Source organism: Pseudomonas sp. GW821-FHT09E12 (genome assembly GCF_059416085.1).
The window spans coordinates 1-55,567 of sequence record NZ_JBWKOM010000013.1 but is presented as its reverse complement, the minus strand read 5'-3'; the positions used below and the strand labels follow the sequence as shown (position 1 = coordinate 55,567).

Sequence of the window (55,567 nt, the reverse complement as noted above, 5' to 3'; positions counted from 1 at the left end):
AGCAATGTGCTGTTCCACCTGCCGCTGCCGGTGGCCGTGGCGCATAACGCCGGCGGCGCGGCGCTGCTGCTGACTCTGGTGCTGGTCAATTATCACGCCCGCACCAGCCTGGTCCGCGCCCGCTCGCACCTGCCGCTGGGCTGGCGCCTGAGCCCGCGCAAACACGCTGCCGGGCCCATAACCATAAAAGGAGAGATGCCATGGCGACTCTGATCGGCGAGCGTCACCGCCAGGCGATCTGGCGTGACTACCTGGAGCTGACCAAACCCAAAGTGGTGGTGCTGATGCTCATCACCTCGCTGGTAGGCATGTTCCTCGCCACCCGCGCTGGGGTGCCGTGGACGGTGCTGGTGTTCGGCAACCTGGGCATCGCCCTGTGCGCCGGCGCGGCGGCGGCGGTGAACCATGTGGTGGACCGGCGGATCGATGCAGTCATGGCGCGCACCCACAAACGGCCGCTGGCCGAAGGCCGGGTGTCGCCGGCGGCGGCGCTGGGTTTCGCCCTGCTGCTGGCCATCGCCGGGCAAGCCTTGCTGCTGGCGTTCACCAACCCGCTGACCGCCTGGCTGACCCTGGCGTCGTTGCTCGGTTATGCGGTGATCTACACCGGCTTCCTCAAGCGGGCGACCCCGCAGAACATCGTGATCGGCGGCCTGGCCGGGGCCGCGCCGCCGCTGTTGGGCTGGGTCGCGGCCACCGGCCATGTGACCGCCGAACCGCTGCTGCTGGTGCTGATCATCTTCGCCTGGACCCCGCCGCATTTCTGGGCGCTGGCCATTCATCGCAAGGAGGAGTACGCCAAGGCCGACATCCCGATGCTGCCGGTGACCCACGGCGAGCACTACACCAAGGTGCATATCCTGCTCTACACCTGCGCCTTGCTGGCGGTCAGCCTGCTGCCTTATGCGATCCACATGAGCGGCATGCTTTACCTGATTTGTGCCCTGGGCCTGGGCGCGCGCTTTCTGCAATGGGCCTGGGTGCTGTACCGTGGCAGTCGGCCGCACGCGGCGATCAACACCTTCAAGTACTCTATTTATTACTTGTTCCTGCTGTTTATCGCGCTGCTCGTAGACCACTACCTATTGTTGAACCTATGACTCGAACTCAGAAAACCGTCTTTATTCTCGTGGCGCTGGTGGCCCTGGTGCTGGGGCTCACCGTCAACAAAGTGCTGACCGGCAAGAACCAGGGGGATCCGACCGCGTTGATCGACGCCGGGATCATCCTGCTGCCCCAGAGCCGCACCCTGCCGGATGTGAAGATGACCGACCAGGAAGGCCAGCCGGTGGTGCTCAATGAGCTCAAGGGCAAGTGGAGCCTGCTGTTCTTCGGCTACACCTTCTGCCCGGACATCTGCCCGACTACCCTCGCCCAGCTGCGCCAGATCAAGAGCGAGTTGCCCAAGGAGGCGGTGGATAACCTGCAGGTGGTGCTGGTCAGCGTCGACCCGAACCGCGACACGCCGCAGCAGTTGAAACAGTACCTGGGCTACTTCGACAAGGACTTCAAGGGCCTGACCGCGACCTCGGTGGCGGACGTGCAGAAGCTCGCCAACGCGGTGAGCATCCCGTTCATTCCGGCCGATACCAGCAAGCCCAACTACACCGTCGACCACAGCGGCAACCTCGCGGTGATCGGCCCGGACGGCACCCAGCGCGGCTTCATCCGCGCGCCGCTGAACAACCAGAAACTGGTGGCCCAGCTGCCGGTGATGTTGCAGCGCAAGTAACCCGGGACGCCTGAATCCTGTAGCCGCTGTCGCAGGCTGCGATAAGGCGCGTAGCGCCTTCCGAGGGCCTCAAGAGCACGTCTCCTGCGGAGCCGATCGCAGCCTGCGGCAGCGGCTACAAGGAGCGCGGCAGGCAACGGCAGAAACGAAACGGGGCGCCTCAAGGCGCCCCGTTTGTGTTTCTGCAACCGATCAGAACGCCGGTACCACGGCGCCTTTGTACTTCTCGAGAATGAATTGCTTCACCTCGGGGCTGTGCAGGGCGGCAACCAGTTTCTTCATGGCCTCCGAGTCCTTGTCGTCAGGACGGGCCACCAGGATGTTCACGTAAGGCGAGTCCTTGCCTTCGATCACCAGGGCGTCCTTGGATGGGTCCAGCTTGGCTTCCAGGGCGTAGTTGGTGTTGATCAGCGCCAGGTCGACCTGGGTCAGCACGCGCGGGATGGTCGCGGCTTCCAGCTCACGGAATTTCAGGTCCTTGCTGTTCTCGGTGATGTCTTTGACCGTGGACAGGATGTTGTTGGAGTCCTTGAGCTTGATCAGGCCGGCTTTGGCCAGCAGCAGCAAGGCACGGCCGCCGTTGGTGGCGTCGTTGGGGATCACCACGTTGGCGCCGCCCGGCAGTTCTTCGAGCTTCTTGAACTTGTTGGAGTAGGCGCCCAGCGGCTCCAGGTGCACGCCGGCAACGCTTACCAGGTGGGTGCCCTTGGCCTTGTTGAACTCATCCAGGTACGGCTGGTGCTGGAAGAAGTTGGCGTCCAGGCGCTTTTCCGCGACCTGCACGTTCGGCTGGATGTAGTCGGTGAAGACCTTGACCTTCAGGTCCACGCCTTCCTTGGCCAGCGCCGGCTTCACGAATTCGAGGATCTCGGCGTGAGGCACCGGGGTGGCGGCCACGGTCAGGGTGTCAGCGGCGTGCGCGGAGAACGCGGCAACGGCGGCGAAAGCGACGAGTAGTTTTTTCATCCAGCTAGCTCCTTGTGAGGCGCCCGGTGCCGGACGCCTGCCGGCCAGGGCCGACTTATTTTCGGGAAAAGTGCACCACCAGCTTGTCGCCGACGGTTTGCAGAACTTGAACCAGCACCAGCAACAGCACCACGGTGACCACCATCACATCGGTCTGGAAGCGCTGGTAACCGAAGCGGATCGCCAGGTCGCCGAGACCGCCCGCGCCTACCACGCCCGCCATGGCGGTGTAGGAAACAAGGGTAATCGCTGTCACGGTAATTGCCGCGAAAATACCCGGACGGGCTTCCGGCAGCAGGGCGTTGGTGATGATCTGCCGGGTGGTCGCGCCCATGGACTGGGTGGCTTCGATGATGCCGCGGTCCACTTCGCGCAGGGCGGTCTCCACCAGGCGAGCGAAGAACGGCGTGGCGCCGACCACCAGGGGCGGGATCGCGCCGGCGACACCCAGGGAAGTACCGGTGATCAGTACGGTGAACGGGATCATCACGATCAGCAGGATGATGAACGGCAGCGAGCGCAGGATGTTCACCAGAAGCGACAGCAGGGCGTAGAGGCTCTTCTGCTCCAGCAACTGGCGCGGGCTGCAGAGGAACAGCAGCACGCCCAGGGGCAGGCCCAGCAGCACGGTGAACAGCAGCGAGCCACCGAGCATCAGCAGGGTGTCGCCGGTGGCCAGCCAGATTTCGTACCAGTCGATATTGGCGAAGAAACTTGTCAGCAGTTCCATTAGCGCAGCACCTCCATGTGGACATCCGCCGCGGTGAAGTGGGCGAAGGCCGCCTCCATGTCACCACCGGTGATAGCCAGGGTCAGTTGCCCGTAAGGGACGTCTTTGATGCGGTCGATGCGGCCGGCGAGGATGCTGTAGTCCACCCCGGTTTCGCGGGCCACGGTGCCCAGCAGCGGCGCGTAGGTGGCATCGCCCTGGAAGGTCAGGCGCACGATGCGCCCTGGCACGTGGGCGAAGTCGTCGCGCTGTTCGCTTTCATCTATCTGCTCGTCTTCCTGGACGAAACGCTTGGTGGTCGGGTGCTTGGGATGCAGGAACACCTCAGCCACCGACCCCTGCTCGACGATCACCCCGGCGTCCATTACCGCCACCTGGTCGCAGACGCGACGGATCACGTCCATTTCATGGGTGATCAGCACGATGGTCAACTTCAGTTCACGGTTGATCTCGGCCAGCAGTTGCAGGACCGACGCGGTGGTCTGCGGGTCCAGGGCGCTGGTGGCTTCGTCGCACAGCAGGATCTTCGGCTTGGTCGCCAGGGCGCGGGCGATGCCGACGCGCTGCTTCTGCCCGCCGGACAGCTGGGCTGGGTATTTCTTGGCGTGATCGGAAAGACCGACGCGGGCCAGCAACTCGGCCACGCGCTGGTCGATCGCGCTGCGCGACAGCTCGCCGGCCAGGGTCAGCGGCAGCGCGACGTTGTCGGCCACGGTCTTGGAGGCCAGCAGGTTGAAGTGCTGGAAGATCATCCCGACCTGCTGGCGGAAGCGACGCAGGCCGTTGGCGTCCAGGGCGGTGACTTCCTCGTCGTCGACGACGATCTTGCCGCCGCTGGGGTTTTCCAGACGGTTGATCAGGCGCAGCAGGGTACTTTTGCCCGCGCCGGAATGGCCGATCAGGCCGAATACCTGGCCGTTCTCGACCTTCAGGCTGGTCGGATGCAGGGCGGGAATATCCTTACCGGCGACCCGGTAGGTTTTATGGACGTTTTGAAACTCGATCACGTAGCGAACCTTGTGGGGCGCGTTAGAAAAGGATCAGCGGTTAGCCGGGCGCGCATTTTAGCCTGTCCGTATAGAGGTTCTTAGCATTTATTTTGTATTCATCCTTCGATTTGGCAATAACGCGATCAAAGGTCATAAAAAAGGAACGGCGCCAAACCTCATCAGTCACTCAATAAGCCACTCGAAAAAAGCCAGGTGCCGTGCCTGGCGATTTTGACCGATGAAGCCCCGCCCCGCCGGGGCTTCGCCAACGAGGAGTTTTGCCTGATGAGCAGCAAGAAGCCAAGCGCACCGAAAAGCCAGCTGGCCGGGACCGATACCCTGGATCGCGGCAACACCAACAGCAAGCTGCACAGCCTGGAGACCTTCCGCTCCGACGCCACCGAACAGGCGTTGCGCACCAACCAGGGGGTCAAGGTCGCCGATAACCAGAACACCCTGAAGGCCGGCGCCCGCGGGCCTTCGCTGCTGGAAGACTTCATCATGCGGGAGAAGATCACGCACTTCGACCATGAACGGATCCCGGAGCGTATCGTCCATGCCCGTGGCGTCGGCGCCCATGGTTACTTCCAGACCTACGAGAATCATTCGGCCCTGACCAAGGCCGGCTTCCTGCGCGATCCGGGCAAGAAGACCCCGGTGTTCGTGCGTTTCTCCACGGTGCAGGGGCCGCGCGGCTCTGGCGATACCGTGCGCGACGTGCGCGGTTTTGCCGTGAAGTTCTTCACCGACGAAGGCAACTTCGACCTGGTGGGTAACAACATGCCGGTGTTCTTCATCCAGGACGCGATCAAGTTTCCCGACTTCGTCCATGCGGTCAAACCCGAGCCGCACAACGAGATCCCCACCGGTGGCTCGGCCCACGACACTTTCTGGGACTTCGTGTCGCTGCAGCCGGAATCGGCGCATATGGTGATCTGGGCCATGTCCGACCGGGCGATTCCGAAAAGCCTGCGCAGCATGCAGGGCTTTGGCGTGCACACCTTTCGTTTCATCAATGCCGAAGGCACCTCCAGCTTCGTCAAATTCCACTGGCGGCCGACAGTGGGCACCTGTTCCCTGGTCTGGGACGAGGCGCAAAAGCTGGCGGGCAAGGACACCGACTTCCATCGCCGCGACCTGTGGGAGGCGATCGAGAGCGGCGATTACCCGGAGTGGGAACTGGGTGTGCAGGTGATAGTCGAGGAAAACGAGCACAAGTTCGATTTCGACATTCTCGACCCGACCAAGTTGATCCCCGAGGAGCTGGTGCCGATCACGCCCCTGGGCAAGATGGTGCTCAACCGCAACCCGGACAACTTCTTCGCCGAGACCGAGCAGGTTGCCTTCTGCCCGGGGCATATCGTGCCGGGCATCGACTTCTCCAACGACCCGCTGCTGCAGGGCCGGTTGTTCTCCTACACCGATACGCAGATCAGCCGCCTCGGCGGGCCGAACTTCCATGAGCTGCCGATCAACCGCCCGCTGGCGCCCTTCCACAACGGCCAGCGCGATGCCATGCACCGCACCACCATCGATAAGGGGCGGGCCTCCTACGAGCCCAATTCCATCGATGGCGGCTGGCCGAAAGAGACGCCGCCCGCGGCCGAGGACGGCGGTTTCGAGAGCTACAACGAACGCATCGACGCGCACAAGATCCGCCAGCGCAGCCCGTCCTTCAGCGACCACTTCTCCCAGGCGCGACTGTTCTTCAAGAGCATGAGCACGCATGAACAGGAACACATCATCGCCGCCTACAGCTTCGAGCTGGGCAAGGTCGAGCGCGAGTGGATCCGCGCGCGGCAGGTCAACGAGATCCTGGCCAATATCGATCTCGAGCTGGCCAGGCGGGTCGCGCAGAACCTTGGGCTGCCGGTGCCCAAGGCGGGCACTGTCGAGGTGCCTGAACTGACCCCCGATCACTCGCCGGCCCTGAGCCAGGCCAACCTGCTGTCGGGGGATATCAAGACCCGCAAAGTGGCGATCCTGGCGGCGAACGGGGTCGACGGCAAGGCGATCGACGCCTTGAAAAAGGCCCTGCAAGCCGAAGGCGCCCACGCCAGGTTGCTGGGCCCGACCTCGGCGCCCGTGACCACGGCGGACGGCAAGACCCTGCCGGTGGATGCTTCCATGGAAGGGCTGCCGTCAGTGGCGTTCGACGCGGTGTTCGTGCCGGGCGGTGCCAAGTCGATACAGGCCTTGAGCGGCGATGGCGTGGCCCTGCATTACCTGCTCGAAGCCTACAAGCACCTCAAGGCAATTGCCTTGCAGGGCGAGGCCGAGCAATTGCTGGATGTGCTCAAGCTGGAAGTGGATGCGGGGTTGATCGTCGGCGGGGATGCCAAGGCGTTGAAGGCGTTCTTCAACGCGCTTGCCCATCATCGGGTCTGGGAGCGGGAGCCGAAGGCCAAGGCGATTCCCGCCTGATGCTGCTGATGCTTCTGTAGGAGCACAGCTTGCGTGCGAAAGGGTTTGGCACCGCGTTAGCGTTCATCACGCATCGCGGGCAAGTCGGATCGCCGCCCGCTCGCTCCTATAGAGGTGGCGTTATTGGGGTTTGCGTGGCGTCAGCACCATCTGTGCCGGGATGTGGCGCAGGATCTGCCGCTCGATCTGCAGGTCGAACTCGCCGTCGAGCTTTTTCACCCGCTTGCTCAGCAGGGTCTTCAGCCAGGGGTAATCTTCGGTGCGTGGCGCCTGGATGCTCACGTCGCACTGGTAATTCACCACATCGGCGGCGATCGCATCGAGTTGCCGACGCAGTTGCTTGATATCACTGAGGTTCAGCGCAATGGTGGTGCTCTCGGCGGCCGGGTCGATCAGCTTGGCTGGCGGCCGGGCTTCAGCTGCCTTGAGTGCGGCTTCGGCTTTTTCCAGCTCGGCTTTACGGGCCTGGGTGATGGCGCCATCGACGCCGCCGGTCAGGGCCGGTGCCTTGGGCATCAGCGCGCGGGCGCGGCTCAGGGCCGTGGCGGCGGCGTTGACATCACCCTTTTGCAACACGATCTGGCTGCGCTGCAGATAGGCTTCGGCCAGCTGGCGCTGGTATTGCTCGAGCTGCGGGTCGTTGGGCGACTGGGCCTGCAAGGCGCTCAACTGGTCTTCGGCGGTGGCCAGTTCGCTGCTGGCGATATTTTGCTGCAGCTGTGCGATGGCCGTGGCCCGGGCGTCGGGCGCTTCAGCCGGCGGCGTGCTCTGGCAGGCACCCAGCAGCAGGGAAAATGCGACAAGGAGCAGATAACGGGAGGCGAACGGCTTCATTCCTGCGACTCTCTAATTGCGCAAAAAGCGAGCAAGTCTACACCCCTCGACGGGGCAGGACAAAACTCAGCAGAAACAATGCGGCCGCCGTGACCACGATCGACGGCCCCGCAGGGGTGTCCTTGAACCACGACAACGCCAGCCCGCCACAGACCGCGAGTATGCCCAGCAGGCTCGCGCCCAGCGCCATCTGCTCCGGGGAGCGGGCGTGACGTTGGGCGGCAGCCGCCGGGATGATCAGCAGCGAAGTGATCAGCAAGACCCCGACGATCTTCATCGCCACCGCGATCACCACCGCGATCAACAGCATCAGTGCCAGGCGCAGCGACGCCACCGGCAAGCCTTCGACCCTGGCCAGCTCCTCGTGCACGGTGATCGCCAGCAACGGTCGCCACAGGGCTACCAATAGCAGCAGGACCGCGGCGCTGCCGCCGAGAATCCACGCCAGGTCGCCGGGGCTGATCGCCAGCAGATCGCCGAACAGATAGGCCATCAGGTCGATCCGCACGTCATGCATGAAGCTTAGTACCACCAGCCCGAGGGAGAGGGTGCTGGGGGCGAGAATCCCCAGCAACGTATCGGAAGCCAGCGGCTGGCGCTGTTGCAGGGTGACCAGCAGCACCGCCAGCAGCAGACAACCGACGGTCACCGCCACCGCCGGGCTGACATCCAGCAGAAAGCCCAGGGCCACGCCGAGCAAAGCGGCATGGGACAGGGTGTCGCCGAAATAGGCCATGCGCCGCCAGACCACGAACGATCCGAGGGGACCTGCCACCAGCGCCAGCGCCAGGCCTGCGAGCAAGGCGTACAACAGAAAATCAGCCATGCTTGCAGCTATCTCCGTGAACATGAACGTGGCCGGCCGCGGCCCCGGTGACCACCGAACCGTGCAGGTCGTGGGCGTGGTCGTGATGGTGGTGATAGATCGCCAGGCTTGGCGCGTTCTGGCCGAACAGCTCGACGAAGGCCGGGTCGCCGCTGACCTGTTCCGGGTGGCCGGAGCAGCACACGTGGCGATTGAGGCAGACCACCTGGTCGGTGGTGCTCATCACCAGGTGCAGGTCGTGGGAGACCATCAGCACGCCGCAACCGTGGCGGTCGCGCAAACGGGTGATCAGGCTGTAGAGCTCGGCCTGGCCGGCGACGTCCACGCCTTGTACCGGCTCGTCCAGTACCAGCAATTCCGGCTCGCGCAGCAGGGCGCGGGCCAGCAGCACGCGCTGCATCTCGCCGCCGGAAATGCTCTGCACCGGGCTGTCGATCACCTGTTCGGCGCCGACTTCGTTCAGTGCGGCCAGGGCTGTCGCGCGGTCCACGCCGGGCACCAGGCGCAGGAAGCGCAGCACCGACAGCGGCAATGTCGGGTCGACATGCAGCTTCTGCGGCATATAGCCGACCCGCAGCTTCGGCTTGCGCCAGACGCTGCCGCTGTCGGGCTTGAGCAAGCCGAGCACGGCGCGCACCAGGGTGGTCTTGCCGGCGCCGTTGGGGCCGATCAGGGTGACGATCTGTCCAGGCTCGACACTGAGCTGGATGTTGTCCAGCACGGTCTGCCCGGCAAAGGTCACCGCGACCTGATCGAGGCGAATCAAGGCATTGCTCATCAAGCCCCCTGGCAACCCGAGCAGAGGCCGACCACTTCGACGGTCTGGCCTTCGACGACGAAGCCGACGTCGCGCGCGCTGCTGATGATCGCGTCGCTGATGGATTTCTGTTCAAGCTCGATGGCGGCGTGGCAGACGCGGCAGATCAGGAACTGGCCCTGGTGCGCGTGTTCCGGGTGATTGCAGCCAACGAAGGCGTTGAGCGATGCGATGCGGTGCACCAGGCCGTTTTCCAGGAGGAAATCCAGGGCGCGGTACACGGTTGGCGGCGCGGCGCGGCGACCGTCCTGTTCGCTGAGCACGGCGAGGATGTCGTAGGCACCCAGCGGCTTGTGGCTTTGCCAGACCAGCTCCAGCACCCGCCGACGCAGGGCGGTCAGGCGCAGGCCTTGGCGGGCGCACAGGGCATCGGCCTCGGACAGTGCGCTGTGTACGCAGTGAGAGTGGTCGTGGGGGCGACTGGCAAGGGGGGTTTTAGGCATGAGCGGCGACGATAATGGTGAGAGACGTTATTATGTTACCCGTTCTTGCCTCTTCGAGTGGTCATCGTGTCCCGACTTTTTGCCCTTTTTGTCGCTTTTACCGCCAGTTTGTTCGTGATCAGCTCGGCCCAGGCCGAAGTCCGGGTCCTGACCAGCATCAAACCCCTGCAATTGATCGCCGCCGCCGTCCAGGACGGCATCGCCGTGCCCGAGGTCCTGCTGCCGCCGGGCGCCTCGCCGCACAACTATGCGCTGCGTCCTTCCGATGTACGCAAGGTGCAGTCGGTGGAGTTGCTGTACTGGATCGGCCCGGACATGGAGAGCTTCTTGCCGCGGGTCCTCAAGGGCCGCACGCTGCCAGCGCTGGCGGTGCAGGACCTGCCAGGCCTGAAACTCCGTCATTTCGCCGAAGATAACCACTCGCACGCTGAAGAAGCCGACGAACATGACCACGATCATCGTCCAGGCAGCCTCGATGCGCACCTGTGGCTGTCGCCGGTCAACGCGCGGGTCATCGCCGACCGCATGGCGCTCGACCTGAGTGCCGTGGACCCGGCCAACGCCGTGCGTTACCAGAGCAACGCCAAGGCCTTCGACCAGCGCCTGGATGCCCTGGATGCCCGTTTGAAAGCCCGCCTGGCCCCGATCTCCGGCAAGCCTTATTTCGTTTTCCATGAAGCCTTCGATTACTTCGAAGACGCTTATGGGCTCAAGCATGCGGGCGTGTTCAGCGTGGCGGCCGAAGTGCAGCCGGGCGCGCAGCACGTAGCGGCGATGCGCACGCGCTTGCAGCAGGTCGGCAAGACCTGTGTGTTCAGCGAGCCGCCATTGCGCCCGCGCCTGGCCGAAACCCTGGTGGCGGGTTTGCCGGTGAAGCTGGCGGAACTCGATGCGCTGGGCGGCTACACCCCGGCCACCGCGCGGGGTTATGAGCAGGTGCTGGAGAAGCTGGGCAACGATCTGGCGGGTTGCCTGGAATCGCTGTAAAGACGGCTGACGCTATTGCGGGCAAGCCGCGCTCCTACAAGAGATCGTAGGGGCGGGCTTGCCCGCGAGGCTTTCAGATGGCGAACGGCAATGGCGTGCTGACCTGCTGGCGCTGGGCCAGGCGCAGCTGGAACTCCATCGGATCGTGAATCAGCACGTCCTGTCCGGCGAAGGACTCGGCGGCGATCAGGCGTGACAGCCAGAATCGCACGCAGGCCACCCGCAGCATGGTTGGCCACAGCTCGGCCTCGGCGGTGGTGAACGGACGCAGGGCCGCGTAGGCGCCCAGCAGGGCCCGGGCGCGCGAGCCGTCGAGCAGGCCGTCGGCGTCGGAACACCAGTCGTTCAGGGCAATCGCCACGTCATACAGCATCGGCCCGGAGCAGGCATTGTAGAAGTCGATCAGCCCGGTCAGGTGCGTGCCTTCGAACATCGCGTTGTCGCGGAACAGGTCGGCGTGGATGTTGGCCCGAGGCAGCGCGAGGATCTTCACCTTCTGCTCGTCGATTTCATCCAGGGCCCGCTGCAGCAGGTCCCGCGCCTGCGGGTCGAGATGGGACAGCATCTGCGAGCCTTCTTCCTGCATCCAGTCCAGGCCACGATCGGTCTTGCGCTTGATCATGTTGTCCTTGGTCGCCAGGTGCAGATGAGCCAGCAGCTCGCCGACTTGCGCGCAATGCTGGGCATTGGCTTCCTTGATGTGCTTGCCGGCCAGGCGCGGCTGCAGCAGCGCCGGCTTGCCGGCCAGCTCGCGCAGGGCCACGCCGTCGGTGGTGCGCAGGGCGTAAGGCACTGGCAGGTCGGCGTCGTGCAGCACGTCCAGCAGTTCGATGAAGAACGGCATTTCCTGGACCGGGCCGCGCTCGACCAGGGTCAGGACGAACTCGCCCTGTTCCAGGCTGATGAAGAAGTTGGTGTTTTCGCTACCAGCGGCAATCCCCTGGAAGTCAAGCAGGCGGCCGAGCCCGTAGGAGGCGAGAAAGGTTTCCAGCTCGGGCCGAGCCAGGGGAGTAAACACAGACATGGTTAAAAACTGCCAGTACGGGCGCCGCTGTCGAGCCAGCGCCGGTTGAAGTTAGGAGTGGTTTACCACTCGAAAATTTTCCACGCCGGAATCAGCATATCCGGCTGGTCAGAACGAATGAAATTGCCATCGGAACCGTCGGCGCGCACCAGAAAGTAGGGTTTGCCGACCTTCGGTGTGACCTTGATGGCGTACAGGAAACCGTTCTGGCGGTACTCCTGGATGGTCTTGTCGCCTTCCGTGCGAATGGTTACTTCCGGATCCGCCGATGGCGCATCCTCCGCCGCAATCACGGCCATCGGCGCGATTGCAATCAGGCTGGCCAGCAGCAAGCGATTTAGTGTGCGCATGATAACCTTGTCCCTTTGTCGTCAACGGTCCCGCTATTCTAGCGCCGGACCCGCCGAAAAGGTTGATCCTGCTCATGAGCCAAGCCCCCCTCGTCCTGGTGGACGGTTCGTCCTACCTGTACCGCGCCTTCCACGCGCTGCCCCCGCTGACCACTTCCAAAGGCATGCCGACCGGTGCGGTCAAGGGCGTGCTGAACATGCTCAAGAGTCTGCGCAAGCAGTACCCGGACAGCCCGTTCGCCGTGGTGTTCGACGCCAAGGGCGGGACCTTCCGCGATGACATGTATGCCGAGTACAAGGCCAATCGCCCGAGCATGCCCGACGACATGCGGGTGCAGATCGAACCGCTGCACGCCAGCGTGATCGCCCTGGGCTTTCCGCTGCTGTGCGTCGAGGGCGTCGAGGCGGACGACGTGATCGGCACCCTGGCCCGCAGCAGCGCGGCGGCCGACCGGCCGGTGGTGATCTCCACCGGCGACAAGGACATGGCGCAGTTGGTGGATGGGCACATTACGCTGGTCAACACCATGTCTGGTAGCAGCATGGACGTGGAGGGCGTGAAGGAGAAATTCGGCGTCGCTCCCGAGCAGATCATCGATTACCTGGCGCTGATGGGCGACTCCTCCGACAACATCCCGGGTGTGCCGGGCATCGGCCCGAAGACTGCTTCCGGCCTGCTGGTGGGGGTGAACGGTGGCCTCAACGAGCTGTATGCACAGCTCGATATCGTCCCGAGCCTGCCGATTCGCGGGGCCAAGACCCTGCCGGCCAAGCTCGAAGAGCACAAAGAGATGGCTTTCCTCTCCTATCAGCTGGCGACGATCAAGGTCGATGTGCCGCTGGATGTCGGCCTGGACGACCTGCACCTGGGCGAACCGGATCGCGACAAACTGGTCGAGCTGTACAGCCTGCTGGAGTTCAAGAGCTGGCTCGACGAGCTGCAGCGCGATGCCAAGCGCCTGGAGTTGAGTGTCGCCGCCTCTGAGCCGGTGGCCGACTTGTTGACTCAGGTCGAGATCGAAGTGCCGGTGGTTGTCGAAGCCCAGTACGAAACCATCCTCGATCAGGCGCGTTTCGATGTCTGGCTGGAAAAGCTGAAGAACGCCAAGCTGTTCGCCTTCGATACCGAAACCACCGGTATCGATGCCCAGCAGGCGCAGCTCGTGGGGCTGTCCTTTGCCGTGCAGGCCAACGAAGCGGCTTATATTCCGCTGACTCACTCCTACCTCGACGTGCCGGAACAACTGGATCGCGACACCGTCCTGCGCGCCCTGAAGCCGATTCTCGAAGACCCGAACAAACTCAAGGTCGGCCAGCACGCCAAGTTCGACATGAATATCCTGGCCAACTGCGCCATTGGCGGCGATCAGGCCAACGGCATCACGGTGCGCGGGGTCGCCTTCGACACCATGCTCGAGTCCTACGTGCTCAACTCCACCGCCACCCGGCATGACATGGACAGCCTGGCGGAGAAATACCTGGGCCATACCACCGTGAGTTTCCAGGACATCGCCGGCAAGGGCGCCAAGCAGCTGACCTTCGACCAGATTGCTCTTGAGCAGGCCGGGCCTTACGCGGCGGAAGACGCCGATGTGACCCTGCGCCTGCATCAGGTCTTGCATGAAAAACTGGCCGCGATCCCGAGCCTGGCCAGCGTGCTCAGCGATATCGAAATGCCCGTGGTGCCGGTGCTGGCGCGGATCGAGCGCCAGGGTGCCTTGGTGGACGCCGACCTGCTGGGCGTGCAGAGCATCGAGCTGGGCGACAAGATGGTGGCGCTGGAGCGTGAAGCCTTCGAGATTGCTGGCGAAGAATTCAACCTGGGTTCGCCCAAGCAACTGGGAGTCATCCTCTACGACAAGCTCGGCCTGCCGGTGCTGAAGAAGACTGCCAAAGGCCAGCCGTCCACCGCTGAAGAAGTGCTGGCCAAGCTGGCCGAGGACGACTACCCGCTGCCCAAGGTGCTGATGCAGTACCGCTCCATGAGCAAGCTCAAGAGCACCTACACCGACCGTCTGCCGGAGCAGATCAACCCGCGTACCGGGCGAATCCACACCTCCTATCACCAGGCAGTCGCGTCTACCGGGCGTTTGTCTTCCAGCGATCCGAACCTGCAGAACATCCCGGTGCGTACCGCCGAAGGCCGGCGCATCCGCCAGGCCTTCATCGCGCCGCCTGGCTACAAGCTGCTGGCGGCGGACTATTCGCAGATCGAACTGCGGATCATGGCGCACCTGTCCCGCGACGAAGGGCTGATGAATGCCTTCCGCAACAACCTCGACGTGCACACGGCCACCGCGGCCGAAGTGTTCAAGGTCGAGCTCAAGGACGTCAGTTCCGATCAGCGCCGCAGCGCCAAGGCGATCAACTTCGGCCTGATCTATGGCATGGGCGCGCAGAAGCTCGGCAAGGACATCGGCGTCGATACCAAGACCGCCAAGGCCTATATCGACACCTACTTCGCCCGCTACCCCGGCGTGCGCGAATACATGGACCGCACCCGCGCCCAGGCCGCGGAACAGGGTTATGTGGAAACCCTGTTCGGCCGCCGCCTGTACTTGCCGGAGATCAACTCCAACAAGCCGCAGGAACGCGCCGGCGCCGAACGTACGGCGATCAACGCACCGATGCAGGGCACGGCGGCCGACATCATCAAGAAGGCCATGGTGGCGGTAGACAACTGGCTGACGGCCTCAGGCCTGGATGCCAAGGTCATCCTGCAAGTGCACGACGAACTGGTGCTGGAAGTGCGCGAAGACCTGGTGGACAAGGTGAGCGAGGAGATTCGCGGCTACATGAGCAATGCCGCGACCCTGGATGTGCCGCTGCTGGTCGAAGTCGGGGTGGGCAGTAACTGGGATGAGGCGCACTGAGGCGAGAAGGCAGTACTTTGGCCGCGGCATAGTGCCGCGGCGAAGGCTAGCGAAGAGCTATTAGTGCGGAAAATTTCATCGACTATTGCCAATAGTTTTTGAAACCTCCCGGAACTTAATCAGTGAAAGCCCACTCAGAGTAACTGAATGGCTGGTGAAGCCCTTCGATGCTCCTATGTTGTGTTAAGTGTTGGCAGATATCTGGACCCCGCCCTAGCGGTCCGGAACTTGGACCCCGAACTTCCCCTCCCCATACGAAGTCCGGGGTTTTTTTTGCCCCAAAACTGCCTGTGATGCGTTCATGCTGCGTTAAAAACCGGCGGGAAATGCTCATTTAGGTCCCTAAACTCCGCTTTCCCGCCGGTTTTTGCCTTGCCTGACCGCACCACAGACAGTTTTATGTGTGCCTCTCTCAGGCCTCGGTTTCCGCGTCTTTGTTTGCCAGTTCCATCCAGCCGGCCAGGACGGTGTAGGCCTCTTCCAGGCCCATGCGTTTTGGGGCCGAGAACAGTTGGATGGTGACGTTGTCGCCCCAGCCTTTGCGGATCTGCGACTGCACCTTGAGCAAGGTGTTCTTGGCCGCGCCGTAGGTCAGTTTGTCGGCCTTGGTCAGCAGGATGTGCATCGGCATGCCGCTGGCGACGGCCCAGTCGAGCATCAGCAGGTCGAAGTCGGTCATCGGATGGCGGATGTCCATCATCAGAATCAACCCTTTCAGACTCTCGCGGCTGCCCAGGTAGGCTTCCAGGTGACGCTGCCAGTGTTGCTTGAGCGGGATCGGTACTTTCGCGTAACCGTAACCCGGCAGGTCGACCAGACGGCGATCGTCGTCTAGCTTGAAGAAGTTCAACAGCTGCGTACGGCCCGGAGTTTTCGAGGTGCGTGCCAGGCTGGCATGGGTCAGGGTATTCAGGGCGCTGGATTTGCCAGCGTTGGAACGCCCGGCGAAGGCCACTTCGAAGCCTTCGTCGTCGGGGCATTGATCGACTTTGGCGGCGCTGAGCATGAAAGTGGACTGTTGGCACAGACCAAGAATGGGATTTTTGAGTTGCATGGGATTTCCGATAGGGGCGGTGCCGAGAATGGACGCGGCGAGCGGTGTCGTTTCCGTTTCAGTAGCGCCAGTATATAATGCCGCAGATTTTGTGTGCGCTTTGTCCCAGCGTAGGATGAAGTTCACGAGAGCGATAGACCTTGATTGCGCATTAGAACGCAGCACGCTCTCAACCCTGAAAAGGTCGTTTTATGACGAAATGGCTGCTGGCTGCCGGCGTCCTGATACCGCTTTACAGCGCTCAGGCTACACAGGATCCGGAAGCTGTGTACAACCGTGTTTGTGGGGCTTGTCATTCCGGCCAACTACCAACGGCTCCCCGCAAGGGGGACCAGGGAGCTTGGGCGCCGAGGCTGGCGCAAGGTATGGAGACGCTGGTGCAACACGTGACCCAGGGTTTCAAGGCGATGCCGCCGCGTGGTTTGTGCATGGACTGCAGTGCCGAGGATTACCGAGCCATCATCCTTTGGATGAGCGAGTGATCCCGGTCCATAACTCTTAACCCTTAGCCGTAGTTGGATTAGCTGATGAACAAATTACTCGTGAGTCTGCTGTTGACCTTGGGCATCACAGGTGTCGCCCATGCTGCAGGCGACGCTGCTGCCGGTCAGGCGAAAGCCGCTGTATGTGGTGCTTGCCATGGTCCGGATGGGAACAGCATGGCGCCTAACTTTCCAAAGCTGGCGGGTCAGGGTGAGCGTTACCTGAACAAGCAGTTGCACGACATCAAGTCCGGCAAGCGCCAGGTGTTGGAAATGACCGGCCTGCTGACCAACCTGAGCGATCAGGACCTGGCCGACCTCTCCGCCTACTTCGCCAGCCAGAAAGGCAGCGTCGGCGCGGCAGACCCGAAAGTCGTGGCTCGCGGTGAAGAGTTGTTCCGTGGCGGCAAGCTGGATCAAGGCATGCCTTCCTGCACCGGTTGCCACTCGCCAAATGGCACGGGTAACGCCGCTGCCGGCTTCCCGCACCTGGGTGGCCAGCATGCTCAGTACGTAGCCAAGCAGTTGACCGACTTCCGCGAAGGCAACCGCACCAACGACGGCGACACCATGATCATGCGCAGCATCGCCGCCAAGCTGAGCAACAAGGACATCGAAGCGGTATCCAGCTACATCCAGGGCCTGCACTGAGGCCGGCGATCATGTTGCGAAAGGGTCTATCTTGCGCAACGTTAATGATCGATTAATCTGTCGATGAAAGCATAAAGGGTGGCTCAGGCCGCCCTTTTTTATGGCGTCTGCCGCTACACTAGCGAACTCAAGCCCTGCCATGACCTGTCTGCGAACAGGCCGCGCGAGGCGACCTTACTTGTTCAGGAGTAAAGCATGCGTAATCTGATTCTCAGCGCCGCTCTCGTCACCGCCAGCCTGTTTGGCATGACTGCTCAAGCCGCCGAGCCCCTTGAAGCCGGTAAACAATATGTAGAGCTGAGCAGCGCCGTTCCGGTTGCGGTGCCTGGCAAGATCGAAGTGGTCGAGCTGTTCTGGTATGGCTGCCCACACTGCTACGCCTTCGAGCCGACCATCAACCCATGGGCTGAAAAACTGCCGGCCGACGTCAACTTCGTGCGCATCCCTGCCATGTTCGGCGGTATCTGGAACGTTCACGGTCAACTGTTCATCACCCTGGAAGCCATGGGTGTCGAGCACAAGGTCCACAAAGCAGTATTTGAAGCCATCCATGGCGGCAAGAAACTCGCCACTCCTGAAGAGATGGCCGAGTTCCTGGCCGGCGAAGGCGTCGACAAGGACAAATTCCTGAGCACCTACAATTCGTTCGCCGTCAAAGGCAAGGTCGAGGACGCGAAGAAGAAGGCCCAGGCCTATCAGATCTCTGGCGTACCGACCATGGTCGTCAACGGCAAGTACCGCTTCGACCTGGGCACCGCCGGTGGTCCTGAAGGTGCCCTGAGCGTCGCCGACCAGCTGATCGCCAAAGAGCGGGCGGCCAAGTAAGCGAGCCCCTGCCATGCGACGTTGGGGTACGGAGCGCATCGTTGGCCTGCATGATCCGCGGGTCAACGAGCACCATGTGGCGTCCTCCGGCCTGCCGGCAGACAGCCGTCTGCGGCTGCTCAGTTTCAATATCCAGGTCGGTATCAGTACCGAACGTTATCGGCATTACCTGACCCGTGGCTGGCAGCACCTGCTGCCGCACAACGGGCGCGCCGACAACCTGCAAAAGATCGGCGATCTGCTGGGCGACTTCGATCTGGTCGCCCTGCAGGAAGCCGATGGCGGCAGTCTGCGCTCGGGCTACGTCAATCAGGTCGAGCACCTGGCCCAACTCGGCGCCTTCCCCTACTGGTACCAACAGCTCAATCGCAACCTTGGCCGCCTGGCCCAGCACAGCAATGGCGTGCTCAGCCGCCTGCGTCCCTGGGCGATCGAAGATCATCCGCTGCCCGGCCCCAAGGGGCGTGGTGCGATCCTCGTGCGCTTCGGCGATGGTCCCGAGGCGTTGGTGGTGGTGATGATGCACCTGGCCCTGGGCGCCCGTACGCGTACCCGGCAACTGGCCTATATCCGCGAGATGATCGGCGGCTACAAGCATCAGGTGCTGATGGGCGACATGAATACCCATGCCAGCGATCTGCTGGAGCATTCGCCGTTGCGCGACCTCGGTCTGTTGGCGCCACAATTGGAAGCGACGTTCCCCAGCTGGCGCCCACAACGCTGTCTTGATCATATTTTGCTCAGCCCCAGCCTGACGCTGGAGCGGGTCGAAGTCCTGGCCCAACCGATTTCCGATCACCTGCCGGTCGCGGTAGAGATTCGTCTGCCGGGTTCGCTCACGGCCGATGCATTGCCCGCGCTGAGTCCTGCCCCTCGCGGAACCCATGAATGAGCGACGACGCCCAGCGCTGGAAAGAGAAGTACCTCAAAAGTATCGAACAACAGGAAAAACTCGAGCGACGCTGGAATGCCCGCCTCGACCTGCTTCGCCGTGGCCTGGTACGCAGCACGCTGGCGGCCGAAGGTACTGATCGCGCTGTCGATCAGTGCATGAAGGAAATGCGCGAGGTGGTACGCACCGACGATATGGACGCGGCCTTGGCGGCCCTGTTGCCGCGCCTGGAAAAAGCCGTGCTGGACTCCGAGCAGCGCCGCGAGACCCGCATCGAGCAAATGAGCACGGCCCTGACCTCGCTGGTCAGCCAGTTGCAGAAGCTGCCGTTGCCTCGCGAGGTGAGTCGTCCGCTGAAAAACTTCGCCAAGCAACTGGATGGTCGTGTCGGCCAAGCCCGGGAAATTCCACTGTTGCTGGGTGAGTTGAGCGGCCTGCAAGGCAAGGCGCTGAGCCAGCTGGAGAGCCCCGCGGAGCCGCCCCGTCCAGGTTTGCTGCAGCGCCTGTTTGGTGGTCGTGACGCTGACGAAGCGCCTGTCCTGTCCGCGGCCGAAATGCCTGCGGTGGTGGCGAGCCCGGTTGCGGTACAGCCACTGGCAACGGCTGAAAGCGCTGCGGTTGAAACGCCACCGTCTCGTGTCGAAGTCGCGCCCGCACGGCTGTCCGAAGTCCCTGTGCCTGCGCCTGTGGTCGAGGAGCTCGCTGCTGTCAGCCGACCGCCCGAGCCACAACCGCAAGCACTGCCCGAGGTAACCACGGCTGCCCAGGTCGAAGCCTTTGTACCGCCGGTGCTGGAGTCGGAGAAACCCATCGCCGTCGAGCCGGCCCCGCCGATGCTGGACTCACAGGAATCGCCGTCGCCAGCCGCACCTGAACCCATTGAAGTGCCGCCGGCCGTGCAGCCTTCGACTGTCGAAGCTGCGGTTGCTCTTTCCAACCCGGACGAATTGATCGTTGCCGCACCCGCCGAGGCGGCCCCGGCGCCTGTGCTGCTCGATCGCTTGCCGTTGCCGGCAGCCATGGCCGAGGCGCTGGCGGCGATCGACCCGCAGCAGGCCGAGCAGGATGTGCTGTATGCCCTGCCCGACACGCCGGAGCCCTCCTACAGTTCGGTGGCCAAGCACATCGAACATACCCTGCTCGGCCTTCTGGATGACCTGAGCCTGCCAGAACGTCATCGGCCGCAAGCCGAGTCTATGCGCGATCGCTTGCAACATGGGTTGAACTGGTACGAATTGCTGCCGATCCTCGACGATCTGGCGGTATTGATGCTGGCGATCACCGACAGCGGCCAGCATGAGTTCGAGGCGTATCTCAAGCGACTCAACGAGCGCCTGGAATCCTTCCAGAGCAACCTGCAGGCCGCCAGCGAGGGCCATGCCGACAGCAGTTCGGCGGCGCGGGAGATGGACACGCAGATTCGCGAGCAGGTCGATGGCCTGCAAAGCAGCGTTCAGGAAGCGGCGGATCTGGACGATCTCAAGCAGGTGCTGGAAAGCCACCTGGAAGGTCTGCTTGGCACCATGGACCATCACCAGAAGCAGCGTGACGAACGCGAAAAGGAAGTGGCTGCGCGCCTGCAAAGCCTGGCCGAGCGGGTGTCGAGCATGGAGCAGGAAGCCCAGGGCTACCGCGAGCACCTGGAAGAACAGCGGCAGAAAGCGCTGATCGATCCCCTCACCGGCCTGCCCAATCGGGCGGCCTGGAGCGAGCGTCTGGAGCATGAAGTGGCGCAGTGGCAGCAGCACGGCAACACCTTGTTGCTGGCGATGCTCGACCTCGACCACTTCAAGCGGATCAACGACAACTACGGTCACCTGGCCGGCGACAAGGTGCTGAAGATCATCGCCGGCGTGCTGCGCAAGCGCCTGCGCGGCAACGATTTCATCGCCCGTTTCGGCGGTGAAGAGTTCGTCCTGCTGATACCCGATACCACCTGGCCGGTCGGGGCGCGCCTGGCGGAAACCTTGCGGGCGGCCATCGAAGCCTGTCCGTTTCACTTCAAGGGCGAGCGGGTGACCATCACCATGTCCATCGGCATGAGTGCGTTCAAACCGGGAGAACGCAGCGACCTGGTGCTCAAGAGAGCCGATCAGGCGCTCTATCGGGCCAAGGAGGCGGGGCGCAACCGGGTGGAACTGGGCTGACGCATAATTTGTTCCATTTTGTATAAACCGGTGTTTTCGCCGGTTTTCTGCCAAGGCAGTACGTTACACTGTTGCATTATTTTCTCCAGCGTACTGCCTTCCGCCATGAAAGTTCTTGTCCTCGCTTTGTCCCTTCTATTGCTGGCCGGTTGCGCCAGCGGTCCGCGTTTCGATACCAGCCACCCTTCGGTCAACTTCGATGAGCGGGTGCAATTCGTGGTGGTGCATTACACCTCGGCCTCGATGGAGCGCTCCCTGCAACTGCTGACCCATGGCCAGGTCAGCAGCCACTACCTGATCGGCGACGACAAGGCGGCGACCATCTACAAACTGGTGGACGAGCAATACCGCGCCTGGCACGCCGGCGAGAGCCAGTGGCAAGGCCGTACCTGGCTGAACTCCAGCTCCATCGGGATCGAGATCGTCAACCCGGGCTTTCGCGACCTGCCCACCGGGCGGGTCTGGTATCCCTACAGCGAAGCGCAGGTCCAGAGCCTGATCGTGCTGCTCAAGGACATTAGCAAGCGCAACAACATCGCGCCGCAGCACATCATTGGCCACAGTGATATCGCTCCCCTGCGCAAGCTCGACCCGGGCCCGCTGTTCCCCTGGAAGCGTCTGGCCGAAGCCGGGTTGGGCCGGTGGCCGAACGCCCAGGCGGTGGCGCGCCAGCAGGCGTTCTTTGCCGCGCAGTTGCCGAGCATCGCCTGGTTCCAGCAAGGCCTGGCGCGTCTGGGTTATGAGACGCCGCAGACCGGCGAACTGGATGTGGCGACCCGTCACGTGCTGGCCGCGTTCCAGATGCATTACCGGCCGTCGCGTTTCGACGGCCAGCCGGATGCAGAAAGCGCTGCGATCCTGCAGGTGCTCAACCAGACAAAATAATGACGCCCGCCCGACGGTCAGGGTTTTTTCTCAATCAGTAGCTATAACTCATTGGTAACCCTCGGATATCCAATGATGCCGGCCGCTCGCGAACCCCTACGCAGTTGGTTCTATCGCCCCTGGCTGTTGGCGATGTGTGCGGCTGTGTTGAGTGCGGCCCTGCTGCTGGCGGCGAGCCTGGGCATTGCGATGCACGAGGCGCAACTGCGCGAAAGCGAGCAGATGAATGCCCAGGGCCAACGTTTTCTCGAACGCCTGGAGCAACTGTTCGGTCAGTTGCGTGAAGGCCTGGACGTACTCGAGGCGCAGCCCCTGCGCGGATGCAGCCCCGAGATGGTCGTGACCCTGCAGCAGATCAGCTTCAGTTACCGCTTCATTTATGAAGCGGCCTATATCGATGCCGCCCAGGCCTGCACCAACTGGCCGCTCCAGGACAACCTGGCCGTGATGCGACCGCCGGATATCCGCGGCCCGACCTACAGCTACTGGCTGAACACCTCTACCGAACCCAATGAAAACCGCGCGGCGCTGATGCTCGGGCGCGGTAACTTCCGCGTGGCGACGTCTCGCGGGCACCTGACCGATATGGTCGACCTGCCTGCCAACAGCAGCCTGATGGTGGTTCTCGACCATGGCTCGCGGGCCATCCCGGTGCTGGGGCCGGCGCTGGAGTGGCCGCCGACCGAACCGTGGCCGCCCACGGGACGCAGCCCGTTGCTGGTGACCCAGGACCAATTGATCTACCGGATGCCCACCAGCAATCCGGAGTATCAGATGGTGCTCGTCACCCCCCGCACCAACATGCGCCGAGAAATCTTCGAGGGGTGGTGGTGGCTGCTGCCCAGCAGCCTGGTGCTGGCGGTCTTCATCGGTGGCCTGGCCTTTCAGCTGGCCGGGCAGCGCCAATCCCTGGGCGCCGAATTGCAGGGGGCGCTGCGCCGCGGTGAGCTGCAGGTGCTGTATCAACCCATCTTCGATCTGCGGACGCGCCAGTGTGTCGGCGCCGAGGCCCTGCTGCGCTGGCGCCGTCCGGACGGCACCCTGACCAGCCCGGACCTGTTCATTCCCATGGCGGAGAACACCGGGCAGATCCGCCCGATCACCGATTTTGTCCTGCAACGCCTGCTCGAACAATTGGGGCATCTGTTGCGGGCCAACCCGCAGCTGTACATCTCGGTCAACCTGGCGGCCTGCGATGTCATGGTGCCGCGGATCGGCAAAGTGATGGCGCGCCTGTTGGCGCTGCATCGGGTGGCGGCGCGGCAGATCGCCTTCGAAGTCACCGAGCGCGGGCTGATCGATGTGGTGGTCGCCCGGCATAACCTGCAAGCCTTGCGGGACGTTGGCCATCAGGTGCTGATCGACGATTTCGGCACGGGTTATTGCAGCCTGGCGTACCTGCAGACCCTGCCGGTGGATTACCTGAAGATCGACAAGGCATTCATCGATGCCCTGGGGCATGACGCCGCCAGCAGCGGCGTCGCCCCGCACATCATTCGCATGGCCCATGCCCTGCAGCTCAAGGTGATTGCCGAGGGCATCGAGTTCGAGGATCAGGCGTTGCTGCTGAGCAGCGAGGGCGTGCGTTTTGGCCAGGGCTGGCTGTTCGCCCATGCGCTGAGTGCGGTGCAGTTCATCGACCTGATTACCCGCGGGCGCCGCCTGGGGCCGCGGCGCCTGGATGACGGGGCCTAGCCCCTAGAGGGGCAAGGCCAGATAGAACTGGGTTCCCTGCCCGGGCCGTGAATAGACGCCCATGCGCCCGCCGTGCAGTTGCACGATTTCCTTGCACAGCGCCAGACCCAGGCCGGCCCCGCCTTTCTTGCGTCCGACCTGGACGAAGGGTTCGAAAATCCGCCCCTGTTGCCCGTAGGCGATGCCTTCGCCGTTATCTTCGACGCTGATGATGACCCGCTCGCCGTGCCTACGGGCCTGCAAGCGGATCAAGCCACCCTTGGCGGTATGCCGCAGGGCATTGTCGATCAGGTTGTCCAGCACCCGCTCCAGTTGCATGCGGTCGGCGTGCAGCCGCGGCAACGGCGCTTGGAGCTCCACCCGCAGCTCGATGCCCTGCGCCGTGGCTGCGCCGATGAAGCGGTTGCGCGCCTGCTCCAGCAGCTCTTCCAGGGTGCAAGGCGCCAGGGTGAGTTTCTGCAGGCCGTTTTGATAACGCGAGAAGTTCAGCAGGTCGTTGATCAGTTGCATCAGGCGCTGCATTTCTTCGTTGACGGTGTTCAGCAGGTCGGCTTCGCGGGACTCCTCAGGGAAGCGCAGGCGTTCCTGCAACAGGCCGAACGCCATGTGCATGCCGGTGACCGGGGTGCGCAATTCATGGGAGGCACGCAATACGAACTCGCTGCGCACACGCTCGAAGGCTCGCTGCTCGGTGACGTCGTGCAGCACCATCACCGCGCCGAGGATATGCCCCTGGGGATGGCTGACCGGGGTCAGGCTGTACGTCAGCAGGCGCGATTCGCCATCGACCTCGACGCTGAGGTCTTCCGGCGCCCGTTCCAGGGTGCCGCCGCGCAATACCAGTTGCAGCTGCTCGTCCAGTTCCGGTCGCTGCAGGGCGCTGCCCAGCCCTTGTCCGAGGCGTTCCTCGTCCCAGCCCAGCTGACGTTGGGCTACCGGGTTGAGGTGTTCCAGGTGACCCTGGCGGTCGATCATCAGCAAACCGTCGTCGATGCTGTCGAGCACCGATTGCAGGCGCTGCTGGCCGGCGAGCAGTTCGTCGACATTGGTGGCCTGATGCTCGCGCAGGGCTTGGGCCATGATTCCGAAGCGCCGGGTCAGCAAGTTCATCTCGGCAGCCGAAGACAGGGGCAGGGTCACGTCGAAGTTGCCCTGGCCGATATTGTCGGCGGCCTTGGCCAGCGCTTCGATGGGGCCGCCAAAGCGCCGGGCGATGCCGTGGGCGGTGATGAAGCCGATGATCAGCACGGCCAGCCCGACCAAACCGAGCAGGCCGGCGATCAGCAAGGCGCGATTGCGGGCCTGGTGTTCGATGTCATTGATGTTGTCCAGGGCCTGCTTGTGCTCGCCGATCAAGCCATTGCGCAGGGTATTGAAGCGGTGGGTCAGTTCGGTATTGCCATTGACCCCTGCCGAGCTCCCGTCGGCGCGCTCGAAGGCTTCGAAGAAACGCTGGTAGTCGTCGCGTGCCTGGGTGAAGCCGTTACGTACATTGTTTTGCCGTTCATGCTCGATGCCCTGCTCGAGCAGGGCCAGGTATTCCTGCCTGGAGTCGTCCAGCGCCGTCCGGTCAGGGTTGTGGTTGAGCATGATGAGCAGTTGGTCGCCCAAGGTCTGTCGCAGCTTGAGCCCCAGGTCCAGGGTAATGAAGTTGTTGCGGATCAGCGCTTCCTGGGTCTTGGCCATCTGCATCACGCTGACCAGCCCGAGCAGCAGGCCGAGCAGCGCCACGGTGATCAGCGCCGAGATGCTCAGAAACAGTCTCGTGCGCAGTTTCATCGCTAACTTCATGAGGGGCGGCTCACAGGTTGTACTGTTTGCGTTTGCGGTACAGCGTTGAGGCGTCGATGCCGAGCGTCTTGGCGGCCTGGTCGAGGGTATCGCTGGTGGCCAGCACGGCGCCGATATGGGCTTTCTCCAGCTCGTCCAGGCTCAAGGCAGCGCCGATGCGCGGGGTGTTGTTGGTCGGTTGCTCGGCCATGCCCAGGTGGCTGATCTCCACCTTTTCCTGGGGACAGATGATGCTGGCGCGTTCCACCACGTTGCGCAGCTCGCGGATATTGCCCGGCCAGCGGTAATTGAGCAGCGCTTCGCGGGCCTCGTCGCTGAAGCCACGGGCGGGACGGGCGTATTCCTTGACGAAGCGCGCCAGGAAACGGTCGGCCAGGGTCAGGATGTCTTCGCTGCGTTCGCGCAGCGGCGGCAGGTGCAGGGTGATCACGTTCAGGCGGTACAGCAGGTCTTCACGGAAGCGTCCGTCGCGCACCATGTCCTCGAGGTTGAGGTTGGTCGCGGCGAGGATGCGCACGTCGGCGCGGCGGGTCACCGGGTCGCCGACCCGCTCGTATTCCTTGTCCTGGATGAACCGCAGCAACTTGGGTTGCAGGGTCAGCGGAAAGTCGCCGATCTCGTCGAGGAACAGCGTGCCGCCGTCAGCCTGGTTGACCCGGCCAAGGGTGCTTTCGCTGGCGCCGGTAAAGGCCCCGCGGCTGTGACCGAACAGCTCGCTTTCCATCAGCTCGGCGTTCAGCGACGGGCAGTTGATGGTGACGCAGGATTTCCTGGCACGCTTGCTCCAGCCATGAATGGCCCGGGCCAGCTCGCCCTTGCCGGTGCCGGACTCGCCGAGGATCAGGATGTTGGCGTCGGTACCGGCGACCTGGCGGGCGGTTTCCAGCACCACTTTCATCGCCGGACTGTGCGAGTCCAGGCCGTCCTTGGGTTTGCGCACTTCACCTTCGAGGGCCTCCAGGCGTGCCGAGAGCTGGCGGACTTCCAGCTGCTTGGCGGTCGCCAGGCGCAGTTGATCGGGGCTGCAGGGCTTGACCAGATAGTCGGCGGCGCCGGCCTGGATGGCGTCCACCGCGGTGTCGACGGCTGAATGGGCGGTGACAATGACCACCCGCATCCAGGGGGCCTGGATGCGCATCTGGGCCAGTACGTCCAGGCCGTTGTCCTCGCCCAGGCGCAGGTCGAGGAAACACAGGTCGAACACCTGGCGTTGCAGCAAGGCATCGGCCTGAGCGGCGCTATTGGCCGTGGCGACGGTGTAGCCCTCGTCTTCCAGGCAGTAACGGAAGGTACGAAGGATCGCGGACTCATCATCTACCAGAAGAATGCGGCCTTGATTTTCCGGTGCTGATTCCATGTCCGAGGCTCCTGAAGTGAGTGATCTTATTTAGTCCCGGAAAAATCGGGCAAGTTGCATGGTTAATTCTGATCGATTTCCAAGCGTGCAGATTAGTTATCTCCGGGGTCTATTGCTAATAGATTGAAAACAATAGGTTTTTTATTGATTTCAGGTCTTGCCCGCAGTCCTTTCCCGATTTCGCCACTGTACTCCATGCATTTTCAACTGCGCTTTTTTCCTCAAGTACCGGGCCGATCGTGCAATTCGCACGGTATCCAAGGCGGCATCGTGCAGGATGGCGTATGGCAAACCTCTCAATATGAATACAAGTCGTTGTTTTTATTGAGTTTGTTCTAATCGTGAAAGCTGGCATGCAGGCTGCAACAACCTGATCAGGCTCGGTTGAACAAGCCGCAGGCACAGCAACAAGCGTTGAGAACAATGACCCCCATGGGAGGAGCTTCCGGATGAAACGCCAACGTCTCGCCCCATTGTCTGTTTCGTCCCTGCATCTGCAGCAGGGATTGTTCGCCAGCCTGGCATTGCTGGTGACCTTGATTGGCGGTCAGCAGTTTTCACGTTGGGAGCAAAGCCAGCAGCAAGAAGCGGTGAGGTTGCCGGTTTCTCATCCCACTCAAACCCACTTCAGTGCAGTCAGCACTCGGTTTGCCGATTCCGCCCCAATGCTTCTGATGGACGTCGACCAGGCTCAGTCTGCCACCGACACGGCTTATCAGGAGCGCTGGGTGTTCTAGGCAGGACAGTCGGTGCGCAACGGCGGGCCGGCTAGGCAGTACCTCTAAATAGAAGCGTAAGGAGAATGACCATGTTGAGCTGGGCAATCACATTCCTGATCATTGCCATCATCGCCGCGGTACTGGGCTTTGGTGGTATCGCGGGCACCGCCACGGGTATCGCCAAGATTCTCTTTGTCGTTTTCTTGGTGATGTTCATCGCTTCCTTCTTCTTTGGCCGTCGTGGTCGAGGTTGAACATGAGCGTTTCTTTGAAAACATTGGCCGCCGCCCTGTTGCTGGGCGGCGCGGCCACGGCGATGGCGGCCAACGACGGTCAGACCCGGGTCAACGAGTTGTTGAACAGTGACCCGCAATACCGTGAAACCTGGCAGGAAGTCGTCGAAAAGGAAGAACGCCTGCCGGAATGGGTGATGAACCTGTCCGGTGACGCGCAGCAGATGAATGCGGTGGAAGAAGACGGCGACAAGTACCTGGTCGGTCCGCTTTGCGAAACCCGCGATACCTGTCGCAACCAGCGCCTGATCGTGGCGTTCAGTTTCGACAAGAAAGACGCCTACGCCATGTTGGTCGAAGTGCCGGCGGGCCTGCCCGCGGACAAGTCGCCGACCCGCCATGCCGAATACCGCTTTCTCGGCAAGCCGGACGCTGGCATGCAGGGCTTGCTCAAGGAACAGCTGAAAAAGGACCCGAACTGGTACTGAGTTGACTGTTCGAAGATTCGACCATGGAAAGCAAGCGCCCACCCGGGCCTTGCTTTCTGTTGCACCGCCCCGAGGAGGGGCCGCGCATGACCAGGGGGCCGGGACGTTCTGATCGAAACCGGATCGGAGTGACCTAGGGGTACAGGGAGTGCCTCCGCGAGGGCCGGGTCAGGAAAAACTGCGGCGCAAGTTCGCCAGCCGCTCAGGCTTGACGACTTGCGTCGTGTTTGAATGCCACAAACCTTTGTGGCAGAGCGGTGGCCTGCTTTTTCAGGCGGGGACGCGGCAACCATTCCCAGATGTGTGGCCTAACCGTTTCACGGTGTTTCCTTGCGACCGTACATCGAGAAACTTTTGGCTTTTTCCAGATGAGATTTCTGGTTCTAACGTAAGAACTTTCCCTTCTTTCGAAGGTCATTTCGAACCCACTCAAAAACGCTGGATACCGCCTGAAATGGCCGTTTCACGGCAGATGGTCGGGCCGAAATGTCGTCTTCGAACCGGTTGGGACGCCCGTTTCGTTTAGAAAAACTCATGCCGATTCGGCATAGGGTAGGCGTTTACGGCATTAGACGCGCCCCCCTTGCGTCGGAATAGTTGCGCCTTTTTTCGCCTGCAGAGAGCCGTAAATGCTCGCTCGGGGTGACCTTATACGGGGGCCGATGCACAGACTTTTCCGCCATTGAGCGTTCCAGTTCGCGCATTAGCCCGAGTCCAACTGAAGTAAGGGTAATGATATGAAGAAGGCAAAACTAAGCCTCGCCTGGCAGATCCTCATCGGTCTGGTGCTGGGGATTGCAATTGGTGCGCTGCTCAACCATTTCAGTGCCGAAAAAGCCTGGTGGATCAGCAACGTCCTGCAACCTGCGGGCGATATCTTTATCCGCTTGATCAAGATGATCGTGATCCCGATCGTGATCTCCTCGCTGATCGTCGGTATCGCCGGCGTGGGCGACGCGAAGAAACTCGGGCGTATTGGCCTGAAGACCATCATCTACTTCGAAATCGTCACCACCATCGCGATCCTGGTCGGCCTGGTGCTGGCCAACGTGTTCCACCCGGGCGCCGGCATCGACATGAGCACCCTGGGTACCGTGGATATTTCCAAGTACCAGGCGACCGCCGCCGAGGTACAGCATGAACACGCGTTCATCGAAACCATCCTCAACCTGATCCCATCGAACATCTTCGCGGCCATGGCCCGCGGCGAGATGCTGCCGATCATCTTCTTCTCGGTGCTGTTCGGCCTCGGTCTGTCGAGCCTGCAGGCCGACCTGCGCGAGCCGCTGGTGAAGATGTTCCAGGGCGTCTCGGAAAGCATGTTCAAAGTCACCCACATGATCATGAACTACGCCCCGATCGGCGTATTCGCCCTGATCGCGGTGACCGTGGCCAACTTCGGTTTCGCCTCCCTGCTGCCGCTGGCCAAGCTGGTGATCCTGGTTTATGTGGCCATCGCCTTCTTCGCCTTCGTGGTTCTGGGCCTGATCGCTCGCCTGTTCGGCTTCTCGGTGATCAAGCTGATGCGCATCTTCAAGGATGAGCTGGTGCTGGCCTACTCCACCGCCAGTTCGGAAACCGTGCTGCCGCGGGTGATCGAGAAGATGGAAGCCTACGGTGCGCCGAAAGCCATCTGCAGCTTCGTGGTACCGACCGGTTACTCGTTCAACCTCGACGGTTCGACCCTGTACCAGAGCATCGCGGCGATTTTCATTGCCCAGCTGTACGGCATCGACCTGTCGATCAGCCAGCAACTGCTGCTGGTCCTGACCCTGATGGTCACCTCCAAAGGCATCGCCGGCGTGCCGGGCGTGTCCTTCGTGGTGCTGCTGGCGACCCTGGGCAGCGTGGGCATTCCGCTGGAAGGCCTGGCCTTCATCGCCGGTGTCGACCGCATCATGGACATGGCCCGTACCGCGCTGAACGTGATCGGCAACGCCCTGGCGGTCCTGGTCATCGCGCGTTGGGAAGGCATGTACGACGACGCCAAGGGCCAGCGCTACTGGAATTCCCTGCCGCACTGGCGCAGCAAGGAGCCGCTGCCGGCCGGTGAAGTCACCAAAGGCTGACAGCTGTAGCCGTCATCATCGACAAACCCCGGTCAATCCGGGGTTTGTCGTTTCTGTCCGCACCGCTATCATTCGCCGCATCTTCTGGGGGAATAACTGATGCTCAATGGCCTGTGGCTTGGCTTCTTCATCGTGGCGGCCGTTTCAGCGCTGGCGCAGTGGCTGGTCGGCGGTAACGCCGGGATCTTCGCGGCGATGGTGGAAAGCATCTTCGCCATGGCCAAGCTGTCGGTGGAAGTGATGGTGCTGCTGTTCGGCACCCTGACCCTGTGGCTGGGCTTTTTGCGGATCGCCGAAAAGGCCGGGATCGTCGACTGGCTGGCCAAGGCCCTGGGCCCGCTGTTCACCCGCCTGATGCCGGAAGTGCCGCCCGGCCACCCGGCCATCGGCCTGATCACCCTGAACTTCGCGGCCAATGGCCTGGGGCTGGACAACGCCGCCACGCCGATCGGCCTCAAGGCCATGCGCGCCTTGCAGGACCTCAACCCCAGCGCGACCACGGCGAGCAACGCGCAGATCCTGTTCCTGGTGCTGAACGCCTCGTCCCTGACCCTGCTGCCGGTGACCATCTTCATGTACCGCGCCCAGCAAGGCGCCGCCGACCCGACCCTGGTGTTCCTGCCGATCCTGCTGGCCACCAGCGCCTCGACCCTGGTCGGCCTGCTGTCGGTCGCGGTGATGCAGCGCTTGCGCCTGTGGGACCCAGTGGTGCTGGCCTACCTGATTCCCGGCGCCCTGGCCCTGGGCGGCTTCATGGCCTTGCTCGCCACGCTGTCGGCCACCGCGCTGGCGTCGCTGTCGTCGATCCTGGGCAACCTGACCCTGTTCGGCCTGATCATGTTGTTCCTGGTGATTGGCGCGCTGCGCAAGGTCAAGGTTTACGAGGCCTTCGTCGAGGGCGCCAAGGAAGGTTTCGACGTCGCCAAGAACCTGCTGCCGTATCTGGTGGCCATGCTCTGCGCGGTGGGCGTGCTGCGCGCCTCCGGCGCCCTGGACTTCGGCCTGGACGGCATCCGGTATCTGGTGGAATGGGCTGGCTGGGACACACGCTTCGTCGATGCCCTGCCGACGGCCCTGGTCAAACCCTTCTCTGGCAGCGCCGCGCGGGCCATGTTGATCGAAACCATGCAGACCCAGGGTGTGGACAGTTTCCCGGCGTTGGCCGCGGCGACGATCCAGGGCAGTACCGAGACCACTTTCTATGTGCTGGCGGTGTACTTCGGCTCGGTCGGTATCCAGCGGGCGCGCCATGCCGTCGGCTGCGCCCTGCTGGCCGAGCTGGCCGGCGTGGTGGCGGCGATTGCGGTGTGCTACTGGTTCTTCGGTTAAGGCTCGGAACGATTCGCGGATAAGCCTCGCTCCTACCAGGACCATCCTGTAGGCGCGAGGCTTGCTCGCGATGAGGCCATCAACGCCTGACCAGCTGACTGCCCTGCTTCACCGTCCACTCCACCACCTGCCGGTTCAAGGCGTCCCCGGCCTGGCCAAACCCGGCGACCACCGCCGGCACCTTGGTATCGTTCAGCGGCTGGCGCACTTCGAAGCGCTGGCTGGCCAGGATCTTCTGGTCGTAGCCGCGCACCAGGCGCGCATCCAGGCGGATCACCACCGCCACCGCCTTGCCCTGGTATTCGCTCTGGAATGCCTGCAGGTTGCCGCCCAGTTCGAGATCGGTCTGCACATCGCTGTCGTCGGTGCCCAGCAACTGCACCCGGCCATCGGCGAGGAACCCATCCAACAGCCGATTGCGCAGCAGCACCGGCGCCGGATCGCTCCAGCGCGCGTCCTTGTAGCTGCTGATCACATCGCCTTGGGGGATCACAGCGATTCTCGCGCTGTTCAAGGCGTCGCTCGCCAGGGGTTTGGTCAGGCGCAGGGACCAGGGCTGCGCGTGGCCCTGAGGCCGGGCTGTGGCGCTCTGGGCCGCGGGCAGGCGATAGATATCCACCGGGTCGGCCTGGGGCAGGATCGAGCAGGCGCCACTCAAGGCGAATCCGGCGGCCAGGGCCAGCCGGCCGAATGGGCGATAGGCACGCTTCATGGCGTGAACTCCTTGTTCTTGTCACTGCCCAGCAGGTAGCCGCTGGGGTTGGCTTCCAGGCGCCGCGAAATGGCCCGCAGCGAGCTCAGGGTATCGCGCAGCTCGCGCACGGCCGGCGCCAGGCCATTGAGGCCCTGGATGCCGTTGTTCAGCGAGTCCTGGTTGTCGGTCAGCAGTTTGTTGAGGGTGGCACTGCTCTGCTCCAGCGATTGCATGGCCAGCTCGGCGCTGCCGAACATCTGCTTGCCCTGCTCGTTGAGCAGGCCGTTGGCGTTGCGCATCAGCGCGGTGGTCTGTTCCAGGGTGGCGCTGGCCTGCTTGCCGATGGACGCCAGTTGCTGCATGGCCAGGCGCACGTCGCCGCGCTGTTCGGCGATGGCTCCGGTGGTCTGCTCCAGGTGTTCGAGGGTGTTGCCGATGCGCTCGACGTTCTCTGGCGAGAACATGCTGTTGGCGTTGTGCAGCAGCAGGTTGACGCTGGTCATCAGGTCTTCGCTGTTGTTCAGCAGGCGGGCGATCGGCGATGGCGAAGCGACGATCACTGGCAGTTTGCCGTCCTTGCCCAGAAGCGGCTGGCTTTGTGGAGTACCGCCACTGAGCTGGATGATCGAGGTCCCGGTGATGCCGGTCAGGGTCAGCTTGGCCTGGGTGTCTTCCTTGATCGGGGTTTCGCCACTCAGGCGGATCCGCGCCAGGACCCGGCGTGGGTCGTTCGGGTCCAGGCGCAGGCTGACCACATCGCCGACCTTGATCCCGCTGTACTGCACGGCGCTGCCTTTGGACAGGCCGCTGACGGCCTCGTTGAAGATGATCTCGTAGTCCTTGAACTCCGTGTCGACGCTGGACTTGGCCAGCCACAGGCCGAACAGCAGGGCGCCGACCACCACAATTACGGTGAACAGGCCGATCAGGACATGATGGGCTCGGGTTTCCATGTCATACCTCGTTGAGCTGTGTAGCGGCCTGATACGCCGCGCGGCCGCGAGGGCCATGGAAGTATTCGTGAATCCAGGCGTCGTCGGTCTCGGCGACCTGGTCGATGGCATCCGCCACCAGCACCTTTTTCTGTGCCAGCACCGCCACCCGGTCGGTGATGGTGTACAGCGTGTCCAGGTCGTGGGTGACCAAGAACACGCTCAGGCCCAGGGCGTCACGCAGGGTCAGGATCAATTGGTCGAAAGCCGCGGCGCCGATCGGGTCGAGGCCGGCGGTGGGTTCGTCGAGAAACAGGATGTCCGGGTCCAGGGCCAGCGCCCGGGCCAGGGCGGCACGCTTGATCATGCCGCCGGACAGCGAGGCCGGGTATTTGTCGGCCGCCGACAGCGGCAACCCGGCCAGCGCCAGTTTCACCGCCGCCAGGTGCTCGGCGTCGGCGCGGCTCAGGCCGGCATGCTCGATCAGCGGCAGGGCGACGTTTTCGGTCACGGTCAGCGACGAGAACAGCGCGCCCTTCTGGAACAGCACGCCGAAGCGCCGTTCGATCAGCGAGCGCTCATGTTCCGCCAGGCTCGGCAGGTTCTGGCCGAATACCCGCACCGAACCTTCGCTGGGCTGGCGCAGGCCGATGATGCTGCGCAGCAGCACCGACTTGCCGCTGCCCGAACCGCCGACCACCGCGAGGATCTCGCCCTTGTACAGGTCCAGGTCGAGGTTTTCGTGCACGCTCTGCGGGCCGAAGCGATTGCACAGGCCACGGACTTCGATCACCGCCTCGGCGGGCGGACGGGTTGAACGGTTCACCAGCCCATCTCCATGAAGAACAGCGCGGCGACGGCATCGAGGACGATCACCACGAAGATCGATTGCACCACGCTGGACGTGGTGTGGGCGCCTACGGACTCGGCGCTGCCGCTGACCTTGAAGCCTTCCAGGCAGCCGATGGCGGCGATCAGGAAGGCGAAGATCGGCGCCTTGACCATGCCCACCAGGAAGTGCTGCACGCCGATGTCCGATTGCAGCAGGGCGAGGAACATCGCCGGCGAGATATCCAGCGACAGCGCACAGACCACCCCGCCCCCGACAATCCCCGAGAGCATCGCCAGGAAGGTCAGCATCGGCAACGCCACCAGCAGCGCCAGGACCCGGGGCAGCACCAGCAGCTCCATCGGGTCCAGGCCCAGGGTGCGGATGGCGTCGATTTCCTCGTTGGCCTTCATCGAGCCGATCTGCGCGGTGAACGCGCTCGCGGTTCGCCCGGCCATGAGGATCGCGGTGAGCAGCACGCCGAACTCACGCAGGAAGGAGAACGCCACCAGGTCCACGGTAAAGATGCTGGCGCCGAAACTCTGCAGTACCGTGGCGCCGAGGAAGGCCACCACGGCGCCCACCAGAAAGGTCAGCAAGGCGACGATGGGCGCGGCGTCGAGGCCGGTCTGCTCGATATGCGCGACCATCGGCGTGATGCGCCAGCGCTTGGGGCGCAGCAGGCCGCGGGCCAGGGTTTCGAGGATCAGGCCGACGAAACCCAGCAGCTTCAGGGTGTCCTGCCAGATGGCGTCGACCGCCTTGCCGATCCGGGTCAGCAACTGGATACCGACCGATATTTCCGGCTCCTTGAGCGGCACGCAGAAATCGGTCAGCGAGCAGTAGATGGTCTGCAGCAGCGCGCGGTCGGCCGAAGACAAGGTGCAGTCGGGGTGTTCGGTGGACTTGCCGAGACGCTCGGAGCCCAGCAGTTCGACCAGCAGCGAGGCGCCCGCGGTATCCAGGGCGCCGAGGCCGTTGAGGTCGATGTGGGTGCTGGCGTCGTACTGTCCGGTGAGCTTTTCGCAGAGGTGCTTGAGCTCGGTGTAATGGACGAGCGTCCAGTCCCCCGCGACTCGCAACCGCGAGGGGGAACTCGACGTATCCAGTTGGGCACTGCCAGCCGTCGTGCTCTGGGTCATAAGCTCCGTGCTTGTATGGTTTTTACGCAGTGCTACGTAATACCACGATCGAGACGACTTTGCCTTGTACTAAGGTGCTGAGTCTTGCCCGTTGGTGCCGGTGATCTTGAAGCGCAGCACGCCGATCACCTGCCCGTCTTCGGTCAGCACCCGGACCTGCCAGCTGCCGGTCGGATCGCCGGGGAAGTTCTGCTTGTGCGACCAGGCGCGGTAGCCCTCCTTGCGCCCGCCGTGGATGTCCAGGGCCACTCGGTCGACCTCTTTACCGTTGAATTGCCAGACGTGATAAATGCGCTCGTCCAGCCCGCGCGGCGCATTGATCGCGGTGTAGGCATACAGCCCGGCGCTGCGCACGTCGTTGGTGCTGACCTCCTTGAGGCTGGCGCCGGGGGTGCGGTCCTGCAACTGGGTGCTGATGGCTTCCTCGGCGATCCACAAGGTCGCCGGCGGAACCCAGGAGCGCAGCAGCCAGCCAGTGCCGCCGATGGCCAGGGTCATGCCCAGCAGCATCAGCGCGCCGCGCAGGTTGCGGATCGGGAAGATCGACGCAAGGCTGGGGAACGACAGCAGCATGGCGATGCCCAGGGCCAGCTTGAAGCTCTGCGCGGTGGTCAGGTGCAGGATGATCGGCAGCGCGGTCAGCAACGCGGCGAACAGCGTCAGGGTGTGCAGGGCGAGGAACAGCCAGCGGCGTGGGGCCAGCCATTTGTAGTACAGCGGGTCGATGATCGAGACCAGCGCCGAGGCGCCCAGCAGGCCGGTGAATACCAGCTGCCCGCTGTTCCAGGCGGTGGTGATGAAGAAGAACGGCAGGACGAAAAACAGGCTTTCCTGGTGAATCATCTGCGTTGCGTAACGCAGCAGCGGCTGGGGGATTTCCCGCTTGAAGATCCTGGTGAACAGCTGGGTCAGGCTGTTTTCCAGCATCAGCCAGATCCAGCTCACCAGCATGATCACGGCGATCCAGGTGGCCAGGCCCTGTTGGCGGTCCACCAGGATGAAACTGCCGACACCGGAAATGAAACCGCCGAGCGCAATGACCCCTGGGTAGCGCTTCATCAGTTCCAGGATGCGCTGCATGTAATGAGTCAGGTTTGGCATTCGGCGATCACACTAGAAAAAATCCCCGACAGAATAACGGTTTAGCATGACAAAAGACGCATCAGGCACGGATTCGTTTGCGATAAGCCCGCCCGCCGAACAGCGCCAGAACAATCAATAACAGTACGCCGAGGATCAGCCCGCTCAAGGCCGCATAGCTCAGCAGCGGTTTTTCGATCCGCAGGTAGCCGGGCTGTTCCAGCAGTTGGCGCATGGCCTGGTTGGCCTGCTTCAGGCTGACGGCTTGCAGGCGCTTGGCCGGATCGCTGAAACGCCCGTCCGCATAGTCGCTCAAGGCGCCCCAGTAGTAGTCCGCCAGGGCGCTATTGCCCTGTACCGCCCAGGCCTGGCGAGCAATGGCGGCCTGTTGCAGACGGGCGAAGGTCGCCGGCTCCAGGCCGTCCTTGAGCAGTTGCGCCTTGAGCTCGTCGATCGTTTGCCGGGCCTGGGGGACGTCCGCGCGCTCCAGGTCGGCATTCAGGCTGAGAAAGCCGACGCCGCCGAACACCTCGCGTTCGCTGTTCGGCCCGTAGGACAGCTCATGTTGCAGGCGCAGTTTCTGGTACAGCGCCCAGTCCAGGTAATCCTTGAGCAGATCGAAGGTTTCATCGTGCTGCCGGTCGAGGGTCGGCTCGGGGAACAGCCAGTGCAGCTTGGCGCTGTCGCCGACCCAGCCGTGGATCAGGCTGCGCTCGGCGGCGGCCGTTTGTTGAATGTCCGGCAGGCCCTGGTGCTCGCTGGGCTCCACCGGTTCCAGCGCGCCGTAGCTGCGTTCCAGGTAGGCCGGCAACAGGCGGTCAAGGTCGCCGACGACGATCAGGGTCATATTGTTCGGCGCGTACCAGTCCTTGCGCAGCTGCTCCAGCTGTTCCAGGGTCAATTGATCGACCTCGGCCCGTTCGGCGCACTTCAGGCCCAGCTCCACCGCCAGCTGGTTACTGGCGGTATGGCCCAGGTCCTGGCGGTCCAGCCAGCGTTGCAGGTGTGAGTAGTGCCCGCCGTCCTCGCGCTCGACCACCCGTTTCGCCGTTTGCAAGGCAGTGTCGTCGAGTTCGGTGCGGGTCAAGAGGGCCAGCAGCAGGTCCAGCACCTTGCGCTGGTTTTTCGCCGGGGCCTCGATGACGAAGGTGGTGTCGGCATTGCTGGTGTAGGCATTCCACTCGCCGCCCAGGGCTTGCATGCGTTCCTCCAGCCCGCCCTCGCCGCTGGCGTCGATGCCGCTGAACAGCAGGTGTTCGAGCACATGCGGCAGTTCCTTGTCGGCGCAGCCGAAGTCGTCCAGCCCTACCCCGACCACCAGGCGAATCGCCACATGGCCGCGCACGTTGCCCGGCTTGAGCAGCAACTGCAGGCCGTTGGGCAGCATGTAGCCCTCGACCTGGAAGCGATCCAGGGCAAACGAGTGGGCTGATCCGAGCAGCAGACAGGCGAATAACAGGCAACGCATAACGGGCTTCCTTACGACGGGCGTAAGTTCTACAGACTTCGGGTAACTGTGGACGTTCAGGGTGAATGGGTGATGTCAGCCATATCGTCCACGGCGAGCGCGCCGGTTTCGGAGGAACCCAGCACCACATAGGCGCTGCCGCAGAACAGCGAATTCAGGCGCTTCATATCGGCGATCAGTTCCAGATGCAGCGAGCTGGTCTCGATGCTCTGGACGATTTTACGTTGCAGACGGCTGACATGGGCATGGGCCAGGCGACGTTCTTGAGCGCGAAAGCGGCGTTTTTCCCGCAGCAGCTGGCGCGCGCTTTCCGGATCGGCGCTGAGAAACACCGAAAGCCCCAGGCGCAGGTTGGCGATCAGCTGTTCATGCAGGCCGGCCAGTTCTTCCAGGCCGACTTCGGAAAAGGAGCGACGCTGCGCGGTCTTCTGCTGCTGGACCTTGCGCAGCATGCGTTCGATCAGGTCGCTGGCCAGTTTCAGGTTGATCGCCAGTTCGATGATCTCGGCCCAGCGCCGGCTGTCCTGCTCGCCCAGGTCTTCCCGGGGCATCTGCGCCAGGTAGAGTTTGATCGCGTTATAGAGCACTTCAACATCGTCGTTGAGGTTGCGCATTTCCTGGGTGACCGCGGTCTGCTTGCCGTGCAGCACATCGCGCACAGCTTCGAGCATGGTTTCGACCTGGTCGCCGATGCGCAGGGTTTCCCGCGCCGCGTTGGCCAGGGCCAGGCTGGGGGTGGCCAGGGCGGTCGGATCGAGGTGGCGAGGCTTGGCCCGGCCATTGGTTTCCGGGCGTTCCGGCAGCAACCAGGTGCAGACCTTGGCCATCGGCCCGACCGTCGGTAGCAGTACCAGGCAACGCAGGGTGTTGTAGAGCAAGTGGAAACCGATCACCACTTCTTGCGGGCTGAAGTCCAGGCTGTCCATCCAGTGGGCGAGCGGGTCGAGCACCGGAATGATCAGCACCAGGCCAATCAGTTTGTACAGCAGGCTGCCCAGCGCCACCTGGCGGCCGGCGGCGTTCTGCATGTTGGTGCTGAGGAAAGCCAGCACCCCGCTGCCGATGTTGGCGCCGATCACCAGGCCGATGGCCACCGGCAGGCTGATCACGCCGGCGCCGGCCAGGGTCGCGGTGAGCAGCACGGCCGCCAGGCTGGAGTAGGAAATCATGGCGAACAGCGCGCCCATCAGGGCATCGAGCAGGATGTCGCCGGTCAGCGAGGCGAACAGGACTTTCACGCCCTGGGCATGGGTGATGGGCGCGGCGGCTTCGACGATCAATTGCAGCGCCAGGATAATCAGCCCCAGGCCGATCCCTACCCGCCCGAGCTGGCCGGCGCGGGTCTGTTTGCGCGACAGGAAGAAGATCACCCCGAGAAAGATCAGCAGCGGCGACAGCCAGGACAGGTCGAAGGTCAGTACCCGGGCCATCAGCGCGGTGCCGACGTCGGCGCCGAGCATGGTTGCCAGGGCGGGTGTCAGGGCCATCAGCCCCTGGCCGACGAACGAGGTGACCAGCATCGCCGTGGCGTTGCTGCTCTGGACCATGGCGGTGACCAGGATCCCGGCGATGAAAGCCAACGGACGCTTGGCCATGTTCTGGCCGATCAGGTGGCGCAGGTTCGAGCCATAGACCCGCAGGATGCCGGTGCGGACGATATGCGTGCCCCAGATCAGCAAGGCCACGGCGGACAGCAAATTGAGCAGGGTGAGCATAACGGCCCCCTGTGGTGAATAGCGCCCCAGAGGGGCAAGTTAACGGTGCCGCGCGTTGTTCTACGTTCTGTACTTAAGCTGTAGTTGGCTAACGGTCTGTGCGCCAGCATCGCATAGCTGACGCGGCGATTGAAACAAAACTGTCATAAAGAAAACGACTTTCTGCAGGCGTGAAAAAGGGGCTCGAAAGCCCCTTTTCCTGCTGCGCTCTCGGGTTATTGACCCGGGATGTCCTTGCGCAGTTTCACCGGGTCCTGCTGCTTTTTCTTTTTCGCGATGGCGGTGCGCATCTTGATGTTGATCGCCTCCACCGCCAGCGAGAAGGCCATGGCGAAGTAGACGTAGCCTTTTGGCACGTGCACTTCGAACGCCTCGGCGATCAGTACGGTACCGACCACCAGCAGGAACGACAGCGCCAGCATCTTCAGCGACGGGTGCTTGTCGATGAACTCGCTGATGGTGCCCGAAGCCAGCATCATCACCAGCACCGCGACGATGATCGCCGCGACCATGACCGGTACATGGGAGACCATGCCGACGGCGGTGATCACCGAGTCCAGGGAGAACACGATGTCGATGATCGCGATCTGGATGATGGTGTAGAGGAAGTTGCCGCCCTTGCCGCCTGGCTCTTCCGCGGTTTCGTCCTCGCCTTCCAGGGAGTGGTACATCTCCTGGGAGCTCTTCCAGAGCAGGAACAGGCCACCGAAGAACAGGATCAGGTCACGCCCGGAAATACCCTGGCCGAAGACCACGAACAGGTCGGCGGTCAGGCGCATGACCCAGGTGATCGACAGCAACAGGAGGATCCGCGTGATCATGGCCAGCGCCAGACCGAAAATCCGGGTCCGTGCCTGCATGTGCTTGGGCATGCGGCTGACCAGGATCGAGATCATGATGATGTTATCGATACCCAGGACGATTTCCAGGGCGGTCAGGGTAAAGAAGGCAACCCAGATTTCCGGGTTGGTCAGCCATTCCATGTGTATTCCTTTGAGCGAGTGTTGTACCGCGCCAGTCAAGATTTCCGAGAACGAAGTCTAGCGGCCGGCGCGGTGAGTCAATTGCTTTTTATAGAGTGCTGAACAGCGGAAAAATCCCCATCAGCAAGGCGGCGAACATTATGCACAGGCAAACCAGCACTGCCCACTTGAGGGTGAAGCGCTGGTGATCGCCGAACTCGATACCGGCCAGGGCTACCAGCAGGTAGGTGGATGGTACCAGCGGGCTCAGCAAGTGCACGGGTTGGCCGACGATCGAGGCACGTGCCATTTCCACCGCGGTGATGCCGTAGTGACTGGCGGCCTCGGCGAGGACTGGCAACACACCGTAATAGAAGGCGTCGTTGGACATGAAGAAGGTGAACGGCATGCTCACCAGCGCGGTGATCACCGCCAGGTACGGGCCCAGTGCATCCGGAATCACCGCCAGCAGGCTCTTGGACATGGCATCGACCATGCCGGTACCGGACAGGATGCCGGTGAAGATGCCGGCGGCGAAGATCAGCCCGACCACCGCCAGCACGCTGCCGGCATGGGCCGCGACGCGATCCTTCTGCTGTTGCAGGCACGGGTAGTTGACGATCATCGCGATACTGAAGGCCACCATGAACAGCACAGGCAGCGGCAACAGGCCGGCGATCAGTGCGCACATCAGGGCGAAGGTCAGGGCGCCGTTGAACCAGATCAGCTTCGGACGACGAGCATCCGGGAACTGCGAAACGCTGATTTCGCTGTGGTCGATCTCGTCGCCCTGCAGGTGCAGTTCGCCCAGGCGCGCCCGTTCGCGCTTGCCGTACATGTAGGCGATTGCCAGGATTGCCACCACGCCGGCCAGCATCGCCGGGATCATCGGCACGAAGATGTCCGACGGGTCGACATGCAGCGCACTGGCGGCACGGGCGGTCGGGCCACCCCAGGGGGTCATGTTCATCACGCCGCCGGCCAGGATGATCAGGCCGGCCATGATTCGCGGGCTCATGCCGATGCGGCTGTACAGCGGCAGCATGGCCGCCACGCAGATCATGTAGGTGGTGGCACCGTCGCCGTCCAGGGACACCACCAGCGCGAGCACGGCGGTACCGACCGAGACTTTGAGCGGGTCACCCTTGACCAGTTTGAGGATCTTGCGCACGGCCGGGTCGAACAGGCCGGAGTCGATCATCAGGGCGAAATACAGGATGGCGAACATCAGCATCACGCCGGTCGGCGCCAGCTTGGTGATGCCTTCGAGCATCATCGGGCCGATCTTCGGGGCGAAGCCGCCGAACAGCGCGAACAGGATAGGAACGATGATCAGGGCGATCAGCGCGGACAGGCGCTTGGTCATGATCAGGAACATGAAGGTGATGACCATGGCGAAGCCAAGGAAAGTCAGCATGGGAATACTCCAGGCGTAGCGCGGCTAGGGAATGGCGAACCGGATGGGGTCAGCGCAGAACGGGAAGCGCGGGACGGGCTGGAGGAAGCGGGACGAAAAGGCGGGTACGAACGGACATCAGAATCACCATTGTTGTTGTTAATTGGGCCTGGAGGCGCAAAAACGCCCATTGGCCAACCGGTCTGTTGCCGGCAGTGGAGGCGATCCTAATCGCGGAAGCTTTCAGCTACCTTTCGTTGTAGAAAGCAATGAGTGGATGCGTCGCGAGCCGACGTGCGGTCAAAAAACAACCAGATCGGCCCGTTGGCCGAGTTTTCCGGAACAGTCGCAGGGAGGTCCTCGTATGAGCCTGTTGCACACCGGCGGTTGCCACTGCGGCCAGCTGCGTTATCAGTTCAGCGGGCCATTGTGCGATATCGCCCATTGCCATTGTTCGATCTGCCGGCGGGTCAGCGGCGGCCTGGTGACTACCTGGATCACCCTGCCCCGCCAGGCTTTCCAGTGGCTGGCCGGGACGCCGGCCCGCTACGACTCTTCGCCCGGTTGTGCGCGGTATTTCTGCCCGAACTGCGGAGCGCATCTGGCGCTGGTCACCCAATTGAGCCCGGACAGCATCGATGTGACCATCGCCACCCTGGACCATCCGGAGCTGGCGCCGGCCGAGCGGCATATCTGGACCGACAGCCGTTTGCCCTGGCTGCACCTGGATGAGCAGTTGCCGGGAGAGGCCGAGGAGACGTTGTAAGGTTGTGGGATCGCTTCGCGGGCAAGCCTCCTTCCTGCGCATTCTCGTAGGAGCGAGGCTTGCCTGCGAAGCTTTTGACGTCAGGGCAGTTCCAGCCCGCCCGCGGCTTTGTGCAGGGCCCGCAGATGTTCGCCGACCTGTTTCAGGTTGGCCTCGTTGGCGGCGATTTCGGCAGCGCGGCTCGGCTCCAGCAACGCGCGCACTTCCTTGTCCAGATCGCCGGTCAGGGCTTGCAGCTGTTTCTGGCGCAGGCTGCTTTCCGCTTCCAGGCGTTGCCATTCGCTCGGCTGCGGCAAGCCATAACCGCTGCTACCGAGCAATTCGGCCGGGCGACTGAGGAAGCCACTGTTGGCGAGGATTTCCTGCAGAGTCTTGTTGGCCTTGTCCATGCCGCCGTTCTGCAGCTCGCGAGCCCCCAGATAACGCTGCTTGACCTCATCCTGGGCCAGCAGCAGCTGGCGCCGGAAGCTCGCCTGTTCGAGCAGCAGCAAGGCGGCGCTGGTGCGCAGGTCCGCCTGGTCGAACCACTGGCGACGCTGCGCGGCACTCAGGGACAGCCAGTCTTCGACGCTGTTCTGTTTGATTGGCAGGTGCTTTTTCAACACCTCGAACATCGCCTGGTAGCGGTCGCGGAAGGAGTCGAAGCGATACCCCAGGCGCAAGGCTTCGCGAGGATCGTCCAATACGCTGGTGTCGGCCAGGCCGCGGCCCTTGAGCACTTCCAGCAGGCCGTTGGGCATGATGCTGTCGAGCCCGGTGAGCTGGGCATTGTTGCTGCCGCTGCGCAGCAGCTTCAGGCTTTCCACGGCGCAGTTGTTGGACAGGAAGTAATAGTTGCCGTCGTAGCTCCAGTGCATCTCGGCGGCACGCTCGACCACTTCTTCGATCTCGTTGCGCGACAGGTTCAGCGGCACCGAAGCCAGGCTGCGCAGCTCGGTCTTGGTGTATTCATCGATGACCTGGGCCAATGGCAGGATAAACAGGCGGGACGGGTATTTGCCGACCAGGCCGTCCCAGCTCGACAGCTGCACGTCACCGACAAAGGCGCGGTAGGACAGCACCAGGTGCTGCTCGAGATCCAGCCGGCAATCCGGCCCGCGCGGCCGGCCAGGCGCGCAGATCACCAGGCGCAACATACTGTGCCCCCAGCGGCTGACCCAGTTCTGGTTGGCCTCGGCCAGCAGGTAATCCACGGCATAGACCCGCTCCGGGTCGACCTTGCCCAGCGGTTGCTTGGCGAAGTCGTTGCCGGCATTGAGGAAGGCGAAGGACTGGGCGCAGGTGTCCTTGGCCTTCGGTGCCCAGCCGAAGTGTTCCTGGTAATAACGGTACAGCGCCGGTCGGCGGCAGGCGTAGCTCGGGTCCAGGAGGAAGTACTCCATGTTCACCGCGACGAACTCTTTGGGGTTGGTCGTTTCGTAGATATCCGGGCTGCGGGCGACCTGGCGGTTGTACTGCTCGCGTTCGCCGCGGCGGCCAACGTATTGCGGCCAGCCGGCGAGGTCGAGCAGGCGCGGGTCGTCGCTGAGGGTGAAGCGGCGCGCGGTCTGGCCACGGCACTGGTCTGGCAGCCCGATCAGGCCCGAGGCACTGTTCTGGCGGCTGCAGCGCTGGATCAGCGTGCGTTCGGCGCCCGACCACAGGCGCGAACGGTCATAAATATGGGTGAGTTCGTGCAGCACGGTGGCGAGCATTTCCCGGCGCACGGTGCCATGGGGGCGATGGGTTTTCTGGGTGGCCGCGCTGCCGTCGGTGAGGCTGGCCAGCAGTTTGCGATTCAGGTCGAGTTCGTCGACCAGCGATGCCTGGCCGTAGGCGTTGTGAGGCATGTCGTCGGTCCAGCCGACATCGATGCGACGGTCCAGTTGTTCGATGAAGCGCGGCGGCAGCGCTTGCATCGCTTCATCCAGCAGCGCCTGGCTGGCGTGCTGCTGCTCCGGGCTCAAGCCTTCGGTCTTGAGCCGCAGTTGCAGGCCGGCCTGAGCGCTGTTGCCCAGGAGTAACAGCGCTGCGCCCAGCAGCCAGGCGGCGAGCGGCCTCACAGTGCGAGGATGGCTTCGGCGAGCACCTGATCACTGGCGCCGCGGGCTTGCGGCACACGGTTACGCAAGGTATCGAAGGCGGCTTCCAGTTGGGCGCCACGAATATCGCCGTCGCTGGCGACGAAGCTGGCGGCGTCGTCATGGGCGGCACGTACGATTTTCGAGTCGCGGATGGAGGTGGTGGTGTCCGAGGTGAAATCGATGGTACGACCAAAGGCTCGAACGATGATGTTACTGGTGGCTACCAGGGTTTGCGCCTGGGCCACATCAGCCAACAGCAACAGGCCAAGGGTGGCAGCAATCAGCGGGCTACGCATGGAACGACTCCGGGATGACAGGGATAGTTATTGGACGAGAATTGCCTGCGCCAGTTCAAGGTCGCCGACATGAAGTTGTGGCTGGGTTTTACGCAGGTATTTCAGGGCTGATTCCAGCCGGGCTCCGCGCAGGTGGCCGTCAGTGGCAATGAACGCCGCGGCATCATCCTGGGCCGCCAGTACGCGTTTGTTGTCGAAAGGCGCGGAGGTCACTTTGCTGGTGGCGTAGCCCGTGATGACCAGGCCTTGCGTGCTCAGGTCGAAAGCAGCGGCCGAGCCAGTCCAACACAGGACAATCAACGAAGGGACGGTAAGCAAGGTGGAAAAACGCATGAGTCTCGACAGCTGGAAAACCAGCGGCAAGGCTAGCGCAATGCCCGGGCGAGAGCCAGCGCCCAGGGTTTCGGGTGCGTTGGCGCACCCGTCACCGGACCGGGGGTCAGATCGTCAGGATGGCCTGAGCGAGTTGGGCGTCAGTAGCGCTCAGTTGTGGCAACTGCTGGCGGATGTGGTCAAACGCGCTTTCCAGCTTCACACCGCGAATGGCGCCTTCGGTAGCGACAAAACTGGCGGCATCGTCACGAGCGGCGCGCACGATTTTGTTGTCACGGAACGAGGATGTGACGTCGGAAGTCGCATCGGAAGTGGCCTTGAGTGCGCCGACTACCGCATCGGTGGTAACGATAAAGCTGGAGGCGTGGGCGTTGGAGGCCAAGGCCAGCAAGGCAGCAGCGCTGAGCAGGCGAAGACGGGACATAGGTAAAACTCCTTGATAACAGATAGGGTGGTGCTGAGTGGGCACCGGGTAGTCACTGTGGGGCAGATGAATCAGAAGCCCCTTCAGGAAAATCGCTACACGCTATCGGATATTAGGCCCACCCCATCTGTTCGAATAGCCCTCTTCTGCTGTCCTGGTGCGAACTAGCGCCAGAAGGGCTTATCCAGTTCGGCCATGCGATCGCTGTGGCTGATACCTACATCGGATAATTGCTGATCGTTGAGCCCTGCCAGCACACGACGTGTTCGGGCGTTCTGCTGCATCTGGCACAAGGCGCGGTACAAGCGTTTCCACACGCTTATCTGAGGATGGGAAAAGCTGAGAGGTGCGATACGTCCTGGTATGTGGTTCATGGTGCGGTCCTTTCGGCAGGCCGAAGTCAGGGACTTGGGACACCATGTTGCTATTCATGCAGGCATGCATACAGATACACCGGTATAAAATTGTACTGGTTCAGTTCTATTTATATTTAAACTGTATCTGTCGAGCCATACCCTTTCTGTACCGGCGGCTTCCGGCAGTGCCAGGCCTTAAACGACAAAACCCGTCGCGGTTGCCCGCGACGGGTTTCGTTTTTTCAATTCGGGGTGCTGGCGGTGGACCCGGTGGGTCAGAGCCAGCGACGCTAACTTAGCGCCAGAACGGCTTGCTCAGCTCTTCGTAGCGTTGAGCTTCGCTGATACCTGCGTCAGCCAGCAGACGCGAATCCAGGCGAGCCAGTTGGTGGCGGCTGGAGATGCGGCGCTGCCACAGCATCAGGTTGGCGAGAACGCGCAGAGGCAGGGAAGCCTGGGTTTTTGCAGCTTTGTCTTCGAAGAACAGTTCGGAACTGAGTGTACGTTCCATGGTGTGCATCCTTCCGCTTGTGGCGGGATTAGGTAGTGGTTTAACTGGTGCCCATGATCCTCCTCTCGCGCCAGTCTCTCTAGATACAGTTCATCTGTATTGTGAGGGACCAGTTAACTGTTTATAGGTGCTGTACTGTTCGGAAATGATGCAACTGTACCTGTCGGCACCATTTAGGTGCGCTTTCGGATGTTTTCTTGAAAAAGGTAGGGTTTTGAGGGGGTAAAAGACCGGTACAGCAGTACAGTTTTTGACAAGTGTTTAAGGGTTGTCGATGAGCTGACGCAACTGTGCTTGCGTCAGCCATCGACTGTACCCATCACACAGCGAGCATGCGCCCGGTTTCTTCCAGGTTCATGTGCCAGCGCAGGGCATCGCGCAGGATGTGCGGCGTGTGACCGCCCAGGGCGCAGGCGGCGGTGAAGTAGTCATTCAGGGGCTGGCGATAGTCCGGGTGTACACAGTTGTCGATGATTACCCGTGCCCGCTCCCGTGGCGCCAGACCACGCAGGTCGGCCAGGCCGATCTCGGTCACCAGGATGTCGACGTCGTGCTCGGTGTGGTCGACGTGACTGACCATCGGCACCACGCTGGAAATCGCCCCGCCTTTGGCAATGGACTTGGTGACGAAGATCGCCAGGTGCGCGTTGCGCGCGAAGTCACCCGAACCACCGATGCCGTTCATCATCCGCGTGCCGCAGACGTGGGTGGAGTTGACGTTGCCGTAGATGTCGAACTCCAGGGCGGTGTTGATGCCGATGATGCCCAGGCGACGCACCACTTCCGGGTGGTTGGAGATCTCCTGCGGGCGTAGTACCAGCTTGTCCTTGTAACGCTCCAGGTTGCCGAACACATCGGCGTTGCGGCGGCTCGACAGGGTGATCGAGCTGCCTGAGGCGAAGCTCAGCTTGCCGGCGTCGATCAGGTCGAAAGTCGAGTCCTGCAGCACTTCGGAGTACATGGTCAGGTCTTCGAACGGCGATTCGATCAGGCCGCACATCACCGCGTTGGCGATATTGCCGATGCCTGCCTGCAGCGGGCCGAGCTTGTTGCTCATGCGGCCAGCGTCCACTTCCTGCTTGAAGAAGTTGATCAGGTGATTGGCGATCCCCTGGGTTTCGCTGTCAGGGGTCGAGACGGTGGATGGCGAGTCCGCCTGGTTGGTGATGACGATCGCGACGATCTTCTCCGCCGGGATCGGGATGGCGGTGCTGCCGATACGGTCGTCGACCTTCACCAGCGGGATGGGCGTGCGGGTCGGCCGGTAGGTCGGGATATAGATGTCGTGCAGACCTTCCAGGTTCGGGTTGTGCGCCAGGTTGATCTCGACGATCACGTGCTTGGCGAAGATTGCGAAACTGGCGGAGTTGCCCACCGAGGTGGTCGGCACGATATGGCCCTGCTCGGTGATCGCCACGGCTTCGATGACGGCGATGTCCGGCAGCTTGAGCTGCTGGTTGCGCAACTGTTCCACGGTTTCCGACAGGTGCTGGTCGATGAACATCACCTCGCCGGCATTGATCGCCTTGCGCAGGGTACTGTCGACCTGGAACGGCATGCGTCGGGCCAGGACACCGGCCTCGGTGAGTTGCTTGTCGAGGTCATTGCCCAGGCTGGCGCCGGTCATCAGGCTGATTTTCAGTGGGGTTACCTTGGCGCGCTCGGCCAACGCATGGGGCACGGCCTTGGCTTCGCCGGCGCGGGTGAAACCGCTCATGCCGACGGTCATGCCGTCCTGAATCAGAGCGGCAGCGTCGGCGGCGCTCATCACCTTATCCAACAACGAAGGCAAGCGGATACGATCACGGTACATGGATTGTTATCTCGGGCAGCGGAAGCAAGATGCGCAGTCTAGTGATTTCAAAAAAATTCGTCCCGCTACCAAGGTCGAATGAAAGGCCGCGATTTAGAGCCTTTTGTCGGGTTTGTGCGGGAAATAAAAAACCCCAGCCTACTAAAGGCTGAGGTCTTGGGTGTTGCGCTGGAGCAGGTTTACTCGACGGCTTTGACCATGTCTTCGATGACTTTCTTGGCGTCGCCGAACACCATCATGGTCTTGTCCAGGTAGAACAGTTCGTTGTCCAGGCCGGCATAGCCGCTGGCCATCGAACGCTTGTTGACGATGATGGTCTTGGCCTTGAACGCCTCGAGAATCGGCATGCCGGCGATCGGCGATTTCGGATCGTTCTTCGCCGCCGGGTTGACCACGTCGTTGGCGCCGAGCACCAGCACCACGTCGGCCTGGCCGAACTCGGAGTTGATGTCTTCCATCTCGAACACCTGGTCGTACGGTACTTCGGCCTCGGCCAGCAGCACGTTCATGTGGCCGGGCATGCGCCCTGCTACCGGGTGGATCGCGTACTTCACGGTCACGCCACGGTGTACCAGTTTCTCGGTCAGTTCCTTCAGTGCGTGCTGTGCCCGCGCGACTGCCAGGCCGTAACCCGGAACGATGATCACGGTGTCGGCGTTGGTCAGCAGGAAGGTCGCGTCGTCGGCCGAGCCGGACTTCACCGGGCGGGCTTCTTGCGCGCCCGCCGGGCCGCCAGCGTCTGCAGTGTTGCCGAAGCCGCCAAGCAGTACGTTGAAGAACGAACGGTTCATCGCCTTGCACATGATGTACGACAGGATCGCACCGGACGAACCCACCAGGGAGCCGGCGATGATCAGCATCGAGTTGTTCAGCGAGAAGCCGATCCCCGCCGCCGCCCAGCCCGAGTAACTGTTGAGCATCGACACCACCACCGGCATGTCGGCACCGCCGATCGGGATGATGATCAGCACGCCCAGCACGAAGGCCAGGACCAGCATCAGGGCGAAGGCGCCGAGGTTGCCGGTGAGCATGAAGGTCACGCCCAGGCCCAGGGTCGCCAGGCCGAGAACCAGGTTCAGCTTGTGTTGGCCGCCGAACTGTACCGGTGCGCCCTGGAACAGGCGGAACTTGTACTTGCCCGACAGCTTGCCGAAGGCGATCACCGAACCGGAGAAGGTGATGGCACCGATGGCCGCGCCGAGGAACAGCTCCAGGCGGTTACCGGCCGGAATCGCATCACCCAGTTGCTTGACGATGCCCAGGGACTGCGGCTCGACCACGGCGGCGATGGCAATGAACACCGCAGCCAGACCGATCATGCTGTGCATGAAGGCCACCAGCTCCGGCATCTTGGTCATTTCCACGCGCTTGGCCATGATCGAGCCGGCGGTGCCACCGATCAGCAGGCCGACAATCACGTAGCCGATGCCAACGGTCGCCAGCTCCGCGCCGAGCTTGAATACCAGGCCGACGGTGGTGACGATCGCCAGGGCCATGCCGAGCATACCGAACAGGTTGCCGCGGCGCGAGGAGGTCGGGTGCGACAGGCCTTTGAGGGCCTGGATAAAGCAGATCGACGCGATCAGGTAGAGCGTCGTTACCAGATTCATGCTCATTACTTGGGCGCCTCTTCTTTTACGGCTTTCGGGGCTTTTTTCTTGAACATCTCAAGCATGCGGCGGGTTACCAGGAAGCCGCCGAACACGTTGACCGCGGCCAGGGCCACGGCCAGCGTGCCCATGGTCTTGCCCAGCGGCGTCACAGTCAGGGCGGCGGCCAGCATGGCGCCGACGATCACGATCGCCGAAATGGCGTTGGTCACCGCCATCAGCGGCGTGTGCAGTGCGGGTGTAACGTTCCAGACCACGTGATAACCGACATAAATCGCCAGCACGAAGATGATCAGGTTGTAGATACCGGGGGAGATAAGCTCTTCCATCGTCTGAATCCCTGCTTAGGCGTTTTTACGGATGACTTGGCCGTCGCGGCACATCAGGCACGCGGCGACGATGTCGTCTTCTAGGTTGACCTCGAACTGACCTTCTTTGGTGAAGACGAGCTTCAGGAAGTCCAGCAGGTTGCGGGCGTACAGCGCCGAGGCGTCGGCAGCGACAGCGCCAGCCAGGTTGGTCGGGCCGACGATGGTCACGCCATTCTCGACCACCACCTGATCCGCCACGGTCAGCGGGCAGTTGCCGCCCTGGGCCGCGGCGAGGTCGACGACCACCGATCCCGGCTTCATCTGGGCCACGGTTTCGGCGCTCAGCAGTACTGGCGCCTTGCGGCCTGGAATCAGGGCGGTGGTGATCACGATATCGGCCTGCTTGGCGCGTTCGTGCACGGCCTGGGCCTGGCGCTGCATCCAGCTGGCAGGCATCGGGCGTGCGTAGCCACCGACACCGACGGCGCATTCACGCTCCTCATCGGTCTCGTAAGGCACGTCGACGAACTTGGCCCCCAGGGATTCGATCTGTTCCTTGACCGCCGGACGCACGTCCGAGGCCTCGATCACGGCGCCCAGGCGCTTGGCGGTGGCGATGGCCTGCAGGCCGGCAACGCCGGCACCGAGAATCAGCACGCGAGCGGCTTTCACGGTGCCCGCGGCGGTCATCAGCATCGGCATGAAGCGCGGGTAATAGTGGGCAGCCAGCAGCACCGCCTTGTAACCGGCGATGTTGGCTTGCGAGGACAGCACATCCAGGCTCTGAGCCCGCGAGGTACGCGGCGCTGCTTCCAGGGCGAAGGCGGTGATGCCGCGTTCGGCCATCTTGGCAATGGTTTCATTGCTGAACGGATTGAGCATGCCCACCAGGACGGTGCCGCTCTTGATCAGGGTCAGTTCGCTGTCGCTGGGAGCCACGACCTTGAGAATCAGCTCCGCGCCGAATGCATCGTTGGCGCTGCCAATGGTTGCACCTGCCGCTTCATAGGCACTGTCGACAACACTGGCGTTGATGCCGGCGCCGCTCTGCACAGTGACTTTATGACCCTGGCCGATCAGTTTCTTGATGGTTTCCGGGGTTGCAGCAACCCGTGTTTCACCCGTTTGGGTCTCGAGAGGAACACCAATGTGCACGTCAAATCTCCTGCGTGATCTTATTGCTTTCGATCTTTTTTAGAAGGCCAGCGCACTACGGATGGTGCAGCTGGGGCGGCCGATCAGCACGATCCCGCCAGAATCAAGGCGGGGCGCGGCATTTTGCAGGCGAACATTACGCCCTTCAAGGGATTATGAGGGGTGACGGAAAATTAACTACAAGTCACCCCGTGACCGAATGTCGCAAGGGTAGGGCTCAATCCCTTGTAAGCCGTGCCTTGTAAGGATTTCGACGGAAAATAAAACATTTTTCACATTGTTCATGTGAATGGGCGTTTATGGCCCTAAAAAAGCCCTATAAGCCGCGTGGTTAGGCACTTATAGGACGGTTGTTCCGCTTATCGATACAGTCTGCCTAAATGCGACATTTAGTTATATCTGTAGTGTTTTGTTTTTTCTGACTACGAAGTCAGTTTGTCGCCCTGCCCTGCTATTTCTCAAGGCTGTAGCCTTGTGCCTGTTCCACCAGCCAATCACGAAAAGCCCGTAAGGACGCTGATTCCACCTTGCGCTCGGGAATCATCAGGTAATACGCCTTGATGCTCGCCAGTGCTTCGGGGTTAGCGATCACCAGGCGCTTTTCCCTCAACTCCCGTTGAATAAGGAATGGCGGGATCAGGGCGATACCCATGTCGTGCATGGCGGCTTGCGCCAGCATGGAGAATAGTTCGTAACGCGGGCCTGTCATGTCTCGCGGGATATTCAGGTGCTGTGAGTTGAACCATTGCCGCCAGGCATAGGGGCGCGTGGTCTGCTGCAGCAGCGGCAACTCGGCGATTTCTTCGGCGCTTAGCCGGGTGCGGTTGCCCAGGGTTTCGGGGCTGCATACCGGCATCGGGTTTTCTCCCATCAGGCGATGGGATTGGGTACCCGACCAGTCGGCATCGCCAAAGTAAATCGCGGCGTCGAAGTCGGTATCGGCGAACAGGAAAGGCCGGGTGCGGTTGGTCAGGTTGACCGTGACTTCCGGGTGTCGCTGCTGAAAGTCCTTGAGTCGGGGCAACAGCCATTGGGTGCCAAAGGTCGGGACCACTGCCAGCTCGATGACATTGGCGCCCTGCTGGCCCATGACGGACAGCGTGTCGCGTTCCACTGCGTCCAGTTGAGTCGCCACGCGGCGGCTGTAGGAGAGCCCCGCCTCGGTCAGCTTGACGCCGCGTCGGGACCGGCGGAACAGTTCGACCCCGAGAAACTCTTCCAGGCTGGCGATCTGTCGGCAAATTGCACCTTGGGTCAGCGAAAGCTCCTGCGCCGCCTTGGTAAAGCTCTCGTGACGGGCGGCGGCTTCGAAGCTGACGAGGGCGGCAGTGCTGGGGATCTTTCTGCGCATGTACGGCAATCTCACTAATGGAATCGCTAAAAGCCACTTTCGGCTGTTACGGAGTGAGAAATTAGCACAACAGTATGCGAAATCCTCGTTTGCCGCGCCCGCAAAGCCGGCCTAGGATCAGTCCACGAACGTTGACCTACTTCACGAGGACTCACTCATGGGCGGTAAAGCAAGCTTCAACTGGATCGATCCCCTTCTGCTGGATCAACAGCTCACTGAAGAGGAGCGCATGGTGCGCGACAGTGCCGAGCAATTCGCTCAAGGCAAGCTGGCGCCGCGTGTGCTCGAAGCTTTCCGTCATGAAAAGACCGACCCGGCGATCTTCCGCGAAATGGGCGAAGTCGGCCTGCTGGGTGCCACCATTCCCGAACAGTACGGTGGCAGTGGTCTGAATTATGTCTGCTACGGCCTGATTGCCCGCGAAGTGGAGCGTGTTGACTCTGGCTACCGCTCGATGATGAGCGTGCAGTCCTCCCTGGTGATGGTGCCGATCAATGAATTTGGTACCGAAGCCCAGAAGCAGAAGTATTTGCCGAAGCTGGCCTCTGGCGAGTGGATCGGCTGCTTTGGTCTGACCGAGCCTAACCATGGCTCCGACCCGGGCGCGATGATTTCCCGTGCCCGTAAGGTCGATGGCGGTTACAGCCTGACTGGTAGCAAGATGTGGATCACCAACAGCCCGATTGCTGATGTGTTCGTGGTCTGGGCTAAGGACGATGCTGGGGATATCCGCGGCTTCGTACTGGAGAAAGGTTGGAAAGGTCTGAGTGCTCCAGCGATTCACGGTAAGGTCGGCCTGCGCGCTTCCATTACCGGCGAAATCGTCATGGACAACGTCTTTGTGCCGGAAGAGAACATCTTCCCGGATGTACGGGGTCTGAAAGGTCCGTTCACCTGCCTGAACTCTGCCCGCTACGGTATTTCCTGGGGCGCCCTGGGTGCGGCCGAGTTCTGCTGGCACACCGCTCGCCAATACACGTTGGACCGTCAGCAATTCGGCCGCCCGCTGGCGGCTACCCAACTGATCCAGAAAAAACTGGCGGACATGCAGACCGAGATCACCCTCGCCCTTCAAGGCTGCCTGCGTTTGGGCCGGATGAAGGATGAAGGTACGGCGGCGGTGGAAATCACCTCGATCATGAAGCGCAACTCTTGCGGCAAGTCGCTGGACATCGCTCGCATGGCCCGTGACATGCTGGGCGGTAACGGCATCTCCGACGAGTTCGGCATCGCCCGTCACCTGGTCAACTTGGAAGTGGTGAACACCTACGAGGGGACCCATGATGTCCATGCGCTGATCCTGGGGCGCGCGCAGACCGGCATCCAGGCGTTCTACTGATAGGAGAACGACCATGGGCGCGTTATCTCATTTGCGGGTGCTGGACTTGTCGCGAGTGCTGGCCGGGCCTTGGGCCGGTCAGATCCTGGCGGACCTGGGGGCCGAAGTGATCAAGGTCGAGCGTCCGGGTAACGGTGACGATACGCGCGCCTGGGGGCCGCCTTTCCTCAAGGACGCCTATGGCGAGAACACTACGGAGGCTGCCTATTACCTGTCGGCCAACCGAAACAAGCAATCGGTGACTATCGACTTCACTCGGCCGGAAGGTCAGCGCCTGGTGCGCGAGTTGGCGGCCAAGTCCGACATTCTGATCGAGAACTTCAAGGTTGGCGGTCTGGCGGCCTATGGGTTGGACTATCAGTCGCTGAAGGCGCTCAACCCTAACCTGATCTATTGCTCCATTACCGGCTTTGGCCAGACGGGGCCTTATGCCAAGCGTGCCGGCTACGACTTCATGATCCAGGGGCTGGGCGGGCTGATGAGCCTGACCGGGCGTCCCGAGGGGGATGAGGGCGCCGGGCCGGTGAAGGTCGGCGTGGCATTGACGGATATCCTGACGGGGTTGTACTCGACTGTGGCGATTCTTGCCGCATTGGCGCACCGGCAGCATGACGGCGGTGGGCAGCACATTGATATGGCGTTGCTGGATGTACAGGTTGCGTGCCTGGCCAACCAGGCGATGAACTACCTGACCACCGGAGTCGCTCCCAAGCGCCTGGGTAATGCTCACCCGAATATCGTGCCTTATCAGGACTTTCCCACGGCGGATGGCGATTTCATCCTTACCGTGGGGAATGACGGGCAGTTCCGCAAGTTTGCCGAGGTGGCGGGCCAACCGCAGTGGGCGGACGATCCGCGCTTTGCGACTAATAAGCTGCGGGTTGCCAATCGGGCGGTGCTGATTCCATTGATCCGTCAGGCCACGGTGTTCAAGACCACCGCTGAGTGGGTCGCCCAGTTGGAGCAGGCGGGGGTGCCTTGCGGCCCTATCAACGACCTGGCGCAGATGTTCGAGGACCCGCAGGTCAAAGCGCGCGGGTTGGCGATCGAGCTGCCTCATGCGTTGGCGGGGTTGGTGCCTCAGGTAGCGAGTCCGATCCGTCTCTCCGAGACGCCGGTCGAGTACCGTTATGCGCCTCCTCTATTAGGAGAGCATACCGCCCAGGTTCTGCAGCGAGTGCTGGGGCTTGAGCTTGAGTCCGTGGATGCCTTGCGAGCCTCGGGCGTGGTGTGAATGCGCTCTTCTATATAGAGAACATCTGATCCCTTCTATATAAGAGGCCTGAAAACACCCCTTTTGGGGTGTTTTCAGGTTTATTCATAGTAAAAGCAAATTAGGGGTTGACGGCAGATTCTGGAAGTCTATAATTCGCCCCACTTCCGGCGCAGTCGAAACGGAAAACTCCTTG

At 62.4% G+C, this 55,567-nt stretch carries 53 protein-coding genes (1 of these 53 cut by a window edge); 21 read left to right on the top strand and 32 right to left on the bottom strand.

Annotation, left to right across the window (positions count from 1 at the left end):
• The 3 genes in view from AC07PQ_RS29475 to AC07PQ_RS29465 are tightly spaced (each overlapping or abutting the next) and all read left to right on the top strand, a layout consistent with a single transcriptional unit that may run on beyond the window.
• A protein-coding gene (locus AC07PQ_RS29475; RefSeq protein ID WP_007924313.1) for a COX15/CtaA family protein crosses the window boundary here: on the top strand, window positions 1-213 show its final stretch. It extends 867 nt beyond the left edge of the window; 213 of the gene's 1,080 nt are visible here — the last part of the coding sequence; the start codon falls outside the window, past its left edge; it ends in the stop codon at window positions 211-213.
• Window positions 201-1,100 carry a heme o synthase gene (gene cyoE, locus AC07PQ_RS29470; protein WP_007924310.1) on the top strand — a complete coding sequence of 300 codons (900 nt, stop codon included), beginning with the start codon at window positions 201-203 and terminating at the stop codon, window positions 1,098-1,100. The genes AC07PQ_RS29475 and cyoE overlap by 13 nt, the downstream gene beginning before the upstream one ends.
• Window positions 1,097-1,732, top strand: a complete 636-nt coding sequence (locus tag AC07PQ_RS29465; protein WP_007924309.1) for an SCO family protein — start codon at window positions 1,097-1,099, stop codon at window positions 1,730-1,732. The genes cyoE and AC07PQ_RS29465 overlap by 4 nt, the downstream gene beginning before the upstream one ends.
• Before the next feature lie 192 nt (window positions 1,733-1,924).
• On the opposite strand, the gene AC07PQ_RS29460 is transcribed toward AC07PQ_RS29465, so the two are convergent.
• Genes AC07PQ_RS29460 through AC07PQ_RS29450 form a run of 3 tightly spaced genes read right to left on the bottom strand, consistent with a single transcriptional unit; the run spans window position 1,925 to window position 4,435 of the window.
• On the bottom strand, window positions 1,925-2,698 hold the full coding sequence (locus AC07PQ_RS29460; protein WP_493186687.1) for a MetQ/NlpA family ABC transporter substrate-binding protein: 774 nt from the start codon (window positions 2,696-2,698) through the stop codon (window positions 1,925-1,927).
• A gap of 55 nt (window positions 2,699-2,753) precedes the next feature.
• Window positions 2,754-3,428 (bottom strand): methionine ABC transporter permease, encoded by a 675-nt coding sequence (locus tag AC07PQ_RS29455; RefSeq protein ID WP_007924307.1) that lies wholly within the window; start codon window positions 3,426-3,428, stop codon window positions 2,754-2,756.
• Complete coding sequence (locus AC07PQ_RS29450) at window positions 3,428-4,435, bottom strand: methionine ABC transporter ATP-binding protein (protein WP_007924306.1); 1,008 nt, start codon at window positions 4,433-4,435, stop codon at window positions 3,428-3,430. Before AC07PQ_RS29450 ends, AC07PQ_RS29455 begins: the two co-directional genes overlap by 1 nt.
• A gap of 213 nt (window positions 4,436-4,648) precedes the next feature.
• Between AC07PQ_RS29450 and katE the strand changes: the two genes are divergently transcribed.
• Window positions 4,649-6,841, top strand: coding sequence for a catalase HPII (gene katE / locus AC07PQ_RS29445; RefSeq protein ID WP_493186686.1), 2,193 nt, complete (start codon window positions 4,649-4,651; stop codon window positions 6,839-6,841).
• Window positions 6,842-6,961: 120 nt separating this feature from the next.
• On the opposite strand, the gene AC07PQ_RS29440 is transcribed toward katE, so the two are convergent.
• The 4 genes from AC07PQ_RS29440 to zur are packed head-to-tail and all read right to left on the bottom strand — an operon-like array spanning window position 6,962 to window position 9,761.
• Window positions 6,962-7,675, bottom strand: coding sequence for a PA5502 family lipoprotein (locus tag AC07PQ_RS29440; RefSeq protein ID WP_493186685.1), 714 nt, complete (start codon window positions 7,673-7,675; stop codon window positions 6,962-6,964).
• Window positions 7,676-7,712: 37 nt separating this feature from the next.
• Entirely contained in the window at window positions 7,713-8,501 is a 789-nt protein-coding gene (gene znuB / locus AC07PQ_RS29435) for a zinc ABC transporter permease subunit ZnuB (RefSeq protein WP_007924303.1), read from the bottom strand.
• Window positions 8,494-9,279 carry a zinc ABC transporter ATP-binding protein ZnuC gene (znuC, locus tag AC07PQ_RS29430; RefSeq protein ID WP_007924302.1) on the bottom strand — a complete coding sequence of 262 codons (786 nt, stop codon included), beginning with the start codon at window positions 9,277-9,279 and terminating at the stop codon, window positions 8,494-8,496. Before znuC ends, znuB begins: the two co-directional genes overlap by 8 nt.
• Window positions 9,279-9,761, bottom strand: coding sequence for a zinc uptake transcriptional repressor Zur (gene zur / locus AC07PQ_RS29425; RefSeq protein WP_007924301.1), 483 nt, complete (start codon window positions 9,759-9,761; stop codon window positions 9,279-9,281). Before zur ends, znuC begins: the two co-directional genes overlap by 1 nt.
• A gap of 57 nt (window positions 9,762-9,818) precedes the next feature.
• Here zur and AC07PQ_RS29420 point away from each other — a divergent pair, with 57 nt between their 5' ends.
• Complete coding sequence (locus AC07PQ_RS29420; RefSeq protein ID WP_493186713.1) at window positions 9,819-10,748, top strand: zinc ABC transporter substrate-binding protein; 930 nt, start codon at window positions 9,819-9,821, stop codon at window positions 10,746-10,748.
• Window positions 10,749-10,821: 73 nt separating this feature from the next.
• Here AC07PQ_RS29420 and AC07PQ_RS29415 read toward each other — a convergent pair whose 3' ends face one another.
• Together AC07PQ_RS29415 and AC07PQ_RS29410 are read right to left on the bottom strand one after the other, a co-directional pair.
• A complete protein-coding gene (locus AC07PQ_RS29415; RefSeq protein WP_493186684.1) occupies window positions 10,822-11,772 on the bottom strand; it encodes a homoserine kinase in 951 nt (316 codons plus the stop codon).
• A 62-nt stretch (window positions 11,773-11,834) separates the two neighbouring features.
• Window positions 11,835-12,122 (bottom strand): DUF2782 domain-containing protein, encoded by a 288-nt coding sequence (locus AC07PQ_RS29410; RefSeq protein WP_007924295.1) that lies wholly within the window; start codon window positions 12,120-12,122, stop codon window positions 11,835-11,837.
• A 74-nt stretch (window positions 12,123-12,196) separates the two neighbouring features.
• Here AC07PQ_RS29410 and polA point away from each other — a divergent pair, with 74 nt between their 5' ends.
• Window positions 12,197-14,995: a DNA polymerase I gene (polA, locus tag AC07PQ_RS29405; RefSeq protein WP_007924294.1), complete on the top strand. Its 2,799-nt coding sequence runs from the start codon at window positions 12,197-12,199 to the stop codon at window positions 14,993-14,995.
• Window positions 14,996-15,407: 412 nt separating this feature from the next.
• Here the strand turns inward: polA and yihA are convergent, their stop codons facing one another.
• Entirely contained in the window at window positions 15,408-16,049 is a 642-nt protein-coding gene (yihA, locus tag AC07PQ_RS29400; RefSeq protein WP_493186683.1) for a ribosome biogenesis GTP-binding protein YihA/YsxC, read from the bottom strand.
• Between the two features lie 191 nt (window positions 16,050-16,240).
• Here yihA and AC07PQ_RS29395 point away from each other — a divergent pair, with 191 nt between their 5' ends.
• From AC07PQ_RS29395 to AC07PQ_RS29365, 7 genes are all read left to right on the top strand, one after another.
• Window positions 16,241-16,531: a c-type cytochrome gene (locus AC07PQ_RS29395; RefSeq protein WP_009041528.1), complete on the top strand. Its 291-nt coding sequence runs from the start codon at window positions 16,241-16,243 to the stop codon at window positions 16,529-16,531.
• A 45-nt stretch (window positions 16,532-16,576) separates the two neighbouring features.
• On the top strand, window positions 16,577-17,182 hold the full coding sequence (locus AC07PQ_RS29390; protein WP_009041529.1) for a c-type cytochrome: 606 nt from the start codon (window positions 16,577-16,579) through the stop codon (window positions 17,180-17,182).
• Window positions 17,183-17,377: 195 nt separating this feature from the next.
• Window positions 17,378-18,007, top strand: coding sequence for a thiol:disulfide interchange protein DsbA/DsbL (locus AC07PQ_RS29385; protein WP_007924291.1), 630 nt, complete (start codon window positions 17,378-17,380; stop codon window positions 18,005-18,007).
• A gap of 13 nt (window positions 18,008-18,020) precedes the next feature.
• Entirely contained in the window at window positions 18,021-18,899 is an 879-nt protein-coding gene (locus AC07PQ_RS29380) for an endonuclease/exonuclease/phosphatase family protein (protein WP_007924290.1), read from the top strand.
• A complete protein-coding gene (locus AC07PQ_RS29375; RefSeq protein WP_493186682.1) occupies window positions 18,896-21,046 on the top strand; it encodes a GGDEF domain-containing protein in 2,151 nt (716 codons plus the stop codon). Before AC07PQ_RS29380 ends, AC07PQ_RS29375 begins: the two co-directional genes overlap by 4 nt.
• A 105-nt stretch (window positions 21,047-21,151) precedes the next feature.
• On the top strand, window positions 21,152-21,931 hold the full coding sequence (locus AC07PQ_RS29370) for an N-acetylmuramoyl-L-alanine amidase (RefSeq protein WP_007924286.1): 780 nt from the start codon (window positions 21,152-21,154) through the stop codon (window positions 21,929-21,931).
• Between the two features lie 72 nt (window positions 21,932-22,003).
• On the top strand, window positions 22,004-23,626 hold the full coding sequence (locus tag AC07PQ_RS29365) for an EAL domain-containing protein (protein WP_493186681.1): 1,623 nt from the start codon (window positions 22,004-22,006) through the stop codon (window positions 23,624-23,626).
• 3 nt (window positions 23,627-23,629) lie between these two features.
• Here AC07PQ_RS29365 and AC07PQ_RS29360 read toward each other — a convergent pair whose 3' ends face one another.
• Together AC07PQ_RS29360 and algB are read right to left on the bottom strand one after the other, a co-directional pair.
• Window positions 23,630-25,417 carry a KinB sensor domain-containing domain gene (locus AC07PQ_RS29360; RefSeq protein WP_493186680.1) on the bottom strand — a complete coding sequence of 596 codons (1,788 nt, stop codon included), beginning with the start codon at window positions 25,415-25,417 and terminating at the stop codon, window positions 23,630-23,632.
• A gap of 10 nt (window positions 25,418-25,427) precedes the next feature.
• Window positions 25,428-26,774, bottom strand: coding sequence for a sigma-54-dependent response regulator transcription factor AlgB (gene algB, locus AC07PQ_RS29355; RefSeq protein ID WP_007924280.1), 1,347 nt, complete (start codon window positions 26,772-26,774; stop codon window positions 25,428-25,430).
• Window positions 26,775-27,223: 449 nt separating this feature from the next.
• On the opposite strand from algB, the gene AC07PQ_RS29350 reads away from it, so the two are divergent.
• The 5 genes from AC07PQ_RS29350 to AC07PQ_RS29330 all read left to right on the top strand — a co-directional run bounded on the left by AC07PQ_RS29350 (window position 27,224) and on the right by AC07PQ_RS29330 (window position 31,612).
• Window positions 27,224-27,511, top strand: a complete 288-nt coding sequence (locus AC07PQ_RS29350) for a hypothetical protein (RefSeq protein ID WP_493186679.1) — start codon at window positions 27,224-27,226, stop codon at window positions 27,509-27,511.
• Window positions 27,512-27,582: 71 nt separating this feature from the next.
• Window positions 27,583-27,747 (top strand): DUF1328 domain-containing protein, encoded by a 165-nt coding sequence (locus AC07PQ_RS29345; protein ID WP_003177151.1) that lies wholly within the window; start codon window positions 27,583-27,585, stop codon window positions 27,745-27,747.
• Between the two features lie 2 nt (window positions 27,748-27,749).
• Window positions 27,750-28,214, top strand: coding sequence for an inhibitor of vertebrate lysozyme family protein (locus tag AC07PQ_RS29340; protein ID WP_007924277.1), 465 nt, complete (start codon window positions 27,750-27,752; stop codon window positions 28,212-28,214).
• A 737-nt stretch (window positions 28,215-28,951) separates the two neighbouring features.
• Entirely contained in the window at window positions 28,952-30,283 is a 1,332-nt protein-coding gene (gene gltP / locus AC07PQ_RS29335) for a glutamate/aspartate:proton symporter GltP (RefSeq protein ID WP_007924276.1), read from the top strand.
• A gap of 99 nt (window positions 30,284-30,382) precedes the next feature.
• On the top strand, window positions 30,383-31,612 hold the full coding sequence (locus AC07PQ_RS29330; RefSeq protein WP_007924275.1) for a nucleoside recognition domain-containing protein: 1,230 nt from the start codon (window positions 30,383-30,385) through the stop codon (window positions 31,610-31,612).
• A 79-nt stretch (window positions 31,613-31,691) separates the two neighbouring features.
• On the opposite strand, the gene AC07PQ_RS29325 is transcribed toward AC07PQ_RS29330, so the two are convergent.
• The 9 genes from AC07PQ_RS29325 to AC07PQ_RS29285 form a co-directional block, all read right to left on the bottom strand.
• The gene (locus AC07PQ_RS29325; RefSeq protein ID WP_007924274.1) at window positions 31,692-32,324 is read right to left on the bottom strand and encodes an ABC-type transport auxiliary lipoprotein family protein; all 633 of its coding nucleotides are present in this window, start codon (window positions 32,322-32,324) and stop codon (window positions 31,692-31,694) included.
• On the bottom strand, window positions 32,321-33,259 hold the full coding sequence (locus AC07PQ_RS29320; RefSeq protein ID WP_053263262.1) for an MlaD family protein: 939 nt from the start codon (window positions 33,257-33,259) through the stop codon (window positions 32,321-32,323). Before AC07PQ_RS29320 ends, AC07PQ_RS29325 begins: the two co-directional genes overlap by 4 nt.
• 1 nt (window position 33,260) lies before the next feature.
• Window positions 33,261-34,064 (bottom strand): ABC transporter ATP-binding protein, encoded by an 804-nt coding sequence (locus tag AC07PQ_RS29315; RefSeq protein ID WP_007924271.1) that lies wholly within the window; start codon window positions 34,062-34,064, stop codon window positions 33,261-33,263.
• Entirely contained in the window at window positions 34,061-35,209 is a 1,149-nt protein-coding gene (locus tag AC07PQ_RS29310) for an ABC transporter permease (RefSeq protein WP_493186678.1), read from the bottom strand. Before AC07PQ_RS29310 ends, AC07PQ_RS29315 begins: the two co-directional genes overlap by 4 nt.
• Before the next feature lie 69 nt (window positions 35,210-35,278).
• Entirely contained in the window at window positions 35,279-36,310 is a 1,032-nt protein-coding gene (locus AC07PQ_RS29305) for a DUF5924 family protein (RefSeq protein WP_493186677.1), read from the bottom strand.
• Window positions 36,311-36,371: 61 nt separating this feature from the next.
• Window positions 36,372-37,757, bottom strand: coding sequence for a M16 family metallopeptidase (locus AC07PQ_RS29300; RefSeq protein ID WP_493186676.1), 1,386 nt, complete (start codon window positions 37,755-37,757; stop codon window positions 36,372-36,374).
• A 56-nt stretch (window positions 37,758-37,813) separates the two neighbouring features.
• Window positions 37,814-39,472 carry a Na/Pi cotransporter family protein gene (locus AC07PQ_RS29295; RefSeq protein ID WP_493186675.1) on the bottom strand — a complete coding sequence of 553 codons (1,659 nt, stop codon included), beginning with the start codon at window positions 39,470-39,472 and terminating at the stop codon, window positions 37,814-37,816.
• A gap of 215 nt (window positions 39,473-39,687) precedes the next feature.
• Window positions 39,688-40,455: a TerC family protein gene (locus tag AC07PQ_RS29290; RefSeq protein ID WP_007924262.1), complete on the bottom strand. Its 768-nt coding sequence runs from the start codon at window positions 40,453-40,455 to the stop codon at window positions 39,688-39,690.
• A gap of 88 nt (window positions 40,456-40,543) precedes the next feature.
• Window positions 40,544-41,851, bottom strand: a complete 1,308-nt coding sequence (locus AC07PQ_RS29285; RefSeq protein ID WP_007924260.1) for a CitMHS family transporter — start codon at window positions 41,849-41,851, stop codon at window positions 40,544-40,546.
• Window positions 41,852-42,194: 343 nt separating this feature from the next.
• Between AC07PQ_RS29285 and AC07PQ_RS29280 the strand changes: the two genes are divergently transcribed.
• Window positions 42,195-42,596 carry a GFA family protein gene (locus AC07PQ_RS29280; RefSeq protein ID WP_053263266.1) on the top strand — a complete coding sequence of 134 codons (402 nt, stop codon included), beginning with the start codon at window positions 42,195-42,197 and terminating at the stop codon, window positions 42,594-42,596.
• A gap of 80 nt (window positions 42,597-42,676) precedes the next feature.
• Here AC07PQ_RS29280 and AC07PQ_RS29275 read toward each other — a convergent pair whose 3' ends face one another.
• From AC07PQ_RS29275 to AC07PQ_RS29225, 11 genes are all read right to left on the bottom strand, one after another.
• Window positions 42,677-44,638 (bottom strand): DUF7844 domain-containing protein, encoded by a 1,962-nt coding sequence (locus tag AC07PQ_RS29275; RefSeq protein ID WP_101336404.1) that lies wholly within the window; start codon window positions 44,636-44,638, stop codon window positions 42,677-42,679.
• The gene (locus AC07PQ_RS29270; protein WP_007924254.1) at window positions 44,635-44,955 is read right to left on the bottom strand and encodes a DUF2388 domain-containing protein; all 321 of its coding nucleotides are present in this window, start codon (window positions 44,953-44,955) and stop codon (window positions 44,635-44,637) included. Before AC07PQ_RS29270 ends, AC07PQ_RS29275 begins: the two co-directional genes overlap by 4 nt.
• 27 nt (window positions 44,956-44,982) lie before the next feature.
• Complete coding sequence (locus AC07PQ_RS29265) at window positions 44,983-45,288, bottom strand: DUF2388 domain-containing protein (RefSeq protein ID WP_007924252.1); 306 nt, start codon at window positions 45,286-45,288, stop codon at window positions 44,983-44,985.
• Between the two features lie 106 nt (window positions 45,289-45,394).
• Complete coding sequence (locus AC07PQ_RS29260) at window positions 45,395-45,712, bottom strand: DUF2388 domain-containing protein (RefSeq protein ID WP_007924251.1); 318 nt, start codon at window positions 45,710-45,712, stop codon at window positions 45,395-45,397.
• 164 nt (window positions 45,713-45,876) lie between these two features.
• Window positions 45,877-46,086 (bottom strand): DUF1127 domain-containing protein, encoded by a 210-nt coding sequence (locus AC07PQ_RS29255; RefSeq protein ID WP_007924249.1) that lies wholly within the window; start codon window positions 46,084-46,086, stop codon window positions 45,877-45,879.
• A gap of 277 nt (window positions 46,087-46,363) precedes the next feature.
• A complete protein-coding gene (locus AC07PQ_RS29250) occupies window positions 46,364-46,579 on the bottom strand; it encodes a DUF1127 domain-containing protein (protein WP_007924247.1) in 216 nt (71 codons plus the stop codon).
• A gap of 319 nt (window positions 46,580-46,898) precedes the next feature.
• The gene (gene scpC / locus AC07PQ_RS29245) at window positions 46,899-48,392 is read right to left on the bottom strand and encodes a succinyl-CoA:acetate CoA-transferase ScpC (RefSeq protein WP_493186674.1); all 1,494 of its coding nucleotides are present in this window, start codon (window positions 48,390-48,392) and stop codon (window positions 46,899-46,901) included.
• 179 nt (window positions 48,393-48,571) lie between these two features.
• Window positions 48,572-50,008: an NAD(P)(+) transhydrogenase (Re/Si-specific) subunit beta gene (locus AC07PQ_RS29240; protein WP_007924243.1), complete on the bottom strand. Its 1,437-nt coding sequence runs from the start codon at window positions 50,006-50,008 to the stop codon at window positions 48,572-48,574.
• Window positions 50,008-50,331, bottom strand: coding sequence for an NAD(P) transhydrogenase subunit alpha part 2 (locus AC07PQ_RS29235; RefSeq protein ID WP_003187010.1), 324 nt, complete (start codon window positions 50,329-50,331; stop codon window positions 50,008-50,010). The genes AC07PQ_RS29240 and AC07PQ_RS29235 overlap by 1 nt, the downstream gene beginning before the upstream one ends.
• Before the next feature lie 15 nt (window positions 50,332-50,346).
• The gene (locus AC07PQ_RS29230) at window positions 50,347-51,468 is read right to left on the bottom strand and encodes a Re/Si-specific NAD(P)(+) transhydrogenase subunit alpha (RefSeq protein ID WP_493186673.1); all 1,122 of its coding nucleotides are present in this window, start codon (window positions 51,466-51,468) and stop codon (window positions 50,347-50,349) included.
• 451 nt (window positions 51,469-51,919) lie between these two features.
• The gene (locus AC07PQ_RS29225; protein ID WP_493186672.1) at window positions 51,920-52,819 is read right to left on the bottom strand and encodes a LysR family transcriptional regulator; all 900 of its coding nucleotides are present in this window, start codon (window positions 52,817-52,819) and stop codon (window positions 51,920-51,922) included.
• 157 nt (window positions 52,820-52,976) lie between these two features.
• Here AC07PQ_RS29225 and AC07PQ_RS29220 point away from each other — a divergent pair, with 157 nt between their 5' ends.
• Window positions 52,977-54,158 (top strand): acyl-CoA dehydrogenase, encoded by a 1,182-nt coding sequence (locus tag AC07PQ_RS29220; RefSeq protein ID WP_007924234.1) that lies wholly within the window; start codon window positions 52,977-52,979, stop codon window positions 54,156-54,158.
• A gap of 13 nt (window positions 54,159-54,171) precedes the next feature.
• Window positions 54,172-55,392, top strand: a complete 1,221-nt coding sequence (locus AC07PQ_RS29215; RefSeq protein ID WP_007924229.1) for a CaiB/BaiF CoA transferase family protein — start codon at window positions 54,172-54,174, stop codon at window positions 55,390-55,392.
• Window positions 55,393-55,567 lie beyond the last annotated feature (175 nt).

What these genes read in the sequence shown, in the direction of transcription:
- AC07PQ_RS29340 (WP_007924277.1), top strand. Translation starts at nt 27,750, where the DNA reads ATGAGCGTTTCTTTGAAAACATTGGCCGCCGCCCTGTTGCTGGGCGGC.
- scpC (WP_493186674.1), bottom strand. Translation starts at nt 48,392, where the DNA reads ATGTACCGTGATCGTATCCGCTTGCCTTCGTTGTTGGATAAGGTGATG.
- AC07PQ_RS29460 (WP_493186687.1), bottom strand. Translation starts at nt 2,698, where the DNA reads ATGAAAAAACTACTCGTCGCTTTCGCCGCCGTTGCCGCGTTCTCCGCG.
- AC07PQ_RS29455 (WP_007924307.1), bottom strand. Translation starts at nt 3,428, where the DNA reads ATGGAACTGCTGACAAGTTTCTTCGCCAATATCGACTGGTACGAAATC.
- AC07PQ_RS29280 (WP_053263266.1), top strand. Translation starts at nt 42,195, where the DNA reads ATGAGCCTGTTGCACACCGGCGGTTGCCACTGCGGCCAGCTGCGTTAT.
- AC07PQ_RS29350 (WP_493186679.1), top strand. Translation starts at nt 27,224, where the DNA reads ATGAAACGCCAACGTCTCGCCCCATTGTCTGTTTCGTCCCTGCATCTG.
- AC07PQ_RS29360 (WP_493186680.1), bottom strand. Translation starts at nt 25,417, where the DNA reads ATGAAGTTAGCGATGAAACTGCGCACGAGACTGTTTCTGAGCATCTCG.
- AC07PQ_RS29410 (WP_007924295.1), bottom strand. Translation starts at nt 12,122, where the DNA reads ATGCGCACACTAAATCGCTTGCTGCTGGCCAGCCTGATTGCAATCGCG.
- zur (WP_007924301.1), bottom strand. Translation starts at nt 9,761, where the DNA reads ATGCCTAAAACCCCCCTTGCCAGTCGCCCCCACGACCACTCTCACTGC.
- AC07PQ_RS29225 (WP_493186672.1), bottom strand. Translation starts at nt 52,819, where the DNA reads ATGCGCAGAAAGATCCCCAGCACTGCCGCCCTCGTCAGCTTCGAAGCC.
- AC07PQ_RS29395 (WP_009041528.1), top strand. Translation starts at nt 16,241, where the DNA reads ATGACGAAATGGCTGCTGGCTGCCGGCGTCCTGATACCGCTTTACAGC.
- yihA (WP_493186683.1), bottom strand. Translation starts at nt 16,049, where the DNA reads ATGCAACTCAAAAATCCCATTCTTGGTCTGTGCCAACAGTCCACTTTC.
- AC07PQ_RS29370 (WP_007924286.1), top strand. Translation starts at nt 21,152, where the DNA reads ATGAAAGTTCTTGTCCTCGCTTTGTCCCTTCTATTGCTGGCCGGTTGC.
- AC07PQ_RS29345 (WP_003177151.1), top strand. Translation starts at nt 27,583, where the DNA reads ATGTTGAGCTGGGCAATCACATTCCTGATCATTGCCATCATCGCCGCG.
- algB (WP_007924280.1), bottom strand. Translation starts at nt 26,774, where the DNA reads ATGGAATCAGCACCGGAAAATCAAGGCCGCATTCTTCTGGTAGATGAT.
- AC07PQ_RS29265 (WP_007924252.1), bottom strand. Translation starts at nt 45,288, where the DNA reads ATGCGTTTTTCCACCTTGCTTACCGTCCCTTCGTTGATTGTCCTGTGT.
- AC07PQ_RS29310 (WP_493186678.1), bottom strand. Translation starts at nt 35,209, where the DNA reads ATGACCCAGAGCACGACGGCTGGCAGTGCCCAACTGGATACGTCGAGT.
- AC07PQ_RS29300 (WP_493186676.1), bottom strand. Translation starts at nt 37,757, where the DNA reads ATGCGTTGCCTGTTATTCGCCTGTCTGCTGCTCGGATCAGCCCACTCG.
- AC07PQ_RS29375 (WP_493186682.1), top strand. Translation starts at nt 18,896, where the DNA reads ATGAGCGACGACGCCCAGCGCTGGAAAGAGAAGTACCTCAAAAGTATC.
- AC07PQ_RS29295 (WP_493186675.1), bottom strand. Translation starts at nt 39,472, where the DNA reads ATGCTCACCCTGCTCAATTTGCTGTCCGCCGTGGCCTTGCTGATCTGG.
- polA (WP_007924294.1), top strand. Translation starts at nt 12,197, where the DNA reads ATGAGCCAAGCCCCCCTCGTCCTGGTGGACGGTTCGTCCTACCTGTAC.
- cyoE (WP_007924310.1), top strand. Translation starts at nt 201, where the DNA reads ATGGCGACTCTGATCGGCGAGCGTCACCGCCAGGCGATCTGGCGTGAC.
- AC07PQ_RS29330 (WP_007924275.1), top strand. Translation starts at nt 30,383, where the DNA reads ATGCTCAATGGCCTGTGGCTTGGCTTCTTCATCGTGGCGGCCGTTTCA.
- AC07PQ_RS29220 (WP_007924234.1), top strand. Translation starts at nt 52,977, where the DNA reads ATGGGCGGTAAAGCAAGCTTCAACTGGATCGATCCCCTTCTGCTGGAT.
- AC07PQ_RS29390 (WP_009041529.1), top strand. Translation starts at nt 16,577, where the DNA reads ATGAACAAATTACTCGTGAGTCTGCTGTTGACCTTGGGCATCACAGGT.
- AC07PQ_RS29320 (WP_053263262.1), bottom strand. Translation starts at nt 33,259, where the DNA reads ATGGAAACCCGAGCCCATCATGTCCTGATCGGCCTGTTCACCGTAATT.
- AC07PQ_RS29235 (WP_003187010.1), bottom strand. Translation starts at nt 50,331, where the DNA reads ATGGAAGAGCTTATCTCCCCCGGTATCTACAACCTGATCATCTTCGTG.
- AC07PQ_RS29260 (WP_007924251.1), bottom strand. Translation starts at nt 45,712, where the DNA reads ATGTCCCGTCTTCGCCTGCTCAGCGCTGCTGCCTTGCTGGCCTTGGCC.
- AC07PQ_RS29440 (WP_493186685.1), bottom strand. Translation starts at nt 7,675, where the DNA reads ATGAAGCCGTTCGCCTCCCGTTATCTGCTCCTTGTCGCATTTTCCCTG.
- AC07PQ_RS29250 (WP_007924247.1), bottom strand. Translation starts at nt 46,579, where the DNA reads ATGGAACGTACACTCAGTTCCGAACTGTTCTTCGAAGACAAAGCTGCA.
- znuC (WP_007924302.1), bottom strand. Translation starts at nt 9,279, where the DNA reads ATGAGCAATGCCTTGATTCGCCTCGATCAGGTCGCGGTGACCTTTGCC.
- gltP (WP_007924276.1), top strand. Translation starts at nt 28,952, where the DNA reads ATGAAGAAGGCAAAACTAAGCCTCGCCTGGCAGATCCTCATCGGTCTG.
- znuB (WP_007924303.1), bottom strand. Translation starts at nt 8,501, where the DNA reads ATGGCTGATTTTCTGTTGTACGCCTTGCTCGCAGGCCTGGCGCTGGCG.
- AC07PQ_RS29270 (WP_007924254.1), bottom strand. Translation starts at nt 44,955, where the DNA reads ATGCGTAGCCCGCTGATTGCTGCCACCCTTGGCCTGTTGCTGTTGGCT.
- AC07PQ_RS29305 (WP_493186677.1), bottom strand. Translation starts at nt 36,310, where the DNA reads ATGCCAAACCTGACTCATTACATGCAGCGCATCCTGGAACTGATGAAG.
- AC07PQ_RS29465 (WP_007924309.1), top strand. Translation starts at nt 1,097, where the DNA reads ATGACTCGAACTCAGAAAACCGTCTTTATTCTCGTGGCGCTGGTGGCC.
- AC07PQ_RS29215 (WP_007924229.1), top strand. Translation starts at nt 54,172, where the DNA reads ATGGGCGCGTTATCTCATTTGCGGGTGCTGGACTTGTCGCGAGTGCTG.
- AC07PQ_RS29285 (WP_007924260.1), bottom strand. Translation starts at nt 41,851, where the DNA reads ATGCTGACTTTCCTTGGCTTCGCCATGGTCATCACCTTCATGTTCCTG.
- AC07PQ_RS29240 (WP_007924243.1), bottom strand. Translation starts at nt 50,008, where the DNA reads ATGAGCATGAATCTGGTAACGACGCTCTACCTGATCGCGTCGATCTGC.
- AC07PQ_RS29290 (WP_007924262.1), bottom strand. Translation starts at nt 40,455, where the DNA reads ATGGAATGGCTGACCAACCCGGAAATCTGGGTTGCCTTCTTTACCCTG.
- AC07PQ_RS29380 (WP_007924290.1), top strand. Translation starts at nt 18,021, where the DNA reads ATGCGACGTTGGGGTACGGAGCGCATCGTTGGCCTGCATGATCCGCGG.
- AC07PQ_RS29415 (WP_493186684.1), bottom strand. Translation starts at nt 11,772, where the DNA reads ATGTCTGTGTTTACTCCCCTGGCTCGGCCCGAGCTGGAAACCTTTCTC.
- AC07PQ_RS29385 (WP_007924291.1), top strand. Translation starts at nt 17,378, where the DNA reads ATGCGTAATCTGATTCTCAGCGCCGCTCTCGTCACCGCCAGCCTGTTT.
- AC07PQ_RS29325 (WP_007924274.1), bottom strand. Translation starts at nt 32,324, where the DNA reads ATGAAGCGTGCCTATCGCCCATTCGGCCGGCTGGCCCTGGCCGCCGGA.
- AC07PQ_RS29365 (WP_493186681.1), top strand. Translation starts at nt 22,004, where the DNA reads ATGATGCCGGCCGCTCGCGAACCCCTACGCAGTTGGTTCTATCGCCCC.
- AC07PQ_RS29255 (WP_007924249.1), bottom strand. Translation starts at nt 46,086, where the DNA reads ATGAACCACATACCAGGACGTATCGCACCTCTCAGCTTTTCCCATCCT.